64 protein-coding genes and 1 tRNA gene are annotated in these 53,341 nt (G+C 70.9%); 53 read left to right on the top strand and 12 right to left on the bottom strand.

Annotated features, from left to right (window positions below; translation table 11 throughout):
• Nucleotides 1-96: 96 nt before the first annotated feature.
• From asd to mshD, 7 genes are all read right to left on the bottom strand, one after another.
• On the bottom strand, nt 97-1,269 hold the full coding sequence (gene asd / locus J1M39_RS04235; protein ID WP_181743464.1) for an aspartate-semialdehyde dehydrogenase: 1,173 nt from the start codon (nt 1,267-1,269) through the stop codon (nt 97-99).
• A 10-nt stretch (nt 1,270-1,279) separates the two neighbouring features.
• On the bottom strand, nt 1,280-1,510 hold the full coding sequence (locus J1M39_RS04230) for an NF038396 family protein (protein WP_036337885.1): 231 nt from the start codon (nt 1,508-1,510) through the stop codon (nt 1,280-1,282).
• A gap of 1 nt (nt 1,511) precedes the next feature.
• Nucleotides 1,512-2,072, bottom strand: coding sequence for a dihydrofolate reductase (locus J1M39_RS04225; protein WP_036337888.1), 561 nt, complete (start codon nt 2,070-2,072; stop codon nt 1,512-1,514).
• A gap of 22 nt (nt 2,073-2,094) precedes the next feature.
• Nucleotides 2,095-2,925: a thymidylate synthase gene (locus J1M39_RS04220; RefSeq protein ID WP_002854751.1), complete on the bottom strand. Its 831-nt coding sequence runs from the start codon at nt 2,923-2,925 to the stop codon at nt 2,095-2,097.
• 121 nt (nt 2,926-3,046) lie between these two features.
• Entirely contained in the window at nt 3,047-3,403 is a 357-nt protein-coding gene (locus tag J1M39_RS04215) for a GNAT family N-acetyltransferase (RefSeq protein WP_002854752.1), read from the bottom strand.
• A 75-nt stretch (nt 3,404-3,478) separates the two neighbouring features.
• Nucleotides 3,479-4,489: an NUDIX hydrolase gene (locus J1M39_RS04210; protein WP_036381499.1), complete on the bottom strand. Its 1,011-nt coding sequence runs from the start codon at nt 4,487-4,489 to the stop codon at nt 3,479-3,481.
• Between the two features lie 138 nt (nt 4,490-4,627).
• Entirely contained in the window at nt 4,628-5,581 is a 954-nt protein-coding gene (gene mshD / locus J1M39_RS04205) for a mycothiol synthase (protein WP_036381502.1), read from the bottom strand.
• Between the two features lie 101 nt (nt 5,582-5,682).
• Between mshD and J1M39_RS04200 the strand changes: the two genes are divergently transcribed.
• From J1M39_RS04200 to ygfZ, 3 genes are all read left to right on the top strand, one after another.
• On the top strand, nt 5,683-6,489 hold the full coding sequence (locus tag J1M39_RS04200) for a hypothetical protein (RefSeq protein ID WP_233263201.1): 807 nt from the start codon (nt 5,683-5,685) through the stop codon (nt 6,487-6,489).
• Nucleotides 6,490-6,676: 187 nt separating this feature from the next.
• Nucleotides 6,677-7,357 carry an FABP family protein gene (locus tag J1M39_RS04195; protein WP_036317725.1) on the top strand — a complete coding sequence of 227 codons (681 nt, stop codon included), beginning with the start codon at nt 6,677-6,679 and terminating at the stop codon, nt 7,355-7,357.
• Nucleotides 7,354-8,550 (top strand): CAF17-like 4Fe-4S cluster assembly/insertion protein YgfZ, encoded by a 1,197-nt coding sequence (gene ygfZ, locus J1M39_RS04190; RefSeq protein ID WP_206496484.1) that lies wholly within the window; start codon nt 7,354-7,356, stop codon nt 8,548-8,550. The genes J1M39_RS04195 and ygfZ overlap by 4 nt, the downstream gene beginning before the upstream one ends.
• 13 nt (nt 8,551-8,563) lie before the next feature.
• Here ygfZ and J1M39_RS04185 read toward each other — a convergent pair whose 3' ends face one another.
• From J1M39_RS04185 to J1M39_RS04175, 3 genes are all read right to left on the bottom strand, one after another.
• Nucleotides 8,564-9,316, bottom strand: a complete 753-nt coding sequence (locus J1M39_RS04185) for a GNAT family N-acetyltransferase (protein WP_206496483.1) — start codon at nt 9,314-9,316, stop codon at nt 8,564-8,566.
• The gene (locus J1M39_RS04180) at nt 9,313-10,344 is read right to left on the bottom strand and encodes a 6-phosphofructokinase (RefSeq protein WP_036381514.1); all 1,032 of its coding nucleotides are present in this window, start codon (nt 10,342-10,344) and stop codon (nt 9,313-9,315) included. Before J1M39_RS04180 ends, J1M39_RS04185 begins: the two co-directional genes overlap by 4 nt.
• 88 nt (nt 10,345-10,432) lie before the next feature.
• Entirely contained in the window at nt 10,433-11,497 is a 1,065-nt protein-coding gene (locus J1M39_RS04175) for a PspC domain-containing protein (protein ID WP_206496482.1), read from the bottom strand.
• 96 nt (nt 11,498-11,593) lie between these two features.
• Here J1M39_RS04175 and J1M39_RS04170 point away from each other — a divergent pair, with 96 nt between their 5' ends.
• Both J1M39_RS04170 and J1M39_RS04165 read left to right on the top strand, forming a co-directional pair.
• Nucleotides 11,594-12,853, top strand: coding sequence for an ATP-binding protein (locus J1M39_RS04170; RefSeq protein ID WP_206496481.1), 1,260 nt, complete (start codon nt 11,594-11,596; stop codon nt 12,851-12,853).
• On the top strand, nt 12,850-13,548 hold the full coding sequence (locus tag J1M39_RS04165) for a LuxR C-terminal-related transcriptional regulator (RefSeq protein ID WP_206496480.1): 699 nt from the start codon (nt 12,850-12,852) through the stop codon (nt 13,546-13,548). Before J1M39_RS04170 ends, J1M39_RS04165 begins: the two co-directional genes overlap by 4 nt.
• 47 nt (nt 13,549-13,595) lie before the next feature.
• Here J1M39_RS04165 and J1M39_RS04160 read toward each other — a convergent pair whose 3' ends face one another.
• Nucleotides 13,596-14,804 carry a pyridoxal phosphate-dependent aminotransferase gene (locus J1M39_RS04160; RefSeq protein ID WP_206496479.1) on the bottom strand — a complete coding sequence of 403 codons (1,209 nt, stop codon included), beginning with the start codon at nt 14,802-14,804 and terminating at the stop codon, nt 13,596-13,598.
• A 173-nt stretch (nt 14,805-14,977) separates the two neighbouring features.
• Between J1M39_RS04160 and J1M39_RS04155 the strand changes: the two genes are divergently transcribed.
• The 48 genes from J1M39_RS04155 to J1M39_RS03920 all read left to right on the top strand — a co-directional run bounded on the left by J1M39_RS04155 (nt 14,978) and on the right by J1M39_RS03920 (nt 52,473).
• A tRNA-Trp gene (locus J1M39_RS04155) sits at nt 14,978-15,050 on the top strand.
• 80 nt (nt 15,051-15,130) lie between these two features.
• A complete protein-coding gene (secE, locus tag J1M39_RS04150) occupies nt 15,131-15,382 on the top strand; it encodes a preprotein translocase subunit SecE (RefSeq protein ID WP_036317743.1) in 252 nt (83 codons plus the stop codon).
• Nucleotides 15,383-15,486: 104 nt separating this feature from the next.
• Complete coding sequence (gene nusG / locus J1M39_RS04145) at nt 15,487-16,362, top strand: transcription termination/antitermination protein NusG (protein ID WP_073116808.1); 876 nt, start codon at nt 15,487-15,489, stop codon at nt 16,360-16,362.
• Nucleotides 16,363-16,494: 132 nt separating this feature from the next.
• Nucleotides 16,495-16,926, top strand: a complete 432-nt coding sequence (gene rplK, locus J1M39_RS04140) for a 50S ribosomal protein L11 (RefSeq protein WP_010080374.1) — start codon at nt 16,495-16,497, stop codon at nt 16,924-16,926.
• 77 nt (nt 16,927-17,003) lie between these two features.
• Complete coding sequence (gene rplA, locus J1M39_RS04135) at nt 17,004-17,711, top strand: 50S ribosomal protein L1 (RefSeq protein ID WP_036317746.1); 708 nt, start codon at nt 17,004-17,006, stop codon at nt 17,709-17,711.
• 344 nt (nt 17,712-18,055) lie between these two features.
• Nucleotides 18,056-18,577, top strand: a complete 522-nt coding sequence (gene rplJ / locus J1M39_RS04130; protein ID WP_002854782.1) for a 50S ribosomal protein L10 — start codon at nt 18,056-18,058, stop codon at nt 18,575-18,577.
• 69 nt (nt 18,578-18,646) lie between these two features.
• Entirely contained in the window at nt 18,647-19,036 is a 390-nt protein-coding gene (rplL, locus tag J1M39_RS04125) for a 50S ribosomal protein L7/L12 (protein ID WP_036317747.1), read from the top strand.
• 285 nt (nt 19,037-19,321) lie between these two features.
• The gene (rpoB, locus tag J1M39_RS04120; RefSeq protein ID WP_036317750.1) at nt 19,322-22,828 is read left to right on the top strand and encodes a DNA-directed RNA polymerase subunit beta; all 3,507 of its coding nucleotides are present in this window, start codon (nt 19,322-19,324) and stop codon (nt 22,826-22,828) included.
• An 83-nt stretch (nt 22,829-22,911) separates the two neighbouring features.
• The gene (locus J1M39_RS04115; RefSeq protein WP_036317751.1) at nt 22,912-26,808 is read left to right on the top strand and encodes a DNA-directed RNA polymerase subunit beta'; all 3,897 of its coding nucleotides are present in this window, start codon (nt 22,912-22,914) and stop codon (nt 26,806-26,808) included.
• 310 nt (nt 26,809-27,118) lie between these two features.
• Nucleotides 27,119-27,493 carry a 30S ribosomal protein S12 gene (gene rpsL, locus J1M39_RS04110; RefSeq protein WP_002854787.1) on the top strand — a complete coding sequence of 125 codons (375 nt, stop codon included), beginning with the start codon at nt 27,119-27,121 and terminating at the stop codon, nt 27,491-27,493.
• Nucleotides 27,493-27,963 carry a 30S ribosomal protein S7 gene (gene rpsG, locus J1M39_RS04105; RefSeq protein WP_010080379.1) on the top strand — a complete coding sequence of 157 codons (471 nt, stop codon included), beginning with the start codon at nt 27,493-27,495 and terminating at the stop codon, nt 27,961-27,963. Before rpsL ends, rpsG begins: the two co-directional genes overlap by 1 nt.
• Nucleotides 27,964-28,081: 118 nt before the next feature.
• A complete protein-coding gene (gene fusA, locus J1M39_RS04100) occupies nt 28,082-30,196 on the top strand; it encodes an elongation factor G (RefSeq protein WP_036317752.1) in 2,115 nt (704 codons plus the stop codon).
• Nucleotides 30,197-30,477: 281 nt separating this feature from the next.
• The gene (gene tuf, locus J1M39_RS04095) at nt 30,478-31,668 is read left to right on the top strand and encodes an elongation factor Tu (protein WP_036317754.1); all 1,191 of its coding nucleotides are present in this window, start codon (nt 30,478-30,480) and stop codon (nt 31,666-31,668) included.
• Nucleotides 31,669-31,796: 128 nt separating this feature from the next.
• On the top strand, nt 31,797-31,937 hold the full coding sequence (locus J1M39_RS04090) for a hypothetical protein (RefSeq protein ID WP_162833779.1): 141 nt from the start codon (nt 31,797-31,799) through the stop codon (nt 31,935-31,937).
• Entirely contained in the window at nt 31,934-32,401 is a 468-nt protein-coding gene (locus J1M39_RS04085) for a DUF3817 domain-containing protein (protein ID WP_036317755.1), read from the top strand. The genes J1M39_RS04090 and J1M39_RS04085 overlap by 4 nt, the downstream gene beginning before the upstream one ends.
• Before the next feature lie 326 nt (nt 32,402-32,727).
• Nucleotides 32,728-33,036 carry a 30S ribosomal protein S10 gene (gene rpsJ, locus J1M39_RS04080; RefSeq protein ID WP_002857463.1) on the top strand — a complete coding sequence of 103 codons (309 nt, stop codon included), beginning with the start codon at nt 32,728-32,730 and terminating at the stop codon, nt 33,034-33,036.
• Between the two features lie 20 nt (nt 33,037-33,056).
• The gene (rplC, locus tag J1M39_RS04075) at nt 33,057-33,707 is read left to right on the top strand and encodes a 50S ribosomal protein L3 (RefSeq protein WP_036317759.1); all 651 of its coding nucleotides are present in this window, start codon (nt 33,057-33,059) and stop codon (nt 33,705-33,707) included.
• Nucleotides 33,708-33,711: 4 nt separating this feature from the next.
• Nucleotides 33,712-34,347 carry a 50S ribosomal protein L4 gene (gene rplD / locus J1M39_RS04070; RefSeq protein WP_036381542.1) on the top strand — a complete coding sequence of 212 codons (636 nt, stop codon included), beginning with the start codon at nt 33,712-33,714 and terminating at the stop codon, nt 34,345-34,347.
• Complete coding sequence (rplW, locus tag J1M39_RS04065) at nt 34,344-34,649, top strand: 50S ribosomal protein L23 (protein ID WP_002857471.1); 306 nt, start codon at nt 34,344-34,346, stop codon at nt 34,647-34,649. The genes rplD and rplW overlap by 4 nt, the downstream gene beginning before the upstream one ends.
• Nucleotides 34,650-34,686: 37 nt before the next feature.
• Complete coding sequence (rplB, locus tag J1M39_RS04060) at nt 34,687-35,526, top strand: 50S ribosomal protein L2 (RefSeq protein ID WP_010080386.1); 840 nt, start codon at nt 34,687-34,689, stop codon at nt 35,524-35,526.
• Nucleotides 35,527-35,541: 15 nt separating this feature from the next.
• On the top strand, nt 35,542-35,823 hold the full coding sequence (gene rpsS / locus J1M39_RS04055; RefSeq protein ID WP_002857475.1) for a 30S ribosomal protein S19: 282 nt from the start codon (nt 35,542-35,544) through the stop codon (nt 35,821-35,823).
• Between the two features lie 51 nt (nt 35,824-35,874).
• The gene (gene rplV / locus J1M39_RS04050; RefSeq protein WP_017487837.1) at nt 35,875-36,240 is read left to right on the top strand and encodes a 50S ribosomal protein L22; all 366 of its coding nucleotides are present in this window, start codon (nt 35,875-35,877) and stop codon (nt 36,238-36,240) included.
• Between the two features lie 2 nt (nt 36,241-36,242).
• The gene (rpsC, locus tag J1M39_RS04045; protein WP_002857479.1) at nt 36,243-37,061 is read left to right on the top strand and encodes a 30S ribosomal protein S3; all 819 of its coding nucleotides are present in this window, start codon (nt 36,243-36,245) and stop codon (nt 37,059-37,061) included.
• The gene (gene rplP, locus J1M39_RS04040; protein ID WP_036317764.1) at nt 37,061-37,477 is read left to right on the top strand and encodes a 50S ribosomal protein L16; all 417 of its coding nucleotides are present in this window, start codon (nt 37,061-37,063) and stop codon (nt 37,475-37,477) included. The genes rpsC and rplP overlap by 1 nt, the downstream gene beginning before the upstream one ends.
• 4 nt (nt 37,478-37,481) lie before the next feature.
• A complete protein-coding gene (rpmC, locus tag J1M39_RS04035; protein ID WP_036317766.1) occupies nt 37,482-37,751 on the top strand; it encodes a 50S ribosomal protein L29 in 270 nt (89 codons plus the stop codon).
• Nucleotides 37,748-38,029: a 30S ribosomal protein S17 gene (rpsQ, locus tag J1M39_RS04030; RefSeq protein WP_036317768.1), complete on the top strand. Its 282-nt coding sequence runs from the start codon at nt 37,748-37,750 to the stop codon at nt 38,027-38,029. Before rpmC ends, rpsQ begins: the two co-directional genes overlap by 4 nt.
• 342 nt (nt 38,030-38,371) lie before the next feature.
• Nucleotides 38,372-38,740: a 50S ribosomal protein L14 gene (gene rplN, locus J1M39_RS04025; protein WP_002857487.1), complete on the top strand. Its 369-nt coding sequence runs from the start codon at nt 38,372-38,374 to the stop codon at nt 38,738-38,740.
• A 4-nt stretch (nt 38,741-38,744) separates the two neighbouring features.
• A complete protein-coding gene (gene rplX, locus J1M39_RS04020; RefSeq protein ID WP_036317770.1) occupies nt 38,745-39,086 on the top strand; it encodes a 50S ribosomal protein L24 in 342 nt (113 codons plus the stop codon).
• On the top strand, nt 39,086-39,661 hold the full coding sequence (gene rplE, locus J1M39_RS04015; protein ID WP_036317773.1) for a 50S ribosomal protein L5: 576 nt from the start codon (nt 39,086-39,088) through the stop codon (nt 39,659-39,661). Before rplX ends, rplE begins: the two co-directional genes overlap by 1 nt.
• A gap of 73 nt (nt 39,662-39,734) precedes the next feature.
• Nucleotides 39,735-40,133, top strand: coding sequence for a 30S ribosomal protein S8 (rpsH, locus tag J1M39_RS04010; protein ID WP_002857494.1), 399 nt, complete (start codon nt 39,735-39,737; stop codon nt 40,131-40,133).
• 30 nt (nt 40,134-40,163) lie between these two features.
• Entirely contained in the window at nt 40,164-40,697 is a 534-nt protein-coding gene (gene rplF / locus J1M39_RS04005; RefSeq protein WP_036317775.1) for a 50S ribosomal protein L6, read from the top strand.
• A complete protein-coding gene (gene rplR, locus J1M39_RS04000; RefSeq protein ID WP_002857498.1) occupies nt 40,697-41,071 on the top strand; it encodes a 50S ribosomal protein L18 in 375 nt (124 codons plus the stop codon). Before rplF ends, rplR begins: the two co-directional genes overlap by 1 nt.
• Nucleotides 41,068-41,817, top strand: coding sequence for a 30S ribosomal protein S5 (gene rpsE / locus J1M39_RS03995; protein WP_002857500.1), 750 nt, complete (start codon nt 41,068-41,070; stop codon nt 41,815-41,817). The genes rplR and rpsE overlap by 4 nt, the downstream gene beginning before the upstream one ends.
• Nucleotides 41,818-41,820: 3 nt before the next feature.
• Nucleotides 41,821-42,045, top strand: a complete 225-nt coding sequence (gene rpmD, locus J1M39_RS03990) for a 50S ribosomal protein L30 (RefSeq protein WP_002857502.1) — start codon at nt 41,821-41,823, stop codon at nt 42,043-42,045.
• Nucleotides 42,038-42,490 (top strand): 50S ribosomal protein L15, encoded by a 453-nt coding sequence (gene rplO, locus J1M39_RS03985; protein WP_036317776.1) that lies wholly within the window; start codon nt 42,038-42,040, stop codon nt 42,488-42,490. Before rpmD ends, rplO begins: the two co-directional genes overlap by 8 nt.
• Before the next feature lie 165 nt (nt 42,491-42,655).
• Entirely contained in the window at nt 42,656-43,963 is a 1,308-nt protein-coding gene (secY, locus tag J1M39_RS03980; protein WP_036317778.1) for a preprotein translocase subunit SecY, read from the top strand.
• A gap of 51 nt (nt 43,964-44,014) precedes the next feature.
• Nucleotides 44,015-44,632 carry an adenylate kinase gene (locus tag J1M39_RS03975; protein ID WP_206496478.1) on the top strand — a complete coding sequence of 206 codons (618 nt, stop codon included), beginning with the start codon at nt 44,015-44,017 and terminating at the stop codon, nt 44,630-44,632.
• 4 nt (nt 44,633-44,636) lie between these two features.
• Nucleotides 44,637-45,479, top strand: a complete 843-nt coding sequence (gene map, locus J1M39_RS03970; RefSeq protein WP_206496477.1) for a type I methionyl aminopeptidase — start codon at nt 44,637-44,639, stop codon at nt 45,477-45,479.
• A gap of 204 nt (nt 45,480-45,683) precedes the next feature.
• Nucleotides 45,684-45,905 carry a translation initiation factor IF-1 gene (gene infA / locus J1M39_RS03965; RefSeq protein ID WP_010080397.1) on the top strand — a complete coding sequence of 74 codons (222 nt, stop codon included), beginning with the start codon at nt 45,684-45,686 and terminating at the stop codon, nt 45,903-45,905.
• Nucleotides 45,906-45,940: 35 nt separating this feature from the next.
• Nucleotides 45,941-46,054, top strand: a complete 114-nt coding sequence (gene rpmJ / locus J1M39_RS03960) for a 50S ribosomal protein L36 (RefSeq protein WP_002857509.1) — start codon at nt 45,941-45,943, stop codon at nt 46,052-46,054.
• A 274-nt stretch (nt 46,055-46,328) separates the two neighbouring features.
• A complete protein-coding gene (gene rpsM / locus J1M39_RS03955) occupies nt 46,329-46,697 on the top strand; it encodes a 30S ribosomal protein S13 (RefSeq protein WP_017487821.1) in 369 nt (122 codons plus the stop codon).
• A gap of 83 nt (nt 46,698-46,780) precedes the next feature.
• On the top strand, nt 46,781-47,185 hold the full coding sequence (gene rpsK, locus J1M39_RS03950; RefSeq protein WP_002857513.1) for a 30S ribosomal protein S11: 405 nt from the start codon (nt 46,781-46,783) through the stop codon (nt 47,183-47,185).
• Nucleotides 47,186-47,317: 132 nt separating this feature from the next.
• A complete protein-coding gene (locus tag J1M39_RS03945; RefSeq protein WP_122054538.1) occupies nt 47,318-48,316 on the top strand; it encodes a DNA-directed RNA polymerase subunit alpha in 999 nt (332 codons plus the stop codon).
• A 75-nt stretch (nt 48,317-48,391) separates the two neighbouring features.
• The gene (gene rplQ, locus J1M39_RS03940) at nt 48,392-49,120 is read left to right on the top strand and encodes a 50S ribosomal protein L17, sunset domain variant (protein ID WP_061867118.1); all 729 of its coding nucleotides are present in this window, start codon (nt 48,392-48,394) and stop codon (nt 49,118-49,120) included.
• Nucleotides 49,121-49,234: 114 nt separating this feature from the next.
• The gene (locus J1M39_RS03935; RefSeq protein ID WP_206496476.1) at nt 49,235-50,128 is read left to right on the top strand and encodes a tRNA pseudouridine synthase A; all 894 of its coding nucleotides are present in this window, start codon (nt 49,235-49,237) and stop codon (nt 50,126-50,128) included.
• A gap of 277 nt (nt 50,129-50,405) precedes the next feature.
• Nucleotides 50,406-50,849 carry a 50S ribosomal protein L13 gene (gene rplM / locus J1M39_RS03930; protein WP_036337972.1) on the top strand — a complete coding sequence of 148 codons (444 nt, stop codon included), beginning with the start codon at nt 50,406-50,408 and terminating at the stop codon, nt 50,847-50,849.
• A gap of 41 nt (nt 50,850-50,890) precedes the next feature.
• Nucleotides 50,891-51,379: a 30S ribosomal protein S9 gene (gene rpsI / locus J1M39_RS03925; protein ID WP_036317791.1), complete on the top strand. Its 489-nt coding sequence runs from the start codon at nt 50,891-50,893 to the stop codon at nt 51,377-51,379.
• 200 nt (nt 51,380-51,579) lie between these two features.
• Entirely contained in the window at nt 51,580-52,473 is an 894-nt protein-coding gene (locus J1M39_RS03920) for a polyphosphate kinase 2 (RefSeq protein WP_206496475.1), read from the top strand.
• 68 nt (nt 52,474-52,541) lie between these two features.
• On the opposite strand, the gene J1M39_RS03915 is transcribed toward J1M39_RS03920, so the two are convergent.
• On the bottom strand, nt 52,542-53,341 hold an 800-nt coding region (locus tag J1M39_RS03915; protein WP_206496474.1), incomplete at its 5' end, for a peptidoglycan recognition protein family protein.

Genomic DNA, 53,341 nt, shown 5'->3' with positions numbered 1-53,341 from the left:
CCCTGGCGAACGGGACGAAGGACTTCATCGGCGGCAACTGCACCGTGTCCTGCATGCTCATGGGCCGGGTGCGCGCCGCCGCGCCGGCGTCGCGGCTCAGAGGTTGCCGGTGGCGATCATCAGCATGCGGCGCACGGGCTCGGCCGCACCCCACAGCAGCTGGTCGCCGACGGTGAACGCCGACAGGTACTCGGGACCCATGTTGAGCTTGCGCAGCCGGCCGACGGGGATCTGCAGGGTGCCGGTCGCGGCGATCGGGGTCAGGTCGGTGACCGTGGCCTCCTTGGTGTTCGGCACCACCTGCACCCACTCGTTGTCCGCGGCGATGATCTGCTCGACCTCGTCCAGCGGCACGTCCCGGGTGAGCTTGAGGGTGAGGGCCTGCGAGTGGGAGCGCATGGCGCCGATCCGCACGCACAGCGAGTCGAACGGGATCCGGTCCGCCCCGGTCAGTCCGAGCACCTTGTTGGTCTCGTCGTAGGCCTTGCGCTCCTCGCGGGAGACGCCGTCGCCCAGGTCGGAGTCGATCCAGGGGATCAGCGAGCCACCCAGCGGCACGCCGAACTGCGTCGAGTCCAGGCCGCCGCGCTGCAGCTCGATCACCTTGCGGTCGATCTCGAGGATCGCCGACGCCGGATCGGCCAGCTCGGCCCGCACCGCGCCGCCCAGCTCGGCGTACTGGGTGAGCAGCTCGCGCATGTGCCGGGCGCCGCCGCCGGAGGCCGCCTGGTAGGTCATGGCGGTGCCCCACTCGACCAGGCCCGCCTTGAACAGGCCACCCAGGCCCATGAGCATGCAGGACACGGTGCAGTTGCCGCCGATGAAGTCCTTCGTCCCGTTCGCCAGGGCGGCGTCGATCACGCCGCGGTTCACGGGGTCCAGCGCGATCACGGAGGTGTCCGCCATGCGCAGGGTGGAGGCGGCGTCGATCCAGATGCCGTCCCAGCCGGCGGCGCGCAGCTTCGGGTACACGGCCTGCGTGTAGTCCCCGCCCTGCGCGGTGAGGATCACGGGCAGGGCCTTGAGCGCGTCCACGTCGTACGCGTCCTGGAGCACGCCCGGGTCGCCGGCCATGCCCTCGAGCACGGGCGCGGGACCGCCGGCGTTGGACGTGGAGAAGAAGACGGGGTGGACGCGGGCGAAGTCGCCCTCCTCGGCCATGCGCTGCAGGAGGACGGACCCCACCATGCCGCGCCAGCCGACCAGTCCCACGGTGGGCACGGCGGCCGCGTCGGGGGCGTTCACAGATGCGGGGGCAGCGGAAGTCATGCCCTCCAGGCTAGCGGCCCTGCTGCGCACGCTTCCGCCTGTTCCACGCGATGAGACCGCCCACGGCGAACACCTGGGTCAGCACGAGCAGGAACACCAGCCCGGCGATGGTCTTGCCCTGCAGCACGAGGATCAGCCCGAACACGGCGCACACGAACGCCAGCACGGGCAGGGCGACGAGCGCGAGGAACGAGACCGCCTGCGGGGAGAGCAGACGCTGGTCGGAGTCGGTCGGGGCCATGTCAGTCGCGTTCCCATCGTTCGAAGCGGTGGCGCGGGCCGGAGGCGGAGTCCAGCCACGCGTCGGGGGCGGGGTCGACGGCGGTGCGCCGCCAGCGGGCGTCGAGCGGCGGGGCGTGCGTGTCGCCGTCGACGTCGGCGTCGATCACGGTCACCTCGGCGCGCGAGGCCACGTCGAGGGCCTGCTCGTAGAGCGTCGCACCGCCGATCACCCACACGGTGTCACAGCCGTCGGCCTCGGCCGCGGCGGCCAGGGCCGCCCCGAAGTTCGGCACGACGACGGCGCCCGCGGCCCGCAGCTCCGCGCCGGCCTCCTCGGTGGCCGTCAGGGTGCGGGAGACCACGATGTTCGTGCGCCCGGGCAGCGGGCGGAAGCGCGCCGGGAACGACTCCCACGTGCGCCGGCCCATGATCACGGGGTGGCCGTGCGTGTGGGCCCGGAAGTGCGCGAGGTCCTCGGGGACGTGCCACGGCATGGTGCCGTCGCGGCCGATGACGCGCTCGGGGGTCTGGGCCCAGATCATGGCGATCACGGGCTCGGTGGGACGGGTGGCCCGGCTCATGGGGTCGCTGCGCATCCTCGGCTCAGACGGCGATCGGCGCCGTGATGGTGGGGTGGTGACGGTAGTCGAGGACCTCGAAGTCCTCGTAGTCGTAGTCGAAGATCGACGCGGGGGTGCGCCGCAGCCGCAGCCGCGGGTACGGGTACGGCTCGCGGGAGAGCTGCTCGCGCACCTGCTCCTCGTGGTTCGCGTAGATGTGCACGTCCCCGCCGGTCCACACGAACTCGCCGGGAGTCAGCCCGGTCTGCTGGGCGACCATCACCGTGAGCAGCGCGTACGAGGCGATGTTGAACGGCACGCCGAGGAACAGGTCCGCCGAGCGCTGGTAGAGCTGGCATGAGAGCCGCCCGGGGGCGCCGTCCTGACCGGGGGAGACGTAGAACTGGAACAGCGCGTGGCACGGCGGCAGCGCCATCTCGTCCACCTCGGCGGGGTTCCACGCGGTGACGATGTGCCGGCGCGAGTCGGGGTTCGTCCGGATCTGCTCCACGACCTTGGCGATCTGGTCGATGTGGCCCCCGTCCGGGGTGGGCCACGAGCGCCACTGCACGCCGTAGACGGGGCCGAGCTCGCCGTCCTCGTCCGCCCACTCGTTCCAGATCCGCACGCCGCGCTCCTGGAGCCACCGCACGTTCGAGTCCCCGCGCAGGAACCACAGCAGCTCGAGCGCGACCGACTTGAAGTGCACGCGCTTGGTGGTGATCAGCGGGAAGGACTCGGCCAGGTCGAAGCGCAGCTGGCGGCCGAACACGCTGCGCGTGCCCGTGCCGGTCCGGTCCGTCTTGACGGCCCCGTGGGCCATCACGTCGGCGAGGAGGTCCTCGTAGGGGGTGGGGATGCTCACCCGGCCCACTCTAGCGATCCGAGCGGACGCGCTGAGCGTCGTCGACGGCCCGGCGCAGGCGGGCCGCGTCCCAGCCCGCGGCCCGGACGGCAGGGAGGCGGGTGCCGGCAGGGCAGGCCCCCTGCCCCGGTCAGCCGTGGAACACCATGTCCTGGTACTCGGGGTAGCGGCGCAGGTAGTCCTCCACGTAGGAGCACTCGGGCACGATCCGGTCACCCTCCGCGCGCAGCCGGTCCAGGACCATGGTCACGAGGGCGCGGGCAAAGCCGCGGCGGCCGAACTGCTCGTCGATGATGGTGTGCTGCAGGCGCAGGACCACGGTGTCCTCGCCGTCCTCGCCGCGCACGGTCTCCTGGTCGTAGCCGAGGAACCCGATGAACGTCCCGTCCTGGCGCAGCTCGAAGCGCTGTCGGTCCGGGTCCCGGGTCACCGTGAGGCGCTCGTGGACGATCTTCTCAGGCTGGCTCTGGGCGGCGGTGTTCTCCATGACCCGAGCCTAGGGCCGGGGGCGGACCTGCTCAACGGTGGCCCGGTCGTGCGGGCCGAGGCCTGTGCGGGCGGCTCAGTCGTCCCAGGGGTCGTAGACCTCGACGGCCACCACGTCGCCGTCGAGGTCGAGGGCGCGGTGCGCCACGAGCACGGCGCCGGGCCGCAGCCACGGATCCTCGGTCGGCAGGGCCCGCAGCACGCGGTCCGCCTGGCCGGCGGCCGCGTCCTCGATCACCTCGAACAGCGTCGGCAGCACCGGCCGGTGCGTGCACACGACCAGGGGCTGGGAGCGGCCCATGAGCTCGGCCATCACCTTGCGGGTCTTCTTGGGCTTCTCCCGGGCCGTGGTCTCCGTGAAGGCGCCCTTGGTCTTCAGCGGCAGCCGGCTGGACTTCACGAGCGGGGCCAGCGTCTCCACGCAGCGGCGCCACGGGGAGGAGACCAGCCGCTCCGGCTGCCAGGCCCCCACGAGGCCCTCGACGGCGAGCGCCTGCCGCCGGCCCGTCGCCGCCAGCGGACGCTCCTGCTCGGCGCGGGACCACGAGGAGCGGGGCTTGGCCTTGGCGTGGCGCAGCACCAGCAGCGGCACGGTCCGCAGGCGCCCCCGAGAGGCGGCACGCAGCAGCAGGTCGAGCGGTTCGCGATCCGAGTCGTTCGTCAGCAGCCGCCGGGCCTCGTCCGGCCCGACCCAGCGGACCTCGTCCACCTCGTCGCCGTCGGGGAGGGCGCGCTGGCCGTCGACCTCGGCGGCCCAGTACCAGACCTCCTTGCTCTGACGTACGCCCCGCTTGCCGGGCACCTCGTACGCGGTCACGCACAGCGGGATGCCCGGCCGCAGCTCCAGGCCGACCTCCTCGCGCAGCTCGCGCACCGCGCACTCCGGCAGCGTCTCACCCGGATCGAGCTTGCCCTTGGGCCACGACCAGTCGTCGTAGCGGGGCCGGTGGATCACCATCACCTCGAGGCCGCCGGGCACGCGGCGCCACGGCAGCATGCCGGCGGCCAGCACCTCGGCGCGGGGGCCTTCCGAGGCGCGGTCCTCCGTGGACCAGCGGGCGACGCGGTCGGCGTGGGACGAAGGCATGGGGCGGGTTCCTCTCGGGGTGCGGCGGCCGCGACGACTGCTGGGGCAGGGCACGGGGCGTGGCCGACCCCACGGGGGCCGGCCTCACCAGGATACGAGGCCGCCGGGATGTGCCCGGCCGGTCCCCGCCCGAGGGTCTCAGGGGCGGCGGTACTGGGCGTCGGCGGCGAACAGCTCGAAGCCGAGGGACGCGTAGAGCGCGACGGCGGCCGTGTTGTCCGCGTCCACGTACAGGTCCACGACGTCGACTCCCTGCTCCGCCATCCGGTGCAGCCCCGCCAGCGTCAGGGCCCGACCGAGGCCGAGGCCCTGGGCGTCGGGGGAGACGCCCACGGCGTACACCTCCCCGACGCGCGGGCCGTCGGCTCCGGCATCCGGCTCCACCTTCGTCCAGTGGAAGCCGAGCAGCCGCCCGTCCGCCTCGCGGGCGGCGAGCAGGAGGCCGTCGGCGTCGAACCAGTCCTCCGCCATGCGGTCGTCGAGGTCGGCGCGGGTCAGGCTGCCCTGTTCGGGGTGGTCCGCGAAGGCGGCGGCGTTCACGTCCAGCCAGGCCTGCTCGTCCTGGCCGGGGACGAAGCCGCGCAGGGCCACCCCGTCGGCTAGCCGCACCTCCGGCAGGGCCGCGAGCGCCGCGTGCGACAGGCGCATCCGGCGCAGCTCGCGGACGGGCTCGAGGCCGTGCCGCCGGGCGAGCCGGACCGCCCCCGGGAGCATGCCGTGGGCCCAGACGCTCGTGGTCTCCTCCCGCGCCAGGTCCCGGACCGCGGCGGCCGCGGCGTCGGCCAGGACCGTCCCCCGGCCGGTGCGGCGTGCGGTCGGGTCGACGACGAGCTCGAGCACCGCCGCCGCGCCCTCGGGCACGAGCACGGCCGCCCCGTCGATCGCGCCGTCCGGGCCCCGGGTGGCCCCCCACCAGAGCTGCCCGCCGCGGGCGAGCAGCACGCGCGTCTGGTCCGACAGCGGGGGATGACCGTCCGCCGCCCCGGCGCGGTCGGCCAGGTCCAGGACGGCGCTCGCCTCCTCCGGGCGCGGGGTGACGACGCGCGGCGTTTCGTCGGCGTCGGAGGTCGTGGGGGTGGGGTGTTCGGCCATGCCGGCCACCCTACGGAAGGAGGACGGTGGCCCGCGAGGTGCGCCCCGCCGTCGCCCGCCCAGGGCCGAGCCGGTGCGCACCTGGCAGGATGGGGCAGGTGATGCGCTTGTCCATGGCCCTGAGTGCGGCCGTCGCCGCCCTCGTCCTGGGCGGTGCCGCGTTGCTGGGCCCGGTCCCCGCCGCCCTCGCCGCCGCCGTCGTGATCCTGGTCATCGCCTGGGGCTGGCCGCGGCAGATGGGGGCGCCCGCGCGCCTCTCGCTCAGCGTCACCCTGGCCGTCGCCGGGGGCATCGCGGTGCTGCTCATGCTGCTGTGGCCGCCGCTCGAGGACGGCCACAGCGGGGCCTGGACGCTCTTCGAGCCGCTCGCCGTCGTCGTCGCCTGGAGCACCATGGCCTCGTTCGTCGTCCAGCTGGTGCGCGGGACCGGCCGGCCGCTGCGCCTCGAGTCCACCGTCGCCACGATGGGCGGGGCGTTCGTGGCCGTCGTGACAGCGTGCTGGGTGGCCGTCTCACGCTGGAGCGACACCCCCGCGGTCGCCGGGCTGGTCATCACCCTGGCAGTCACGGTGGCCGCGGTCTCCCTCGTCGGCCTCACCCCGTGGATGCAGGGCCGGCCGGGAGTCCTGGCGCTCGTGGTCATCCCCCTCAGCACGGTGCTCGCGTGGCCCGTCTCCGCGCTGGCCGGCGTGGGCGCCCGGGACCGGCCGGCCGTCATGGCCGCGGCGCTCGCGGTGGCCGTGCTGGTGTCCCTGACCGCCGCCACGGCGCCGTCGTCGCGGCCGCGGCCCGAGGACCGGCCGGTGGGCACCACCCTGCGCCCGCGCCGGGCGGGCTACGCCCTCGCGTTGGCGCCCGTGGGAGCGGCCGGCGTCGTGGCGCACGTCATGGTGGGCTTCCTGGCCTGACAGGTCCGACCCGCTCGGTAGGATGTCCCGCATGGATACCCTTCTTGCGCTCGAGATCTTCTTCCTGGCCCTCGTGGTCCTGGCCGGCCTGGGCATGGCCGCCGTCGCCGCGGTCGTCATCAACGGCCTCTTCAAGGGCCAGCGCTGAGGACGCGCGGCCCGCTGGCGGGCCGCGCCGTGATCTGCCATGGCGACTGAACTCCCGTACGACCTCACCCCAGAGCTCGCCCCCCTGTCCTGGCTCATCGGCAGCTGGGAGGGCCAGGGCCGCCTCGGCGACGGCTCCGCCGACACTGAGATCTTCTACCAGCGGGTGGACTTCACCGAGCACGGTCTGCCGTTCGTGGAGTACCGCGCGGAATCATGGCTGTGCGAGGCGGACGGCACGCTGCTGCGTCCGCTGACCGTGGAGTCCGGCTTCTGGCAGGTGGACCGGGAGCGGCGCGACGGCGACGTCGGCCCCGGCATGCGCCCGGCGGACATCGTCCCCGCGTTCCGCTCCGCCGAGGACGTCGAGGGGCTGCGCGCCGGCGACCAGGGCTTCGGCCTGACCGCCACCATCACGCATCCGGGCTCGCTGGCCGAGCTGTACTACGGCCGCATCAAGGGCCCGCAGCTGCAGTTGGCCACGGACGCGATCCTGCGCGGCTCCGCCGCCGGGCCGTACCACCGGGCCACACGCATGGCCGGTCTCGTGAACGGGCAGCTGTTCTGGCGCTGGGACGTCGCGGACGCCGCGGGTGCCGAGCTCCAGGCGCACGCCTCCGCCATCCTGGACCGCATGCCGAGCGCGGCCGAGGGTCGGCTCGCCCCGGGGGCCGAGCGTCCTCGCGGCGCCGGCGGGCGGAAGCACGGGGAGCAGTCGTGACGGCCTCCCGCAGCCCGCTGCTGGACCTGGCCGTGGCCGAGCCGCAGGGGCCGGCCGGCGGCGCCGTCGAGGGCCGCGGCCCGGACGGCGGCGTCGCCGCGCACTACGGTCGTCCCCTGCCCGAGCAGCGCGCCCTCGCCCGGGGCCGCGCCCTGGTCGACCTCTCCCACCGCGCCGTGCTCTCCGTGTCCGGCCCGGACCGGCTGAGCTGGCTGCACACGCTCGGCACGCAGCACGTCGAGACGCTGCCCCCCGGCACGAGCACCGAGATCCTCTTCCTCGACGTGCAGGGGCGGATCGAGCACGCCGCCCACCTCCTCGAGGACGGCGCCGCGGCCTGGCTCGTCACGGACCGCGAGGACGGCCCGGGCCTGGCCGCGTGGCTCACCTCGATGCGCTTCTCCCACGACGTCACGCTGCGGGACCACACCGCTGCGGTCGCCGTCGTGGGTGCCACCGCGCCCGTGCCCGGCTGGGAGGACCGCACCGTGTGGCTGGACCCGTGGCCCCGCGTCGGGGCGGGCGGCTGGGCCTACACGGCCGATCCGGATCCCGAGGCCCACCCGGGGGCGGACTGGGCCTGGCGCGAGTACCTCGTCACCCGGGCCGACCTCGAGGCCACCGTCCGCGCACTCGGCACGGGCGCGCTCGCGGGCTGGTCCCTGGCGGGCACGACGGCGGCCGAGGCGCTGCGCATCGAGGCCGGCCGCCCCCGCCGGGCCCTCGACGTGGACGATCGCGCGATCCCGCACGAGCTGGACCTGCTGCGCACCGCCGTGCACCTCGAGAAGGGCTGCTACCGCGGTCAGGAGACCGTGGCGCGCGTGCACAACCTGGGCCGCCCGCCCCGCCGCCTCACCCGCCTGCTCCTGGACGGCTCCGTCCACGCGCTCCCCGAGCACGGTGCCCCCGTGATCCTCCGGCCGGCCGAGGACACGCCCGAGGCCCGCGCCGCCGCCCGTCCGGTGGGGACGGTCACCGCCGCGGCCCAGCACCATGAGGCGGGCGCCGTCGCCCTGGCGCTGCTCAAGCGCACGGTGCCCGTGGACGCCGAGCTGCTGGTCCGCGAGGACGCTCCCGGCGAGGACGGTGCCGCCGAGGGCGGCTGGATCGCCGCGAGCCAGGAGCCGCTCGTGTCCCCGGACGCCGGGCAGGTCGTCGGCCGACCGCGCGGCGTGGGCCGCCTGCGCTGACCGACTCTCCGGCTCAGTCCAGCGCGAGGACGGTCCGCGTGCCCGCCGCCTCCAGCCCGACGGCGATTGCCACGTGGTGCGCGGCCGTGTGGCCCGCCGGCACCTCGGCGAACGGCAGCAGCCCCTCCAGCGCCGCCCGGTCCATCGCCACGGCCACCGCGTAGCGGCCGAGCCCACGACCGCGCAGCCGCGGTGGGGTGAGGGTGCCCAGCGAGGCCAGCACGCCGCCCGTCACGTGATACCCCGCCGCCGCCACCGGGGCCTCGATCGCCCGTCCCGCGCCGTCGTCGGGAACGAGCGCGGCCAAGGACTCCCAGGAGAGGACACCCGCCTCGGCCACGTCGTCCGCGGGGGCCCGCGCGGCCACGGCGTGGACGTGGGCGGGGTCGTGGGACACGGCGACGGTGCGCGAGGGGTCGACCGGCGGCGGTTCCTCGGCCGCGTAGAGCGTGAACTCGCCGCGCGAGCGCACGGCCTCCCCGGTGGCCGCCCGCACCGCCGTCCGCAGCAGGGCCGACTCCACGCCCAGCGCCTCGGCGGGCACGCCGCGGCAGGCACGCGTGAACCACGCCGGCCCCGCCACGACGGTGGCCCAGGGCAGGGCCAGCACCTCTGCCGCGGCCACGCCCTGCCGGGCCACCTCGAGGCGGCGCGGCTCGGCGCCCGCCGTGGGGGCGTCGTCGGGTAGGAGCGCGGTGTCGGGCAGGCCGAGCCGACGCGCCAGCCCGAGGGCCAGCACGCCGACGGCGGGGTGGTCAGGTCTCATCGGCCGAACAGGATCTTCGCCTCCTCGTAGCGGGAGACCGGCACCTTCTTGAGGCCCTTGAGGGCGGCGCTCATGGGGATGGAGATGATCTCCGTGCCGTTGGCCGCCACCATCTGTCCCCAGCGGCGCTGGGCGACGAGGTCGACGGCGCCCATGCCGAAGCGCGTGGAGAGCACGCGGTCCGTGGCGGTGGGGGCGCCGCCGCGCTGGATGTGGCCCAGGATGGTGCTGCGCGTCTCGATGCCCGTCATCTCCTCGATCTCGCGGGTCACCCACTCGCCGATGCCGCCCAGACGCGGCCGGCCGGACGCTTCGACGCCGGCCTCGGCCAGCGGGTCGTCGTGGCCCTCGGGGATGAAGCCCTCCGCCACCACGACCAGCGGGGAGCGACCGCGGTCGTGGACCTGCTGCACCCATTCGGCGACCTGGGACATGGGGGTGCGGACCTCGGGGATGAGGATCGCGTGGGCGCCGGCGGCCATGCCCGAGTGCAGGGCGATCCAGCCGACGTGGCGGCCCATGACCTCGGCGACCATGCACCGGTGGTGGGACTCACCCGTGGTGCGCAGCCGGTCCATGGCGTCCGTGGCGATCTGCACGGCCGTGTCGAAGCCGAACGTGTAGTCGGTGCCCTGCAGGTCGTTGTCGATCGTCTTGGGCACGCCCACGATCGGCAGCCCGTCCGCGGCCAGGCGGTTCGCGCCGGCCAGGGTGCCCTCGCCGCCGATGGCGATGACGGCGTCAATGTCCAGCTCGCGCAGGTTGCGGAGCATGTTCTCCGGGCCGCCGCCCTCCGCGTCGTAGGGGTGCGTGCGCGAGGTGCCGAGGATGGTGCCGCCGGTGCGGGCCAGGCCGCGCACGCGGGAGCGGGGCAGGTCCTCGACGTCCTTCTCGATCAGGCCGGACCATCCGTTGCGGATGCCCACCATCTCCATGTCGTACGACTTGATGCCGTGCAGGACGGCGGAGCGGATGACGGCGTTCAGGCCGGGGCAGTCGCCTCCGGAGGTGAGCATTCCGACGCGCATGGGGTCCTCTCGGGCGTTCTCGTGGGGGTCGGCACTACCCTAGGCGTGCCCGCCGCGTCGCGTCAGGGGACGGGCGACGGGCGGCGGGTCAGCCGAGGGCCACGAGGACGGCGACCTGGAGGGCCGTCGCACCCACGAGGATGCCGCTCGCCGGGCCGAGGGTGCCGGGACGACGGCCGCTGAGCAGAGTGCCCAGCATGACGGGGGCGATCACCGCGAGCGCGGCCACGAGCATCGGCACGGCCAGCAGCGTGGGGGTCGGACCGACGCCGAGCAGCAGGCTGATCCCGAGGGCGGCGAGCGCGGCGAGGACGGCCCCGACGTAGGTGGCGGCCTGCGCGATCGGCCCGAGGCGCGGCTTCGCGGCCGTGGCTGCGGACCCCGAGCCGGTCGGGGCGGTGGCCGCCCGCGGGGCCTCCTCGGCCAGGCGCGTCGCGGCTCGCCGCTCGCGGGAGTGGACGTGGTCGCGCCAGGTGCCGGTCGCGGGGTCGATCCATTCGGGGCGGAAGCCGTGCGGGTCGGTGACCTCGGCCGCCCGCTCGCGCGGACCTCCGCCGACGTACCAGGCCGGGCGCGGCACGGCGTGGGCGGGCTGGTCGGCGTCGGGGACCCGGCCCGGGGCCACGCGGGCCTGCGCCCGGCCGTCCCAGCGGGTCACGAGCCACCAGACGAGCACGGCCAGCGCGCCCAGGCCCACGAGGGAGCCGGGGCCGCCCACGGCCGGGGCGATGAGGGTGAACCCGGCGCCGAGCAGCAGGTTGAGGGCGCCGATCGCCCCGATCACGCCGATGGCCACGGTGGCGTCCTGCCACTCCCCGCGGCGCAGGCGGCCGAACTGCACGCGTCCGTCGGCGTCGGGGAGCACGGCCCAGGCGGCCGCGTAGGCCAGCAGGCCCAGACCCGCGGAGATCATGCACACGGCGACGAACACGCCGCGGGCGAGCAGCGGGTCGATGCGGTAGCGCTCGGCCACCCCGCCGAGCACCCCGCCGACCCACGAGGCCGGCGAGCGGCGCACGCCCCAGCTCAGGACGGCGCGGCGCAGCCAGCCCGGCAGAGCGTCCAGTCCGTCGGGGCCGGTCTCGCCCGCGGCGGCTCCGTCGGGGACGACGTGGGGGCCGGGGCCGGTGAACGGGTCGGGTGTGCTCGTCATGTCTCCATTCTCGTCCGCCTCCGGTCCCCGCCCATCCGGGAACTCCCGGAATCCTCCCCGGATGTGCCGCCCCGTCCGACGCGGCAGGATGGGGACATGCCCACCCCGTCCGCGCCCGCGCCGGCCCCGCGTCCGCCGTTGATGCGGCACGGGGCCGACCGTCCGGTGTCCGGCGTCGCCGCGGGGCTCGCCCGGCACCTCGGGATGCCCGCCGGCCGCGTCCGCGCGGCCCTGGCGCTGCTGAGCCTGCTGGGCGGCGCGGGCCTGGCCCTGTACGTGTGGCTCTGGCTGCTCATGCCGGAGGAGGGTCCGGACGGCGCTCCTGCCGCCGACGCCCCCACCCTGCGTGGTCGCGCCCCCGAGGTGCTCGAGCGGGTGCGCGAGGGCGGCTGGCCGGTGCTGCTGGCCGCCGTGGTGCTCGGCGTGGGCGTGCTGACCGTCGCGGACGGCCTCGGCCTCGCCGTCGACTGGGCGCTCGTGGGCCCGGTGGCCGTCCTCGTGATCGGCCTCGGCCTGGCCTGGATGCAGCTCGACCTGGCGGGCGGGCCCCGGGCCGGGCGGAGCGGACGACTGGTCCGCCTCGTGCTCGGCACGGCCCTCGTGCTGCTGGCGGTGCTGGCCATCGTCCTGGGCGCCGTGAGCTCGGGCGAGCTGTGGCGGGCTCTGCTGGCCGCCGTCGCGATGCTCGCCGGCGCGGCGCTGGTGGCCATGCCCTACGTCCTGGCCTGGCTGCGCCGACGCGACGCGGAGCGGACCGCGTTCGCGGTGCAGGCCCAGCGCGCCGAGATCGCGGCGCACCTGCACGACTCGGTGCTGCAGTCCCTCGCCCTCATCCAGCGGCGCGCCCAGGACGCGGACGCGGTGGCCCGGGTGGCCCGCGCCCAGGAGCGTGAGCTGCGTCAGTTCCTCGCCCTGGACTCCCGCGGCGGCCCGCACTCCCTGGCGGAGGCGCTCGAACAGCACGCCGCCGCCGTCGAGGACGCCCACGGGGCCCGGGTGGAGGTCGTGGCCGTGGGGCGGGCCGCGGGGGCGTGGCTCGAGCCGCTCGCGGCCGCGGCGCGCGAGGCCATGCAGAACGCGGTCCGGCACGCCGGCGACGCGCAGGTCTTCGCGGAGGCCGGTGAGGACGAGCGCGGCCGCACCGTCGCGGAGGTGTTCGTCCGGGACCGCGGCCCCGGCTTCGACCTGCCCACGGTCCCGGCCGACCGGCTCGGCGTGCGGGAGTCGATCGTCGGCCGCATGGAGCGTGCCGGCGGGACCGCCCGCATCCGGTCCGGCCCGGGCGGCACCGAGGTCCACCTGACCCTGACCGAGCCCGAGGGTGCGCGAGCGCGCACCGGACAGGAGCACCCATGACCGACCCCGCCCCGCGCACGGCCGTCATCGTGGACGACCACGCGATCTTCCGCTCCGGCCTGCGCGCCGACCTGGACCCGGACCGACTGGCCATCGTCGGTGAGGCCGGGGACGTGGACGAGGCCGTCCGCGCCGTGCTGGACCTGGCGCCGGATGTGGTGCTGCTGGACGTGCACCTGCCCGGCGGGGCCGGCGGCGGGGGAGCGGAGGTGGCCGAGCGTGTCCTCGCGCGCCGACCCGCGCAGCGGTTCCTGGCCCTGTCCGTCTCGGACGCGGCCGAGGACGTCGTCGCCGTGATCCGTGCGGGGGCCCGCGGCTACATCACCAAGACGGCCTCCGGCGCCGAGGTGGCGGACGCGGCGGTCCGCGTGGCCGACGGCGACGCCGTGTTCTCGCCCCGGCTGGCCGGGTTCGTCCTCGACGCCTTCCGCGGCACGGCGCCCGCGCCCCCGCTCGTCCCCGCCGCGGCGGCGAGCGGGGCTGCGGCCCCCGACGAGGACCTCGACCGGCTCTCGGCACGGGAGCGGGAGGTCATGCGGCTGATTGCCCGCGGCTACACCTACCGGGAGGCCGGGGCGGAGCTGTTCATCTCGGACCGCACGGTCGAGACCCACGTGTCCTCCGTGCTGCGCAAGCTCCAGCTCTCCAACCGCCACGAGCTGACCCGCTGGGCCGCGCGCCGCGGATACGCCTGAGCCCCGCGGCACGCGGCGTCGCGGGGCTCAGGGGCGGGGTGTGCGGCTCAGGCGCTGAGCAGGGCGCGGATGCGCTCGACGCCCTCGGCGAGGTCCGCATCGCCCAGCGCGTAGGACAGTCGCAGGTAGCCGGACGGGCCGAACGCCTCGCCGGGGACCACGGCGACCTCCGCCTCGTCGAGGATGAAGGCGGCCAGCTCGGCCGACGTCGTGGGGGTGACGTCGCCGCGGTAGGTCTTCCCGAGCGCCTCCCGCACGTCCACGTACGCGTAGAACGCACCCTGCGGGGTGGGACAGTGGAAGCCCGGCACGGCGTCCATGGCTTCGACCATGGCCCGGCGCCGGCGGTCGAACGCCGTCTTCATCTCCGCCACGGCGTCCAACGGGCCGGCGATGGCGGCCAGCGCGGCCCGCTGCGACACGTTGGCCACGTTCGAGGTGGCGTGGGACTGCAGGTTCGTGGCGGCCTTGACCACGTCCAGCGGGCCGGCCATCCACCCGACGCGCCAGCCCGTCATGGCGTAGGTCTTGGCGACGCCGTTGAGGATCACGGACTGCTCCGCCAGCTCGGGCACGGCGCGGACGATCGAGGTGAACGGCATGCCGTCGTAGGTCAGGTGCTCGTAGATCTCGTCGGTGACCACCCACAGCCCCCGCTCCCGTGCCCACCGGCCGATCGCCGCCGTCTCCTCGGGGGAGTACACGGCGCCGGTGGGGTTGGAGGGGGAGACGAACAGGAGCACCTTGGTGCGGTCCGTGACGGCCTCGTCGAGCTGGTCCACGGTGACCTTGTAGCCCTGCTCGGGGCCGGCGAACACCTCGACCGGCACGCCGCCGGCCAGGCGGATCGCCTCCGGGTAGGTGGTCCAGTAGGGGGCGGGGACGAGCACCTCGTCCTGCGGGTCCAGCAGGGCGGCGAAGGCGTTGTACACGGCCTGCTTCCCGCCGTTGGTCACGAGCACCTGGGCGGCCTCGAGGGACACGCCGGAGTCGCGCAGCGTCTTGGCCGCGATCGCCTCGCGCAGCTCGGGCAGGCCGGCGGCGGGGGAGTAGCGGTGGTTCTTCGGGTCCCGGGCCGCGGCGACGGCGGCCTCCACGATGTAGTCCGGGGTGGGGAAGTCGGGCTCGCCGGCGCCGAAGCCGATCACCGGGCGCCCGGCGGCCTTGAGCTCCTTGGCGCGGGCGTCGACGGCGAGGGTGGCGGAGGGCGCGATGGCGGACAGACGGGCGGAGACGCGGCGGGCGGGCGCGGCCATGAGGACCTTCTTCGAGCTCGACGGGGAGGGCGGGGCGGAGCGGGGCTCCGTCCTGCCAGGGTACTGACTGCCCGGGGCCCGTTCGACTCCCGCCGCCCGATGGCGTATCCTGGATCTCCGGTACCGCGTTCGCGGTCGATCCCGCGAGGGTTCGGTCGGCTCCGTCGGTTCGAAGGGTAGTGGCGCAATTGGTAGCGCAGCGGTCTCCAAAACCGCAGGTTGCAGGTTCGAGTCCTGTCTGCCCTGCTCGATGCCGGGCCTCGTGCTCGGCATCGGACGTGTAGAAAGCGATTCGGCGATCCGACGAGTGAGGCCACGTGACTGAGATGGCGGCGAACGGCGGGGGGCCCGCCCCCACGCCGAGCAGGCAGCGTCGCGGGCTGTTCGCGCGGATCGCGCTGTTCCTGCGCCAGGTGGTGGACGAGCTCCGCAAGGTCGTCACCCCCACGAGCGAGGAGCTGCTGCGCACGACCGGAGTGGTGCTCGCCTTCGTGGCGTTCATGATCCTGCTGGTCATGGGGCTGGACTGGGTGTTCGGCACCGTGGCGGGTCTCCTGTTCGGCGCCGGCGGCCTCTGAGCCCGGCGCGGACGGTCCCGACGTCGCAGGACGCGTCCCCCGCACGCCCGTGAGGGCCCTCCCCGACGGCAGGGCCCGCCGTCCGTCAGCAGAAAGCAGGAACCGTGTCCGAGCAGGAACTGGATCGTCAGCCCGCCGAGGAGTCCGTCCCGATGTCGGAGGACGCCGTGGCCGAGGAGACCGCGCAGGACGCCGGCACGCCCGTCGAGGACGCCCTGGACGAGCCCGCCGGCAGCGGTGACGAGACCGCCGAGGCCACCGTGCAGGAGGCCGACCTGGCCGTCGCCGAGGGCGAGGACGCGCCGACCCCCGTCGAGGAGCAGTCCGACGACGAGCCCGCCGTGGACCCCGCCGAGGAGCTGCGCACCCGCCTGCGCCGCCAGCCCGGCGACTGGTACGTCGTCCACACCTACGCCGGCTACGAGAAGCGCGTGAAGACGAACCTCGAGGCCCGCATCCTGACCCAGGACATGGAGGACTCGATCTACGAGATCGAGGTCCCCATGGAGGAGGTCGTGGAGATCAAGAACACCACGCGCAAGATCGTCTCGCGCGTGCGCATCCCGGGCTACGTGCTCGTCCGCATGGACCTCGACGACGCCTCGTGGGGCGTCGTGCGGCACACCCCGGGCGTCACGGGCTTCGTGGGCAACGACGCCCACCACCCGCAGCCGCTCAGCCTGGACGAGGTGTACGACATGCTCGCCCCGTCCGTGATCCAGGAGGCCGCCCGCGCCGCCGAGAAGGCCGGCCTGGCCGTCCCCGCCGCGGCCGAGTCCGGCGCGCCCGCCGCCCCCGCGATCCACGTGGACTTCGAGGTCGGCGAGTCGGTCACCGTCAATGACGGCCCGTTCGAGACCCTCCCGGCCACGATCTCCGAGATCAAGCCGGAGGCCCAGCAGCTCGTGGTGCTCGTCTCGATCTTCGAGCGCGAGACCCCCGTGACGCTGTCCTTCAACCAGGTGACCAAGGCCATCTGAGGACACCCGACGCTTCCGCACCGGGCCGGCCGCCTGCCGGCCCGGACGCGGCACCGGCCGCCGCGCCACGGCGGCCACCGCCCCCGGTGCGCTCCTGCGCCGAGGGTCCCCCAGTGAGAGAAGGATCCACTCATGGCTCCCAAGAAGAAGGTCACCGGTCTGATCAAGCTTCAGATCCAGGCCGGCGCCGCCAACCCGGCCCCGCCCATCGGCCCCGCCCTGGGCCAGCACGGCGTGAACATCATGGAGTTCTGCAAGGCGTACAACGCCGCCACCGAGTCGCAGCGCGGCAACGTGGTCCCGGTCGAGATCACCGTGTACGAGGACCGCTCGTTCACCTTCGTGACCAAGACCCCGCCGGCCGCCGAGCTCATCAAGAAGGCCGCCGGCGTCGCCAAGGGCTCCGCCACCCCGCACACGGCCAAGGTCGGCACGCTGACCCAGGCCCAGTGCGAGGAGATCGCCCAGACCAAGATGGAGGACCTGAACGCCAACGACGTCCAGGCCGCCGCCAAGATCATCGCGGGCACCGCCCGCTCGATGGGCATCACCGTCGAGGGCTGACGCCCACCCCCACCCCCTTCCAGTGGCAGGGCCGAGCGCGGTCCGCAGACCACGACTGCACAAGGAGAAGAACGCAGATGGCACAGCGCAGCAAGGCATACAAGGCGGCCAAGGCCGCGATCGGCGAGGATCTGTACTCGCCGGTGGAGGCGATCCGCCTCGCCAAGGAGACCAACCCCTCCAAGACCGACGCCACCGTGGAGGTGGCCCTCCGCCTCTCGGTCGACCCCCGCAAGGCCGACCAGATGGTCCGCGGCTCCGTGAGCCTGCCCCACGGCACCGGCAAGACCGCGCGCGTCGTCGTGTTCGCCACCGGTGACCGCGCCGAGGCCGCCCGCGCCGCCGGCGCGGACGTCGTGGGCGACGACGACCTGATCGCCCGGATCTCCGAGGGCTGGGTGGACTTCGACGCCGCCGTGGCCTCCCCGGAGCTCATGGGCAAGGTCGGCCGTCTGGGCAAGGTGCTCGGCCCCCGCAACCTGATGCCGAACCCCAAGACCGGCACCGTGACCCCGGACGTGGCCAAGGCCGTGGCCGACATCAAGGGCGGCAAGATCGACTTCCGCGTCGACAAGCACTCCAACCTGCACTTCATCATCGGCAAGACCTCCTTCGAGGCCAAGGCCCTGGTGGAGAACTACGCCGCAGCCCTCGAGGAGGTCCTGCGTCTGAAGCCGTCCTCCTCCAAGGGCCGCTACATCTCCAAGGCCACCGTGGCCACCACCTTCGGCCCGGGCGTGCCCATGGACCCGAACGTGACCTCGGTGGACTCCTCCGAGCTCTGAGCCACGCGGCCCCGGTGATCGGGGCCCACGACGTCGGCCGGTCGTCCCCGCAGCGGGGACGACCGGCCGGCGTCGTCCCGGGTCGATTTTGCGGGCCCGCCCCGGACGTGTACGCTGGTGCCTACCGAAGACCGCCGGTCGTGGTGCCCTGCCTCCGGGCAGAGCCCACCGAAGGATCTCCCTGACGGAGACGGCCCGCGCAGGTGAACGTGAGCCACGCTCGCATCCGCACGTCGACCCTCCGGGTCCGGCCGCGTCGATGCTCCTGCTGCGCCCCGTGCATCTGCACGGGGCGCTTTCTCGTCTCGGGGTGGCGGTTCCCACGCATCATCGAGAGGAGTGCCATGGCGACGTCCGCGAAGGAGTCGGCGGTGGCTGAGCTCACGGACCTGTTCCGTGAGTCCAGCGCCGCTGTTCTGACGGAATACCGTGGCCTGACGGTGACGGAGCTCAAGCAGCTGCGCGACTCCATCCGTCAGGACGCGACCTACGCCGTGGCGAAGAACACGCTGGCCGAGATCGCGGCCAAGGACGCCGGTCTGGAGGGCCTCGAGGCTCACCTGTCCGGTCCCACCGCGATCGCGTTCGTGACCGGGGACCCGGTCAACGTCGCGAAGGCCCTGCGTGACTTTGCCAAGGATCACGAGAAGCTCGTGCTCAAGGGCGGCTACATGGATGGCCAGCCCCTGGACGAGGCCGGCATCAAGAAGCTCGCGGACCTCGAGTCCCGCGAGGTGCTGCTGGCCAAGTTCGCCGGCGCGATGAAGGGCAGCATGTCCAAGGCTGCCGCCCTGTTCCAGGCGCCGCTGTCCAAGACCGTCCGCACGGTCGAGGCGCTGCGCGCCGCGCAGGGCGAGGCTGCCTGAGCAGTCCGCCCCGGGCTGCACGGCCCACCACTTCACACGTAGTCAAGACGTACCCGTAAAGGAGCCATCATGGCCAAGCTGACCACCGAAGAGCTGCTCGCCGCGTTCGAGGAGCTGACCCTCATCGAGCTGTCCGAGTTCATCAAGGCGTTCGAGGAGAAGTTCGACGTCACCGCCGCCGCCCCCGTGGCCGTGGCCGCCGCCGGCGGTGCCGCCGGTGGTGCCGAGGCCGCCGCCGCCGAGGAGAAGGACGAGTTCGACGTCGTCCTCGAGGCCGCCGGCGACAAGAAGATCGGCGTCATCAAGGAGGTGCGCGCCCTCACCTCCCTCGGCCTGAAGGAGGCCAAGGACCTGGTGGACGGCGCTCCCAAGCCCATCCTCGAGGGCGTCAACAAGGAGACCGCCGAGAAGGCCAAGGAGCAGCTCGAGGGCGCCGGCGCCACCGTCACCCTCAAGTGATGATCGCGGCCTGAGCCGCATCACGCCTCCTCACGAGGCCCCCGGACCCGCGCTGCGGACCGGGGGCCTCGTGGCGTCCCGGGTCACGCACCCCCGGCTGGACAGGGGCGACGGGCGCGGATAGGATGGATCTTTGCATCTCCCCTGTTCCGTGCCGCCCGCAGGACCTCGCGTCCCGCCGTGGCCCGCACGGTTCCGCACGGCCTTCATATAGCGGTGGGCCGGCGCCGCCGTCTCGCGGCAGGGGAGCGAACGGAACCCAGAAGGCCTGTGGAAGGATCCTACGTGGTCGCCTCGAGCACCTCCAACGAAACCGCTACCGTCTCCCCGCGATCCGGCGCCTCCGCCGGACGCGTCTCCTTCGCCAAGATCTCCGAGCCGCTGGACGTGCCGGACCTGCTGGCGCTGCAGACCGAGTCGTTCGACCGCCTGATCGGCAATGAGCGGTGGGCCGCGCGCGTGGACGCCGCCCTGGCCGCCGACGACCACTCCGTGCCCGTCACCTCGGGACTGACGGACATCTTCGAGGAGATCTCCCCGATCGAGGACTTCCAGGGCACCATGTCCCTGTCCTTCGCCGAGCCCGAGTTCGCCGACGCGAAGATGACGGAGGAGGAGTGCAAGGATCGCGACGCGACCTTCTCCGCCCCGCTGTACGTCAAGGCCGAGTTCATGAACAACACGACCGGCGAGATCAAGCAGCAGACCGTCTTCATGGGCGACTTCCCGCTGATGACCCGCAACGGCACGTTCATCATCAACGGCACCGAGCGCGTCGTCGTCTCCCAGCTGGTCCGCTCCCCGGGCGCCTACTTCGAGCGCACCCCGGACAAGACCTCGGACAAGGAGATCTTCTCCGCGAAGATCATCCCCTCGCGCGGCGCCTGGTTCGAGCTCGAGGTGGACAAGCGTGACCAGGTCGGCGTCCGCCTCGACCGCAAGCGCAAGCAGCCCGTGACGGTGCTGCTCAAGGCCATGGGCTGGACCGAGTCCCGCATCCTGGAGGAGTTCGGCCACTACGACTCCATCCGCGCCACCCTCGAGAAGGACGGCACCGCGGACCAGGACGAGGCCCTGCTCGACATCTACCGCAAGCTGCGCCCGGGCGAGCCGGCCGCCGTCGACGCCGCGCAGACGCTGCTGAACAACCTGTACTTCACCCCGAAGCGCTACGACCTCGCCAAGGTGGGCCGCTACAAGCTCAACCGCAAGCTCGGCGTGGACGTGCACCTCGGCGACCCCAACGCGTCTGTGCTCACCGAGGACGACATCGTCCAGATGGTGCACTTCATCGCCGCGCTGCACGCCGGCGAGACCGTCATCAAGGGCACGCGCGACGGCGAGCCGGTGGATGTGCGCGTGGAGATCGACGACATCGACCACTTCGGCAACCGTCGCATCCGTGCGGTGGGCGAGCTGATCGAGAACCAGATCCGCACCGGCCTGTCCCGCATGGAGCGCGTCGTGCGCGAGCGCATGACCACCCAGGACGTCGAGGCGATCACCCCGCAGACCCTGATCAACATCCGCCCCGTGGTGGCGGCGATCAAGGAGTTCTTCGGCACCTCGCAGCTGTCCCAGTTCATGGACCAGAACAACCCGCTGGCCGGCCTGACGCACAAGCGTCGCCTGTCCGCGCTCGGCCCGGGCGGCCTGTCCCGCGACCGTGCCGGCATGGAGGTCCGTGACGTCCACCCGTCGCACTACGGCCGCATGTGCCCCATCGAGACCCCGGAAGGCCCGAACATCGGCCTCATCGGGTCGCTGGCGACCTTCGGCCGGATCAACTCCTTCGGCTTCATCGAGACCCCGTACCGCCGCGTGGTCGACGGCCGGGTCACGGACACCGTGGACTACCTGACCGCCGACGACGAGCTGGCCTTCCAGATCGCCCAGGCGAACGCCCCGGTGGATGAGGACGGCCGGTTCGAGGAGGAGTTCGTGCTCTGCCGCCAGCGCGGCGGCGACGGCGAGCCCGTGCTCTCGACCGTGGACGAGATCGACTACATGGACGTGTCCCCGCGCCAGATGGTGTCGGCGGCCACCGCCCTGATCCCGTTCCTCGAGCACGACGACGCCAACCGCGCGCTCATGGGCGCGAACATGCAGCGTCAGGCCGTGCCGCTGCTCCGCTCCGAGGCCCCCTACGTGGGCACCGGCATGGAGAAGTACGTGGCCGTGGACGCGGGCGACTCCGTGACGGCCACCCAGGGCGGCGTCGTGACCGAGGTGGCCGCGGACCTGGTGACCGTCATGAACGACGACGGCACCACCACGCACTACCCGATCATGAAGTTCGCCCGCTCGAACCAGGGCAACGCCTACAACCAGCGGGTGCGCGTCTCCGAGGGCGAGCGGGTGGAGCCGCTGAGCATCATCGCCGACGGTCCCGCCACGGACAACGGCGAGCTCGCGCTCGGCAAGAACCTCCTCGTCGCGTTCATGCCCTGGGAGGGCCTGAACTACGAGGACGCGATCATCCTGTCCCAGCGCATGGTCTCGGAGGACGTCCTCACCTCGATCCACATCGAGGAGCACGAGGTCGACGCCCGCGACACCAAGCTGGGCGCCGAGGAGATCACGCGCGACATCCCCAACGTGTCCGAGGAGGTGCTCTCGCAGCTCGACGAGCGCGGCATCATCCACATCGGCGCCGAGGTGGAGGCCGGCGACATCCTGGTCGGCCGCGTGACCCCGAAGGGCGAGACCGAGCTGACCCCGGAGGAGCGCCTGCTGCGCGCGATCTTCGGCGAGAAGTCCCGCGAGGTCCGCGACACGTCCCTGAAGGTGCCGCACGGCGAGTCCGGCACCGTCATCGGCGTGCGCATCTTCGACCGCGACGAGGACGACGACCTGCCCCCGGGCGTGAACCAGCTGGTGCGCGTCTACGTGGCGCAGAAGCGCAAGATCACCGACGGCGACAAGATGGCCGGCCGCCACGGCAACAAGGGCGTCATCTCGAAGATCCTGCCGCTCGAGGACATGCCGTTCCTGGCGGACGGCACCCCGGTGGACATCGTGCTGAACCCGCTCGGCGTCCCCGGCCGCATGAACCTCGGCCAGGTCATGGAGCTGCACCTGGGCTGGGCCGCCTCGCGCGGCTGGGACATCCAGGGCGAGCCGGAGTGGATCAAGGACCTGCCGAACTTCCCGCGGCAGTCCGGTCCGGTCAACGTGGCCACCCCGGTGTTCGACGGCGCCGAGGCGTACGAGATCACGGGCCTGCTCGGCCACGTGAACGTGACCCGCGACGGCGACCGTCTCATGAGCGACAGCGGCAAGGCGCAGCTGTTCGACGGCCGCACCGGCGAGCCGTTCCCGGACCCGGTGTCCGTGGGCTACATGTACATGCTCAAGCTGCACCACCTGGTGGACGACAAGATCCACGCCCGTTCCACGGGCCCGTACTCGATGATCACGCAGCAGCCGCTGGGCGGTAAGGCCCAGTTCGGCGGCCAGCGCTTCGGCGAGATGGAGGTGTGGGCGCTCGAGGCGTACGGCGCGGCGTTCACCCTCCAGGAGCTGCTGACCATCAAGTCCGACGACATCCACGGCCGCGTGAAGGTCTACGAGGCCATCGTCAAGGGCGAGAACATCCCGGAGCCGGGTGTTCCCGAGTCCTTCAAGGTGCTCATCAAGGAGATGCAGTCCCTCTGCCTGAACGTGGAGGTCCTCTCCGCCGACGGCCAGGCCATCGAGATGCGCGACGCGGAGGACGAGGTCTACCGCGCCGCCGAGGAGCTGGGCATCGACCTCTCCCACGCCGAGCCCAGCTCGGTGGAGGAAGTCTGAGCCGGGCCCGATCCCGCATCCACAAGACGTCACCTGAGAACCACTGAACCAAGGGAGTTCACCGGAGCATGAGCGTGAACAGCATGTCCACTGACAACTCTTTCGGCCTGATGCGCATCGGCCTGGCCACGGCGGAGGACATCCGCCGCTGGTCCTACGGCGAGGTCAAGAAGCCGGAGACCATCAACTACCGCACCCTGAAGCCGGAGAAGGACGGACTCTTCTGCGAGAAGATCTTCGGCCCCACCCGTGACTGGGAGTGCGCGTGCGGCAAGTACAAGCGCGTGCGCTTCAAGGGCATCATCTGCGAGCGCTGCGGCGTCGAGGTGACCCGCTCGAAGGTGCGCCGCGACCGCATGGGCCACATCGAGCTGGCTGCGCCGGTCACCCACATCTGGTACTTCAAGGGCGTGCCCTCGCGCCTGGGCTACCTGCTGGACCTGGCGCCGAAGGACCTCGAGAAGGTCATCTACTTCGCGGCGTACATGATCACCTCGGTGGACGAGGAGGCCCGGCACCGCGACCTGGCCAACCTCCAGGCCGAGTACGACCAGGAGACCCGTGTCCTGGCCGACCAGCGTGACTCCGACATCGCCGCGGTGGCCGCCGACCTCGAGAAGGACCTGGCCAAGCTGGAGTCCGAGGGCGCCAAGGCCGCCGAGAAGAAGAAGGCCCGCGACGCCGCGGACAAGACCATGGCGCAGATCCGCAAGCGCGCGGACGCGGACCTGGACCGCAAGGAGCAGGTCTGGGACCGCTTCAAGAACCTCAAGGTCGCCGACCTCGAGGGCGACGAGGGTCTGTACCGCGCCATGCGAGACAAGTACGGCCAGTACTTCGAGGGCTCGATGGGCGCGGAGGCGATCCAGCGTCGCCTGCAGACCTTCGACCTCGAGGCCGAGTCCGAGATGCTGCGTGAGACCATCAAGACGGGCAAGGGCCAGCGCAAGACCCGCGCCTTGAAGCGCCTGAAGGTCGTCAACGCGTTCCTGACCACGGACAACTCGCCCGAGGGCATGGTCCTGGACGCCGTCCCGGTGATCCCGCCGGAGCTGCGTCCGATGGTGCAGCTGGACGGCGGCCGCTTCGCGACCTCCGACCTCAACGACCTGTACCGTCGCGTGATCAACCGCAACAACCGCCTGAAGCGGCTGCTCGACCTCGGCGCGCCCGAGATCATCGTCAACAACGAGAAGCGCATGCTGCAGGAGGCCGTGGACTCGCTGTTCGACAACGGCCGCCGCGGCCGGCCGGTGACCGGCCCGGGCAACCGCCCGCTCAAGTCACTCTCCGACATGCTCAAGGGCAAGCAGGGCCGGTTCCGTCAGAACCTGCTCGGCAAGCGCGTGGACTACTCGGGCCGCTCGGTCATCGTGGTGGGTCCCCAGCTCAAGCTGCACCAGTGCGGCCTGCCGAAGCAGATGGCGCTGGAGCTGTTCAAGCCGTTCGTGATGAAGCGTCTCGTGGACCTGAACCACGCGCAGAACATCAAGTCCGCCAAGCGCATGGTGGAGCGCTTCCGTCCGCAGGTCTGGGACGTGCTCGAGGAGGTCATCACCGAGCACCCGGTCCTGCTGAACCGCGCCCCCACCCTGCACCGTCTGGGCATCCAGGCCTTCGAGCCGCAGCTCGTGGAAGGCAAGGCCCTGCAGCTGCACCCGCTGGTCTGCTCCGCGTTCAACGCGGACTTCGACGGCGACCAGATGGCGGTCCACCTGCCCCTGTCGCCGGAGGCCCAGGCCGAGGCGCGCCTGCTCATGCTCTCGAGCCACAACATCCTGAAGCCCTCGGACGGCCGCGCGGTCGCCGTGCCGGCCCAGGACATGATCATCGGACTGAACCACCTCACCACGGTGCGTCCGGACGAGGTCGGCGCGGGCAACCTGTACGCGACCGTCGGCGAGGCCATCATGGCGTTCGACGGCGGCGACCTGCACCTGAACGCGCCCGCACGGATCGGCGTCGAGGGCTTCGTGCCGTCGGCGGACGTGCCGGCCCCCGAGGGCTGGTCCGAGGGCGAGATCGCCCTCATCGAGACCACCCTGGGCAAGGTGCTGTTCAACGAGCTGCTGCCGGACGACTACCCGTGGCTGGACAAGCAGGCGACCAAGGGCACCCTCGGTCAGCTGGTCAACGACCTGGCCGAGCGCTACCCGATGGTCGTCACCGCGCAGACGCTGGACAACCTCAAGGACGCCGGCTTCCACTGGGGCACCTGGTCGGGTGTGACCGTGGCGATCTCGGACATCACCTCCGACTTCGACAAGGCCGCCATCATGGAGGGCTACGAGGAGCAGGCCCAGCGCGTGCAGCAGCAGTACGACAAGGGCCTGATCGCGGACGACGAGCGTCGCTCCGAGCTGATCGACATCTGGAACAAGGCCACCGACGAGGTCGCCGCGGCCATGAAGGACGGCCTGCCGGAGCTCAACACCATCAACCGCATGGTGTCCTCCGGTGCGCGAGGCAACTGGCTCCAGGTGCGCCAGATCGCGGGCATCCGCGGCCTCGTGGCCAACCCGAAGGGTGAGATCATCCCGCGTCCGATCAAGTCCTCGTACCGCGAGGGCCTGTCCGTGCTCGAGTACTTCTCCGCCACCCACGGCGCCCGCAAGGGCCTCGCGGACACCGCGCTGAAGACCGCGAACTCGGGCTACCTGACCCGTCGTCTCGTCGATGTGTCCCAGGACGTCATCGTCCGCGAGGACGACTGCGGCACCGAGCGCGGCCTGTCCGTCACGATCGCCGCCCCGAACGCCGACGGCGAGCTGGTGGCCCACGAGCAGGTCGAGAACTCGGCCTTCGCCCGCACGCTGGCCCAGGACGTCACGGGCGAGGACGGCACGGTGCTGGCCTCGGCCGGTGCGGACGTGGGCGACGTGCTGATCGGCGAGCTGGTGGCCGCCGGCGTCACGGAGATCAAGGTCCGCTCGGTCCTGACCTGCGAGTCCGCCGTGGGCACCTGCGCGAAGTGCTACGGCCGCTCCATGGCCACCGGCCAGCTGGTGGACATCGGCGAGGCCGTCGGCATCATCGCGGCCCAGTCGATCGGTGAGCCGGGCACCCAGCTCACCATGCGCACGTTCCACACCGGCGGTGTGGCCTCGGCCGACGACATCACGCAGGGTCTGCCCCGCATCCAGGAGCTCTTCGAGGCCCGCACCCCGAAGGGCGTGGCCCCGATCTCCGAGGTCGCCGGCCGCGTGACCATCGAGGACACCGAGGCGTCCGTGCGCCTGCTGCTCACGCCGGACGACGGCTCCGAGGAGATCGCCTACCCGGTGCTGCGCCGTGCGCGCATCCTCGTGGCCGACGGCGAGCACGTGCCGGTGGGCACGCAGCTCGTGGCCGGCGCCGTGGACCCGAAGCAGGTTCTGCGCGTGCTCGGCCCGCGGGCCGCGCAGCGGTTCCTCGTGGACGAGGTGCAGAACGTGTACCAGTCCCAGGGCGTGGGCATCCACGACAAGCACGTGGAGGTCATCGTCCGGCAGATGCTGCGTCGCATCACCGTCATCGAGTCCGGTGACACCGACCTGCTGCCGGGCGAGCTCACGGACCGGGCGCGCTTCGTGGCCGCCAACCGCGCCGCCGTCGCTGAGGGCCGCCAGCCGGCCTCCGGCCGCGACGAGCTGATGGGCATCACGAAGGCCTCGCTGGCCACGGACTCGTGGCTGTCGGCCGCGTCCTTCCAGGAGACGACCCGCGTCCTGACGCAGGCGGCCATGGAGGGCAAGTCCGACCCGCTGCTGGGCCTGAAGGAGAACGTGATCATCGGCAAGCTGATCCCGGCCGGCACGGGCCTGGACCGCTACACGAAGACCGTCGTGGAGCCGACGGAGGAGGCGAAGGCCAACCTGTTCGCCTCGCCGGCCGGCTTCGCGGACTTCGACTACCCGGGCCTGGACCAGTCGCTCGGCGAGAACGACTTCCACGCCGTCTCGTTGGACGACTACGACCGCGGGGGCGACTTCCGCGCCTGATCCCCGTCCCCCAGGGGGCCCGCCGTTCCGCCGCTCACGCGGGGGAGCGGCGGGCCCCTTGGCGTGCGGGGCCGGCTCGTCGACGGCGCCGGGGCGTGCTATGCTGTCAAGGATTGTTTTTCGTGTGGCAAATTGGACGCTGTCCGGGTCGCGGGGTCATTGCGCGGCAGATGCCACACTTTTGCACGCCTGCGGACGTCTGCTCGTTGCGAGCCCCCACAGGGAGAGGCAGAGCAGAGGAACGAGCAGCCGGCGCCCCGGGCGCCGGTCGATCACGTCAGCGATCACCGAAACACAGGAAGGCTGAAGAGTGCCTACGATTCAGCAGCTGGTCCGCAAGGGCCGCTCACCCAAGGTCGTCAATACGAAGGCCCCTGCCCTGCAGGGGAACCCCATGCGTCGTGGCGTGTGCACCCGTGTGTACACCACCACGCCCAAGAAGCCGAACTCGGCGCTGCGCAAGGTCGCCCGTGTGCGCCTGAACGGCGGCATCGAGGTCACCGCCTACATCCCCGGCGAGGGCCACAACCTGCAGGAGCACTCGATCGTGCTCGTCCGCGGCGGTCGTGTGAAGGACCTGCCCGGCGTGCGCTACAAGATCGTGCGCGGCGCCCTCGACACCCAGGGCGTGAAGAACCGCGGCCAGGCCCGCTCCCGCTACGGCGCCAAGAAGGAGAAGAAGTAATGCCTCGTAAGGGTCCTGCGCCGAAGCGCCCCCTCGTCGTCGATCCCGTCTACGGCTCCCCGCTGGTCACGCAGCTGATCAACAAGGTGCTCGTCGACGGCAAGAAGTCCACCGCCGAGCGCATCGTGTACGGCGCGCTCGAGGGCGCCCGTGCCAAGAACGGCGCCGATCCCGTGGCCACCCTCAAGAAGGCCATGGACAACATCAAGCCGGCCCTCGAGGTGCGCTCCCGCCGCGTCGGCGGCGCCACCTACCAGGTGCCCGTCGAGGTCAAGCCGGGCCGCTCCACGGCCCTGGCCCTGCGCTGGCTGGTCGGCTTCTCCAAGGCCCGCCGTGAGAAGACCATGACCGAGCGCCTGATGAACGAGATCCTGGACGCCTCGAACGGCCTGGGCGGCGCCGTGAAGCGTCGCGAGGACACCCACAAGATGGCCGAGGCCAACAAGGCCTTCGCCCACTACCGCTGGTGATCCGTGTGGCCCGGGGCGCGCGATCCGCGCCTCGGGCCGCAGGTGCGTCCTCTCGGACGGGCCACCCACCGCATCCACCTCACGAGCCCCCCCATTCCACCCGACCAAGGGAGACACCGTGGCACAGGACGTGCTGACCGACCTGCACAAGGTCCGCAACATCGGCATCATGGCCCACATCGATGCCGGCAAGACCACCACCACCGAGCGCATCCTGTTCTACACGGGTGTCAACCACAAGCTGGGCGAGACCCACGACGGCGGCGCGACGACGGACTGGATGGAGCAGGAGAAGGAGCGCGGCATCACCATCACCTCCGCCGCGGTGACCTGCTTCTGGAACGACCACCAGATCAACATCATCGACACCCCCGGCCACGTGGACTTCACGGTCGAGGTGGAGCGCTCGCTGCGCGTGCTCGACGGCGCCGTCGCCGTGTTCGACGGCAAGGAGGGCGTGGAGCCCCAGTCGGAGACCGTGTGGCGCCAGGCGGACAAGTACAACGTCCCGCGCATCTGCTTCGTCAACAAGATGGACAAGCTGGGTGCGGACTTCTACTTCACCGTCGACACCATCGTGAAGCGCCTCGGCGCGCGTCCGCTCGTGATGCAGCTGCCGATCGGCGCCGAGAACGACTTCGTGGGCGTCGTCGACCTGCTCTCCATGAAGGCCTTCGTGTGGCCGGGCGACGCCAAGGGCGACGTCACCATGGGCGCCTCCTATGAGACTCGCGAGATCCCCGCCGAGCTCCAGGAGAAGGCCGAGGAGTACCGCAACGAGCTCGTCGAGGCCGTCGCCGAGACCTCCGAGGAGCTCATGGAGAAGTACCTCGAGGGCGAGGAGCTCACCGTCGAGGAGATCCAGGCCGGCGTGCGCCAGCTGACCGTGAACGCCGAGGCCTACCCGGTGTTCTGCGGCTCCGCGTTCAAGAACCGTGGCGTGCAGCCGATGCTGGACGCCGTGGTCGCCTACCTGCCGAACCCGCTGGACGCCGGCTCCGTCAAGGGCCACGCCGTGAACGACGAGGAGGAGGTGCTGGAGCGCGAGGCGTCGAAGGAGGCCCCGTTCTCGGCGCTCGCCTTCAAGATCGCCACGCACCCCTTCTTCGGCACGCTGACCTTCATCCGCGTGTACTCCGGCCGCCTGGAGTCCGGTGCGCAGATCCTCAACGCCACCAAGGGCAAGAAGGAGCGCATCGGCAAGCTGTTCCAGATGCACGCCAACAAGGAGAACCCGGTGGACGAGGTGGTCGCCGGCCACATCTACGCCGTGATCGGCCTCAAGGACACCACCACGGGCGACACCCTGTGCGATCCCGCGAACCCGATCATCCTCGAGTCGATAACCTTCCCGGAGCCCGTGATCTCCGTGGCCATCGAGCCGAAGACCAAGGGTGACCAGGAGAAGCTCTCCACCGCCATCCAGAAGCTCGTCGCCGAGGACCCCACGTTCCGCGTGAACCTCAACGAGGAGACCGGCCAGACCGAGATCGGCGGCATGGGCGAGCTCCACCTGGACGTGTTCGTGGACCGTATGAAGCGCGAGTTCAAGGTCGAGGCCAACGTGGGCAAGCCCCAGGTCGCGTACCGCGAGACCATCAAGCGCAAGGTCGACAAGGTCGACTACACGCACAAGAAGCAGACCGGCGGCTCCGGCCAGTTCGCCAAGGTGCAGCTGTCCTTCGAGCCCCTGGACACCGCCGAGGGCGAGGTCTACGAGTTCGAGAACGCCGTCACCGGCGGTCGCGTGCCCCGCGAGTACATCCCCTCGGTGGACGCGGGCATCCAGGACGCCATGCAGTTCGGCGTGCTGGCCGGCTACCCGATGGTCGGCGTGAAGGCCACCCTGCTCGACGGCGCGTACCACGACGTCGACTCCTCGGAGATGGCGTTCAAGATCGCCGGCTCCCAGGCCTTCAAGGAGGGTGTCCGCAAGGCCAACCCGATCATCCTCGAGCCGCTGATGGCCGTGGAGGTCCGCACCCCCGAGGAGTTCATGGGCGACGTCATCGGCGACCTGAACTCCCGCCGCGGCCAGATCCAGTCCATGGAGGACGCCACCGGCGTGAAGGTGGTCAACGCCCTCGTGCCGCTGTCGGAGATGTTCGGCTACATCGGCGACCTGCGCTCCAAGACGCAGGGCCGCGCGGTGTACTCGATGACCTTCCACTCCTACGCCGAGGTCCCCAAGGCCGTGGCGGACGAGATCATCCAGAAGTCCCAGGGCGAGTGACCGCAGGTCACCTGCTCTGAACGACCTGCCCCGGGTCGGCCGCCGCAGCCGCGGCCGGCCCGGGGCGACCGGACCGCCCTTCCCGGCGCGGCGGTCCGCGATCAGGACGGGTCAGGTCCGGTCCGCTTCCGGCGGTCCCGACGGCCTGGAACCGGACTGGCCCTCGTGAGGCCGGGATTTCCCCAACCCCGCACCATCCGAGTAGACTCAGTCAAGTTGTCAGCACGTCGCAGGCGGCTGAGCAGTCTTCTTGACGATGAACCAGTTCTTAGGAGGAACTAGTGGCAAAGGCAAAGTTCGAGCGGACGAAGCCGCACGTCAACATCGGCACCATCGGCCACGTTGACCACGGCAAGACCACGCTGACCGCCGCCATCTCGAAGGTCCTGTACGACAAGTACCCGGACCTGAACGAGGCCCGTGACTTCGCGACGATCGACTCCGCCCCCGAGGAGCGTCAGCGCGGCATCACCATCAACATCTCCCACGTGGAGTACCAGACCGAGAAGCGTCACTACGCCCACGTGGACGCCCCCGGTCACGCCGACTACATCAAGAACATGATCACCGGCGCCGCTCAGATGGACGGCGCGATCCTCGTGGTCGCCGCCACCGACGGCCCGATGGCCCAGACCCGTGAGCACGTGCTCCTGGCCCGCCAGGTCGGCGTGCCGGCCCTGCTCGTGGCCCTGAACAAGTCGGACATGGTCGAGGACGAGGAGCTCCTCGAGCTCGTCGAGATGGAGGTCCGCGAGCTGCTGTCCTCCCAGGACTTCGACGGCGACGAGGCCCCGGTCATCCGCACCTCCGGTCTGAAGGCCCTCGAGGGCGACCCCCAGTGGGTCAAGTCCGTCGAGGACCTCATGGAGGCCGTGGACGAGTTCATCCCGGACCCGGTCCGCGACAAGGACAAGCCGTTCCTGATGCCGATCGAGGACGTCTTCACCATCACCGGTCGTGGCACCGTGGTGACCGGTCGCGCCGAGCGCGGCACCCTGAAGATCAACTCCGAGGTCGAGATCGTCGGCATCCGCGACGTGCAGAAGACCACCGTCACCGGCATCGAGATGTTCCACAAGCAGCTCGACGAGGCCTGGGCCGGCGAGAACTGCGGTCTGCTGCTGCGCGGCCTGAAGCGCGACGACGTGGAGCGCGGCCAGGTTGTGGTGGAGCCGGGCTCCATCACCCCGCACACCAACTTCGAGGCGAACGTCTACATCCTGTCCAAGGACGAGGGTGGCCGTCACAACCCGTTCTACTCGAACTACCGCCCGCAGTTCTACTTCCGCACCACCGACGTCACCGGCGTCATCACGCTGCCCGAGGGCACCGAGATGGTCATGCCCGGCGACACCACCGAGATGTCGGTCGAGCTCATCCAGCCGATCGCCATGGAGGAGGGCCTCGGCTTTGCCATCCGCGAGGGTGGCCGCACCGTGGGCTCCGGCCGCGTCACCAAGATCACCAAGTGATCTGACGCATCCCGTCTCGTGGCTCCGTTGAGCCGCTGACGCGCGACGCCCCCGTCTCCGGGTCCCCCGGAGGCGGGGGCGTCGCCGTGTCCGACGACGGCGCGGCGGCGGCGGCTAGGCTGGGGAGCATGCCTGAACTGCTCATCCTCATCGTGGTGCTCGCCGTGGCCGTCGTGGCCGTGCGCTGGGCGCTGCGGACCTTCCGTCCCGAGATCGACCGTGCCCGGCGCATCCGGCGCGCGAACCGCGGCGGGGAGCTGGAGCGATGAGCCTGCCCGGCCCGCGCCGCCTCTTCGCCGTCACGGCGATGGCCGAGATGTTCACCTGGGCCGGTCTGCTGATCGCCATGGGCCTCAAGTACGGCGGAGTCACGGAGCGGGTGGTGCCGATCGCCGGCGGCGTCCACGGCTTCGTGTTCCTCTGCTACCTCGTGGTGACGGTCGCCGTGTGGATCGACGGGCGGTGGCCCGTGGCCCGCGGACTCCTCGGCCTCGGTTCGACGATCGTCCCGTTCATGACGGTCCCGTTCGAGCGGGCCCAGCGGCGGCGCGGCGAGCCGGCGTCGCGGTGGCAGGTCGTGGACCGCGCGCCGGGGGAGCGGGGGCCCCTCGAACGGCTTCTCGTCGTGGTGCTGCGCCATCCGGTGGTCAGCGCGCTCCTGGCGGTCGCCGTGGTCGCCGTCGTCTTCACCCTGCTGCTCAACGCCGGCCCGCCCACCGAGTGGGGCCGCTGAGCCCGGGGGGCCGTCGGGCCCGGCCCGCCGATTGGCGGACCGGGCCCGGTTCTGTCTATACTGATTCGGTTGCTCAAGCGCCATTGCGCTGTCGTCGTGTGTCTCGCGGCGGCAGCTCGGCCCAGATGTGACGTCACCACTCCGACCCGCCACAGGCGCGTGCCCTCCCAGGAATGCGACACGCCCGACCGCGTGGACCGGAGTCCGGCGGCGGCGAGGAACCCGGTCCGACCGGATTCGCCCCGCGCGGGTGGAGGACAAGAAGGCGGGCACGATCCGCCGCACAGGGACAGGAACAGCACACCCGACGAGAGAGGCGTGACGCCATGGCGGGACAGAAGATCCGCATCCGGCTGAAGTCGTACGACCACGAGGTCATCGACGTCTCGGCCCGCAAGATCGTTGACACGGTCACGCGCGCAGGCGCGACGGTGGTCGGCCCCGTGCCGCTGCCGACGGAGAAGAACGTGTACTGCGTTATCCGTTCTCCCCACAAGTACAAGGACAGCCGCGAGCATTTCGAGATGCGCACCCACAAGCGGCTCATCGACATCATCGACCCGACCCCGAAGGCCGTCGACTCGCTCATGCGACTGGACCTGCCCGCGGACGTCAACATCGAGATCAAGCTCTGAGAGGGAGGTGCTGAGAGACTATGACCAACACCCAGAACATCAAGGGCCTGCTGGGCACGAAGCTCGGCATGACCCAGGTCTGGGATGAGGACAACAAGCTCATCCCTGTGACCGTGGTCAAGGCAGACCCGAACGTCGTCACCCAGCTGCGCTCCGAGGAGACCGACGGCTACACCGCCGTGCAGATCGCCTACGGCCAGATCGATCCCCGCCGCGTGACCAAGCCCCTGGCCGGTCACTTCGAGAAGGCCGGCGTGACCCCGCGTCGCCACCTCGTCGAGCTGCGCACCGCCGACGCCGCCGAGTACTCCCTCGGCCAGGACGTGACCGTGGAGGTCTTCGAGGCCGGCCAGAAGGTCGACGTCGTGGGCACCACCAAGGGCAAGGGCTTCGCCGGCGCCATGAAGCGCCACGGCTTCGCCGGTGTGGGCGCCTCGCACGGCCAGCACAAGAACCACCGCAAGCCCGGCTCCGTGGGCGGCGCGTCCACCCCCGGCCGCGTGTTCAAGGGCCAGCGCATGCCCGGTCGCATGGGCGCCGTGCGCCAGACCACCATGAACCTGACCCTCCACGGCATCGACGTGGAGAACAACCTCCTGCTGATCAAGGGCGCGGTGCCCGGCTCCAAGGGCCAGGTCGTGCTCGTCCGCAGCGCCGTGAAGGGAGCCTGAGACCATGGCTGAGAACTCCGTGAAGACCGTCCAGGTCGATCTGCCCGCCGAGCTCTTCGACGTGCAGTCCAACGTGCCGCTCATGCACCAGGTCGTCGTCGCCCAGCTCGCCGCCGCCCGCCAGGGCACGCACAAGACGAAGCGCCGCGGCGAGGTGTCCGGCGCCGGTCGCAAGCCGTTCAAGCAGAAGGGCACCGGCCGCGCCCGTCAGGGCTCCATCCGCGCCCCGCACATGACCGGCGGCGGCATCGTCCACGGCCCGACCCCGCGTGACTACTCGCAGCGCACCCCCAAGAAGATGAAGGCCGCCGCCCTGCGCGGTGCCCTGTCGGACCGCGCCCGCAACGGCCGCGTCCACGTCATCGAGGCCCTCGTGTCCGGGACCACCCCGTCCACCAAGGCCGCCAAGGCGGGCCTCGCGTCCCTGAACACCGGCCGCAAGAACGTGCTGCTGGTGATCGACCGGGCCGACGACGTCGCCGCCCTGTCCGCCCGCAACCTGCCCGCGGTCCACACCCTGTACGCCGACCAGCTGAACACCTACGACGTGCTCGTCTCCGACGACGTCGTGTTCACCCAGGCGGCCTACGAGGCGTACGTGGCCCAGGCTTCCGGCGCCAAGAAGGAGGATGCCCAGTGAGCGGCTCCATCAACAAGGATCCCCGCGACGTGATCATCGCTCCCGTCGTGTCGGAGAAGAGCTACGGTCTGATCGACGAGGGCAAGTACACCTTCCTGGTCGACCCGCGCTCCAACAAGTCCGAGATCAAGCAGGCGGTGGAGCGCATCTTCAACGTCGACGTGGCCTCGGTCAACACCCTGAACCGTTCCGGCAAGCGCCGTCGCACCCGCTTCGGGTGGGGCCAGCGCAAGTCCACCAAGCGTGCCATCGTCACGCTCAAGGACGGGACCATCGACATCTTCGGAGGTCCGCTCGCCTGATCGGCGTGCGGAGACCACTTAATCGAGGAACTGACACATGGCTATCCGTAAGTACAAGCCGACCACCCCGGGCCTGCGTGGCTCGTCCGTGGCCGACTTCGCAGAGATCACCCGGTCCACGCCGGAGAAGTCCCTTCTCCGTCCGCTGCACAAGACCGGCGGCCGCAACAACACCGGTCGCATCACCACCCGTCACAAGGGCGGCGGCCACAAGCGCCAGTACCGCCTGGTCGACTTCCGTCGCCACGACAAGGACGGCGTGCCCGCCACCGTCGCGCACATCGAGTACGACCCGAACCGCACCGCCCGCATCGCGCTGCTGCACTACGCGGACGGCGCCAAGCGCTACATCCTGGCCCCGGCCAAGCTGAAGCAGGGCGACGTGGTCGAGGCCGGCCCGAACGCCGACATCAAGCCCGGCAACAACCTGCCGATGCGCAACATCCCCGTGGGCACCACCATCCACGCGGTGGAGCTGCGCCCCGGCGGCGGCGCCAAGATGGCCCGCTCCGCCGGCGCGTCCGTGCAGCTGGTCGCCCGCGAGGGCAAGTACGCCCAGCTGCGCCTGCCCTCCGGTGAGATCCGCAACGTCGACGTGCGCTGCCGCGCCACGATCGGCGAGGTCGGCAACGCCGAGCAGTCGAACATCAACTGGGGCAAGGCCGGCCGCATGCGCTGGAAGGGCGTCCGCCCGACCGTCCGCGGCGTCGTCATGAACCCGGTCGACCACCCGCACGGCGGTGGCGAGGGCAAGACCTCCGGCGGTCGTCACCCCGTCAACCGGAACGGCAAGCCCGAGGGCCGCACGCGTCGTCCGAACAAGGAAAGCGACAAGCTCATCGTGCGTCGCCGTCGTACCGGCAAGAACAAGCGATAAGGGAGCAGGGAAGACATGCCTCGCAGCCTGAAGAAGGGCCCCTTCGTCGATCAGCACCTCTACCTGAAGGTTCTGGCCGAGAACGAGAAGGGCAGCAAGAACGTCATCAAGACCTGGTCCCGCCGGTCGATGATCATCCCGGACATGCTGGGTCACACCATCGCGGTCCACGACGGACGCAAGCACGTCCCGGTGTTCGTCACCGAGTCCATGGTGGGTCACAAGCTGGGCGAGTTCGCCCCGACCCGGACCTACCGCGGCCACGTGAAGGACGACAAGAAGGGCAAGCGCCGCTGAGCCTGAGGGCACAGCACGCTTGACCTTCTCGAGAATCGAAAGAGAGAAGCAATGGAAGCCAAGGCAATTGCGCGCCACCTGCGCGTGACGCCGATGAAGGCCCGGCGCGTCGTCGACCTGGTCCGTGGCAAGCAGGCCACCGAAGCACTGGCCATCCTGAAGTTCGCCCAGCAGGGCGCTTCGGAGCCGGTGTACAAGCTGGTGGCCTCCGCGGTGGCGAACGCCCGCGTCAAGGCGGACCGCGAGGGCCAGGCCTTCGACGAGGACGCCCTCTACATCACCGAGGCCTTCGTGGACGAGGGCCCGACCATGAAGCGGTTCCAGCCCCGTGCTCAGGGCCGCGCGTACCGCATCAACAAGCGCACGAGCCACGTGACCGTGGTCGTCGCGTCCAAGGACGAGAAGGGTGGGAACTGACAATGGGCCAAAAGATCAACCCCAACGGGTTCCGCCTCGGCATCACCACCGACCACGTCTCGCACTGGTTCGCGGACTCCCACAAGGAGGGCCAGCGCTACGCTGACTTCCTCAAGGAGGACGTCAAGATCCGCGAGCTGATGACCACCGGCATGGAGCGCGCCGGCATCTCCAAGGTGGAGATCGAGCGCACCCGTGACCGCGTGCGCGTGGACATCCACACCGCGCGTCCGGGCATCGTGATCGGCCGCCGCGGCGCCGAGGCCGACCGCATCCGCGGTGAGCTCGAGAAGCTCACCGGCAAGCAGATCCAGCTGAACATCCTCGAGGTCAAGAACCCCGAGACCGATGCCCAGCTGGTGGCGCAGGGTGTGGCCGAGCAGCTCGCCTCGCGCGTGGCGTTCCGCCGCGCGATGAAGAAGGCGATCCAGTCCGCCATGCGCGCCGGCGCGCAGGGCATCCGCATCCAGTGCTCCGGCCGCCTCGGCGGCGCCGAGATGAGCCGCTCGGAGTTCTACCGCGAGGGTCGCGTGCCGCTGCACACCCTCCGCGCGAACATCGACTTCGGCAAGTTCGAGGCCAAGACCACCTTCGGCCGCATCGGCGTGAAGGTCTGGATCTACAAGGGCGACCTGACCGCCAAGGAGCTCGCGGCCAAGGAGGCCGCGCAGCCCTCCGGCCGTGGCCGTGGCGGCGAGCGCCGTGGCGGCGGTGAGCGTCGTCGTCGCAACGATCGCGCCGAGCGTGCTCCCCGCCAGGAGAACGCCGGCGCCGGCGCCGAGACCCCGGCCGCCGCTCCCGCTGAAGGAGGCAACGCCTGATGCTGATCCCCCGTCGCGTCAAGCACCGCAAGCAGCACCACCCCAAGCGTTCCGGCGCCGCCAAGGGCGGCACCACCGTGACGTTCGGCGAGTGGGGCATCCAGGCGCTCACGCCGGCCTATGTGACCAACCGTCAGATCGAGGCCGCCCGTATCGCCATGACCCGCTACATCAAGCGTGGCGGCAAGGTCTGGATCAACATCTACCCGGACCGTCCGCTCACCAAGAAGCCCGCCGAGACCCGCATGGGCTCCGGCAAGGGCTCGCCGGAGTGGTGGGTCGCCAACGTCAAGCCCGGACGCGTGCTCTTCGAGCTGTCGGGTGTCACGGAGGACGTCGCCCGCGAGGCGCTCCGCCTGGCCATCCACAAGCTGCCGCTGAAGGCCCGTATCATCCGTCGAGAGGGTGGTGAGTGATCCCATGGCGATCGGCACCAAGGATCTGAACGTCGAGTCCCTGGACGGGATGGACAACGCCCGCCTGCTGGAGGCCCTGAAGTCCTCCAAGGAGGAGCTGTTCAACCTGCGCTTCCAGGCCGCCACCGGTCAGCTGGACAACGCCAGCCGGCTGAAGGCCGTCAAGCGTGACATCGCGCGCATCTACACGATCCTGCGCGAGCGCGAGCTGGGCATCCGCGGCGATGTCGCCGCCGAGGCGCAGGCCGAGAAGAACGAGGAGGCTGCCAAGTGACCGAGCAGACCCCGGCCGTCTCCGAGGAGCGCGGCTACCGCAAGGCCCTCCGTGGCATCGTCGTCTCCGACAAGATGGACAAGACCATCGTCGTCGAGGTCGAGGACCGCAAGAAGCACTCGCTCTACGGCAAGGTGCTGAAGACCTCGAAGCGCGTGAAGGCGCACGACGAGGACAACACCGCCGGCGTGGGCGACCGCGTCCGCCTCGCCGAGACCCGCCCGCTGTCCGCCTCCAAGCGGTGGCGTCTGGTGGAGATCGTCGAGCGCGCCAAGTGATCGACCCGGCCCCCTGAGGGCCGGCGACGCAGAGGGCCGCCCCGTGCACTGGCACGGGGCGGCCTTGTGCGTTAGACTCTGATATTCGTGCGCCCTCTCGTTGGCAGGACCATCCATCCTGTGTGCCGAGGGCCGCGCACGCCGATCCCGGATCCGCCTCGGCCCTGCCCTGCGCGCCCCTCCGCTCTCGACCTCCCCGACGCTGTCTGAACACGCGTCGCCGGGGGACGACGGCGGGCGGCCCGCCTCGGGGGAGGGGTAAGCGTCCCGGGATGCCCGTTCAACCGTTCCGCAAGGCTCGCCCATCGTGGGGGAGAACCGGCGCGACGCTAGGAGAGACAAGTGATCCAGCAGGAGTCGCGGCTCAAGGTCGCCGACAACACCGGTGCGAAGGAAATCCTGACCATCCGTGTTCTCGGCGGTTCCGGACGCCGCTACGCAGGCATCGGCGACACCATCGTCGCCACCGTGAAGGACGCCATCCCCGGCGGCAACGTCAAGAAGGGCGACGTCGTCAAGGCCGTGGTGGTCCGCACCCGCAAGCAGTCCCGCCGTCCCGACGGCTCGTACATCAAGTTCGACGAGAACGCGGCGGTCATCCTGAAGACCGACGGCGAGCCCCGTGGCACGCGCATCTTCGGCCCCGTGGGTCGCGAGCTGCGTGACAAGAAGTTCATGAAGATCGTGTCGCTCGCCCCGGAGGTGATCTGACCTCATGGCCAAGATCAAGAAGGACGACCTCGTCCAGGTCATCAGTGGCAAGGACAAGGGCAAGCAGGGCAAGGTCCTGCGCGTGTTCCCGGCGGATGAGCGCGTGCTCGTCGAGGGCGTGAACCGCGTGACCAAGCACCTGCGCGCCGGCCAGGACAACAACGGTTCCACCGAGGGCGGCCTGCAGGTCGTCGAGGCCCCGATCCACATCTCGAACGTGGCCGTGGTGGACCCGGAGACCAAGAAGCCGACCCGTGTGGGCTACCGCTTCGAGACCGTCGAGAAGGACGGCGTGAGCAAGACCGTGAAGGTCCGCTTCGCCAAGGCCTCGGGGAAGGAGCTGTGATGACCGAGGTGCAGCAGACCGAGAAGGTCACCCCGCGTCTGAAGACCAAGTACCGCGACGAGATCCGCGGCGCCCTGCAGGAGCAGTTCCAGTACGGGAACGTCATGCAGGTGCCGGGTCTCGTGAAGGTCGTCGTCAACATGGGCGTCGGCGAGGCCGCCAAGGACTCCAAGATCATCGACGGCGCGGTCGCCGACCTCACCGCCATCACCGGCCAGAAGCCGATGATCACCAAGGCCCGCAAGTCCATCGCGCAGTTCAAGCTGCGTGAGGGCATGCCCATCGGCACGCACGCCACGCTCCGTGGCGACCGCATGTGGGAGTTCCTGGACCGCCTGGTCACGCTCGCGCTGCCGCGCATCCGTGACTTCCGCGGCCTGTCCGACCGCCAGTTCGACGGCAACGGCAACTACACCTTCGGCCTGTCCGAGCAGACCGTGTTCCACGAGATCGATCAGGACAAGATCGACCGCGTGCGCGGCATGGACATCACCGTGGTGACGACCGCCAAGAACGACGACGAGGGCCGCGCGCTGCTCAAGGCGCTGGGCTTCCCGTTCAAGACCGACCAGTAAGACCTCCACGCCACAGGTCCTCCACCGGTGAACCGGTGGCGGAAACCACGGCGAGAAAGGGCGTGAAGCCCACATGACCATGACCGATCCCGTCGCAGACATGCTGACCCGTCTGCGCAACGCAAACTCGGCCTACCACGACACCGTGTCCATGCCGTCCTCGAAGCTGAAGACTCGCGTCGCCGAGATCCTCAAGGCCGAGGGCTACATCCAGGACTGGCGCGAGGAGGAGGCCGAGGTCGGCAAGAAGCTGACCATCGACCTGAAGTTCGGCCCGCAGCGTGAGCGTGCGATCGCCGGCCTGCGCCGCATCTCCAAGCCGGGCCTGCGCGTGTACGCGAAGTCCACGAACCTGCCCCACGTGCTGGGCGGCCTCGGCATCGCCATCCTGTCCACCTCCTCTGGTCTCCTCACGAACCAGCAGGCCGCCAAGAAGGGCGTGGGCGGAGAAGTCCTCGCCTACGTCTGGTGACGGGCAAGACGGAAGAAAGGCTGAACTGACATGTCTCGAATCGGACGTCTCCCGATCACCATCCCCGCCGGCGTCGATGTGACCATCGACGGCGACCGCGTCTCCGTGAAGGGCCCCAAGGGCCAGCTCGAGCACTCGCTGCCCACGCCCATCACGGTCACCCTCGAGGAGGGGCAGGTCACCGTGGCCCGCCCCGACGACGAGCGTGAGTCCCGTTCCCTGCACGGTCTGACCCGCACCCTCATCAGCAACATGGTCGAGGGCGTGACCAACGGCTTCTCCAAGCAGCTCGAGGTCGTCGGCACCGGCTACCGCGTGCAGGCCAAGGGCCAGGACCTCGAGTTCGCCCTGGGCTACTCCCACCCCGTCCCGGTGAAGGCGCCCCAGGGCATCACCTTCACGGTGGAGGGCAACAAGGTCACCGTCGCCGGTATCGACAAGCAGCAGGTCGGCGAGACCGCCGCCAACATCCGCAAGCTGCGCCGCCCCGACCCGTACAAGGGCAAGGGCGTGCGCTACGCGGGCGAGCAGATCCGCCGCAAGGCCGGAAAGGCAGGTAAGTGATGTCTACTCTGAAGGTGAAGGGCAAGGGCAAGTTCAACGCCCGCACCCGCCGCCACCTCCGGGTGCGCAAGCGGATCTCCGGCACCACCGTCCGTCCCCGCCTCGTCGTCAACCGCTCTGCACGGCACATGTTCGTGCAGGTCGTGGACGACACGCAGAGCCGCACGCTCGCGTACGCCTCCACCATGGAGGCCGACGTGCGTGCGCTCGAGGGCGACAAGACGGCCAAGGCCAAGCGCGTGGGCGAGCTCGTCGCCGAGCGTGCCAAGGCGGCCGGCATCGAGGCCGTGGTCTTCGACCGCGGCGGCAACAAGTACCACGGGCGCGTCGCGGCCGTGGCCGACGGTGCGCGAGAGGGTGGGCTGCAGCTGTGACCGAGAACATCAACCAGAAGGACACTCAGGTGACCGAGAGCACCGAGACCACCGTCTCCGAGACCGGGTCGGGCTCGGCGAGCCAGACCACCGAGCGCGCCACCGGTGGCCGCGGCGGTCGCGACGGCGGCCGCGGTGGCCGTGACGGCGATCGTCGTGGCGGCCGTCGCGACGACCGCAACCGTCGTGGCGCCCAGGACGACGAGAAGGACCAGTTCCTCGAGCGCGTCGTGGGCATCAACCGCGTCTCCAAGGTCGTCAAGGGCGGCCGCCGCTTCTCCTTCACCGCCCTCGTGGTGGTGGGTGACGGCGACGGCACCGTCGGCGTCGGCTACGGCAAGGCGAAGGAGGTCCCCGCCGCGATCCAGAAGGCCGTGGAGGAGGCCAAGAAGTCCTTCTTCCGCGTCCCCCGCGTCGGCTCCACCATCCCGCACCTGGTGCAGGGTGAGGACGCCGCCGGCGTCGTGCTGCTCCGCCCGGCCTCCCCGGGTACCGGCGTGATCGCCGGCGGTCCGGTGCGCGCCGTGCTCGAGTGCGCCGGCATCCACGACGTGCTGTCCAAGTCCATGGGCTCCGTGAACGCGATCAACATCGTGCGCGGCACCGTGGACGCCCTCAAGAAGCTGGAAGAGCCCCAGGCCGTCGCCGCCCGCCGCGGCAAGGCCCTGGACGAGATCGCCCCCCATGCGATGCTGCGCACCATGGAGAACGATCGCGCCCAGAAGAGCGCGAAGGCAGGTGCGTGAGCCGTGTTTGAGCCCACCCGCAAGAACATCCAGCCCTCGGACGCCACCCTGGTCATCACCCAGACCCGCGGCGTCACGGGCTCCAAGCAGAACCATCGGGACACCCTGCGCTCGCTGGGCCTGAAGCGGATCGGCCACCAGGTCACCCGCAAGGCCGACGCGGTGACGGTCGGCATGGTCAACACCGTGCCGCACCTGGTGTCCGTGGAGGAGGTCAACAATGGCTGACAACGACGCCATCAAGGTCCACGACCTGCGTCCGGCCCCCGGTGCCAAGACCGCCAAGACCCGTGTGGGTCGCGGTGAGGCGTCGAAGGGCAAGACCGCCGGTCGCGGCACCAAGGGCACCAAAGCCCGTTACCAGGTCCGTGCGGGCTTCGAGGGCGGCCAGCTGCCCCTGCAGATGCGTCTGCCGAAGCTCCGCGGCTTCAAGAACCCGTTCCGCACGGAGTACCAGGTCGTGAACCTGGACAAGCTCTCCGCGCACTTCCCCGAGGGCGGTGAGGTCACCGTGGACGCGCTCGTGTCCAAGGGCCTCGTCCGTCGCGGTCAGCCCGTCAAGGTGCTGGGCACGGGGGAGATCACCTCGGCCGTGCAGGTGAAGGCGAACGCCTTCTCCTCGTCCGCCGTGGAGAAGATCCAGGCCGCCGGCGGGTCCACCGAGACCCTCTGACACGCCGACCCATCCACCGAGGGCCCTGGCCCGGAGCAGCCGCTCCGGACCAGGGCCCTCGGTCCATCCGTGTAGACTCGCACAGCGGCCGCCCCGGTGTGGCCGCCGTCTCGTGCCCCGCCCCGCGGCCGGCGCGCGCCCCACAGGACCACCGCAGGAGGACTCGTGCTCAAGGCCATCGCCCGGATCGTCCGGACGCCTGACCTGTTGCGGAAGATCGCCTTCACGCTCGCGCTCATCGCCGTCTACCGGATGGGCGCCTTCGTGCCGGCCCCCGGGGTGGACTACCCGGCGGTGCAGCAGTGTCTCGCGGCGGGCAACGCCCAGGGCGGCCTGTACTCCTTCGTGAACATGTTCTCGGGCGGGGCGCTCCTGCAGGTGTCCGTCTTCGCGCTCGGCATCATGCCCTACATCACGGCGTCGATCATCGTGCAGCTGCTGCGCGTGGTGATCCCGCGCTTCGAGCAGCTCCACCAGGAGGGCCCGCAGGGCCAGGCGACGCTGACGCAGTACACCCGCTACCTGACCCTCGCCCTCGCCCTGCTGCAGGCGACCACGATGGCCTCGCTGGCCCGCACCGGGGCCCTGCTCGGATGCAGCCTGCCGCTGCTGCGCGACGGCTCCATCCTCACGGTGCTGCTCGTGGTCATCGCCCTGACCACCGGCTGTCTCATCGTCATGTGGTTCGGCGAGCGGATCACCGAGAACGGCGTGGGCAACGGCATGTCCCTGCTGATCTTCACCTCCATCGCGGCGGGCTTTCCGGCCGGCCTCGGCCAGGTGGTCCAGACGCAGGGCTGGCGCGTGTTCGCGATCGTCATGGGGATCGGCCTGCTCACCATGCTGGCCATCGTCTTCGTGGAGGAGTCGCAGCGCCGGATCCCGGTCCAGTACGCCAAGCGGCAGATCGGCTCGCGGACCGTGGGCGGGTCGAGCACCTACATCCCGGTCAAGGTGAACATGGCCAACGTCATCCCGGTCATCTTCGCCTCCTCCGTGCTGATGCTCCCGAGCATCCTCATCCAGTTCAACACGCCGCAGGACGGCAGTGCGCCGGCCCCGTGGATCACGTGGCTGAGCCGGTACTTCGGCCCCGGCGACCACCCGGTGTACATGGCCCTGTACTTCCTGCTCATCATCGGCTTCACGTACTTCTACGTGTCCATCACGTTCAACCCGGTGGAGATCTCGGACAACATGAAGCGCTACGGCGGCTTCATCCCCGGCGTCCGCGCCGGCCGGCCCACCGAGCGTTACCTGCAGTACGTCATCAGCCGCATCACGCTCGTGGGCGCCCTCTACCTGGGTATCGTGGCCATGATCCCGCTGATCGCCTTCGCGGTGATCGGCACCAGCCAGAACTTCCCGCTCGGCGGCACGTCCATCCTCATCATGGTGGGCGTCGGCCTCCAGACCGTGAAGCAGGTCAGCGCACAGATGGAGCAGCGCCACTACGAGGGCCTGCTGCGCTGAGCCCCGACCCGATCCCGCAACGCCGTCCGTATCGACAGTGAGGAACACACGATGACCCGCATGCTGCTCATGGGCCCTCCCGGTTCCGGCAAGGGCACCCAGGCCGCCCGGATCGCCGACAAGCTGGGGATCGTCCCGATCTCCACCGGTGACATCTTCCGCCACAACGTGAAGTCGATGACGCCGCTCGGCGTCGAGGCCAAGAAGTACATCGACAACGGCGACTTCGTCCCCGATGAGGTCACGAACCGCATGGTCGCGGACCGCATCGCCCAGGCCGACGCGGAGCACGGCTTCCTGCTGGACGGCTACCCGCGCACGAAGGGCCAGGTCGAGGCGCTGGACGCCATGCTCGCCGAGTCCGGCCAGTCGCTGTCCGCCGTCGTCGAGCTGGAGGTGCCCGACGAGGAGCTCGTGGAGCGTCTGCTCAAGCGTGCCGAGATCGAGGGCCGCGCGGACGACACCCAGGAGGTCATCGAGCACCGCCTGGACCTGTACCACCGCGAGACCGAGTCCGTCATCCAGGAGTACGTGGAGCGCGGCATCGTCGCCCGCGTGGACGGCACCGGGCAGATCGACGACGTCACCGAGCGCCTGCTGCAGGCCGTGTACTCCGTGCGCTCCGCCACGGGCTCCCTGCCCGTGATCCAGCCGGGTGCGGAGTCCTGACCCCGTGATCGGCCGCCGCTCGCTCGAGCTCAAGACCGCCCCCCAGCTGCTGGCCATGCAGCGCGCGGGGGTGGTCCTGTCCGAGGCACTGGACGCCACGCTGGCCGCGGCCGCGCCGGGCGTCACCACCGCGGAGCTGGACGCCGTGTTCGCGGGCGTCCTGGCCGAGCGCGGTGCGACCTCCAACTTCCTGGGCTACTACGACTTCCCGGCCTCGATCTGCACCTCGGTCAACGACGAGGTCGTGCACGGCATCCCCGGGGACCGGGTCCTGCAGACCGGCGACGTGCTGAAGGTCGACGGGGGCGCGATCGTGGACGGCTGGCACGCCGACTCGGCCCGCACGGTGATCCTGGGCTCCTCCGCGGCCGGCACCGCGGACCCGGCCGACGAGCGCCTCTCGGCGATCACGCGGGAGGCGCTCTGGGTCGGCATCGCGGCCTTCGCCTCCGCCACCCATGTCGGGGACATCGGGGACGCCATCGACGACTTCGTCTCGGCGCAGCCGGGCGAGGAGCTCGGCATCCTCGAGGAGTACGTGGGGCACGGCATCGGCTCGGCCATGCACCTGCCGCCGGACGTGTTCAACTACCGCACCGGCCACCGGGGGCCCAAGATCCGCCCCGGTCTGGCACTCGCCATCGAGCCGATGCTGGTGCGTGGCTCCATCGACACGAAGGTGCTCGCGGACGACTGGACCGTGGTGACCCTCGACGGCGCCCGCGCGAGCCAGTGGGAGCACTCGGTCTGCCGGCACGACGGCGGTGTGTGGGTGCTCACCGCGCCCGACGGCGGCGCCTCCGAGCTCGCCCGGTTCGGCGTGGTCCCGGTCCCGCCGGGGGAGTGAGCGGCCCGAGCTGTCGGCCGTCCGTCCCGCCCGTCCGGCGGACCGGGCGGCCGTCGTCGTCTGTGCTGGTTCTCAGACCGAGAATGCGGTATCATCGAACGTTGTTCGTGTGCGCGCACTCGTGTGCGCCGGCGAGCAGACCCGTTCCCGCCCCGTCACCCGGCCCTCCGCGGCCGTGCCCGGGGCATGACGATTGTGGAGGACATGGCTAAGAAGGAAGGTGTCATCGAGGTCGAGGGCACGGTGTCGGAGGCATTGCCGAACGCGATGTTCCGGGTCCGTCTGCAGAACGAGCACGTCGTGCTCGCCACGATCTCCGGAAAGATGCGTCAGCACTACATCCGCATCCTCCCCGAGGATCGCGTCGTGGTGGAGCTTAGCCCGTACGACCTCAACCGGGGTCGGATCGTGTACCGATACAAGTAAGAACCCCCGTCCAAGCGAGCGCAGGAGGAAGAGCCGTGAAGGTTCAGCCGAGCGTGAAGCGGATTTGTGACAAGTGCCAGGTCGTGCGCCGTAAGGGCCGCGTGCTGGTGATCTGCTCGAACCCGCGCCACAAGCAGCGCCAGGGCTGATCGCCTCCCCGGGAGCCCGGGGAGCGACGCCGTCGCGTTGACCACACCACCCACCGGCCATCGGGCCGAACAGCAGGGACAGCGGTCCACCCCGTGAGGGGAGGGCCCCCACCTCCGGCCGCAGGGGCCGGAGACCGACGACGGCGGACGCCCGCCGCGGAGCACGCCGGATCTTCCCCGGCGCCGCGACGACGGGTCCGCGAGGCCCAGTGCCGCGTCGTGCGGGACGTCCCTGGTGCAGACCCCTGCTGCAGAAGAACAGGAGGACGGCCACATGGCTCGTCTTGCAGGCGTTGACATTCCGCGCGAGAAGCGCGTGATCATCGCACTCACGTACATCTACGGTGTGGGCAAGACCCGCGCTGAGGAGACCCTCGCCGCCACGGGCATCGACCCGAACATCCGCGTGAAGGACCTCTCCGACGAGCAGCTGGTGCAGCTGCGCGACCACATCGAGGGCAGCTACAAGGTGGAGGGCGACCTCCGCCGCGAGGTGGCCGCCGACATCCGTCGCAAGGTGGAGATCGGCTCCTATGAGGGCCTGCGCCACCGCCGCGGCCTGCCGGTGCGCGGCCAGCGCACGAAGACCAACGCCCGTACCCGCAAGGGCCCCAAGAAGACGGTCGCCGGCAAGAAGAAGTGATCCTGCACCGGCGGTGACCGCGTCCACGTCCGGACGCCCCGCCCGCAGCATCAGCACCAGCAGCTTTCCCGGAGGAGAATCACATGCCCCCCAAGACTCGCGCATCGGCTGCCCGCAAGCCGCGTCGCAAGGCCAACAAGAACATCACCGTGGGCCAGGCCCACATCAAGAGCACGTTCAACAACACCATCGTGTCCATCACGGACACCACGGGTGCCGTCATCTCCTGGGCCTCGTCCGGCGAGGTCGGCTTCAAGGGGTCGCGCAAGTCGACCCCGTACGCCGCGCAGATGGCCGCCGAGCAGGCCGCCAAGCGTGCGCAGGAGCACGGCATGAAGAAGGTGGACGTCTTCGTGAAGGGTCCGGGCTCGGGCCGCGAGACCGCCATCCGCTCCCTGCAGGCCGCCGGCCTCGAGGTGGGGTCCATCCAGGACGTCACCCCCATGGCCCACAACGGCGCTCGCCCGGCGAAGCGCCGCCGCGTCTGACCTGAGCGCTGTGTCCGCGTCCGCCCCCGCCCGGGGCGGACGCGGACAGGTCTGCGGACCTGCCCCCACCCCGTCCTCGTTTCCACCCACCGCGTGCGTCATATGGCGGACGCTCGCCGAAAGGAAATGTCCGTGCTCATTGCACAGCGCCCCACGCTGACCGAAGAGGTCGTCTCCGACCGTCGTTCCCGGTTCGTCATCGAGCCCCTGGAGCCCGGCTTCGGCTACACCCTCGGCAACTCCCTGCGCCGCACTCTGCTCTCGTCGATCCCCGGTGCTGCCGTGACCAGCATCCGCGTGGACGGCGTGCTGCACGAGTTCAGCACCGTCAACGGAGTCAAGGAGGATGTCACCGAGATCATCCTCAACATCAAGAAGCTCTCCGTCTCCTCGGAGAACGACGAGCCCGTGGTGGCCTACCTGCGCAAGCAGGGGGCCGGCGTCGTCACCGCCGCGGACATCACCGCGCCGGCCGGCGTCGAGATCCACAACCCGGACCTGCACATCGCGACCCTGAACGCGAAGGGCAAGTTCGACATGGAGCTGACCATCGAGCGCGGTCGCGGCTACGTGACCGCCGCCCAGAACAAGTCCGCGGACGCGGAGATCGGCCGTATCCCGGTCGACTCCATCTACTCCCCGGTCCTCAAGGTGACCTTCAAGGTCGAGGCCACCCGTGTGGAGCAGCGCACCGACTTCGACCGTCTGATCCTGGACGTGGAGACCAAGGAGAACATGCTGCCGCGTGACGCGGTGGCCTCTGCCGGCTCCACCCTGGTCGAGCTGTTCGGCCTGGCCCGCTCGCTCAACGTCGAGGCCGAGGGCATCGACCTGGGTGACGAGCCCGAGGTCGTCGAGGGCTCCGCCGACCTGGCCCAGCCGATCGAGGAGCTCGAGCTCACCGTGCGCTCGTACAACTGCCTCAAGCGCGAGGGCATCCACACCGTGGGCGAGCTCGTGGGCCGTTCCGAGGCCGACCTGATGGACATCCGCAACTTCGGCGCGAAGTCCATCGACGAGGTCAAGGAGAAGCTCCAGGAGCTGGGCCTGTCCTTCAAGGACTCGCCGGCCGGCTACGACCCGCAGGCGCACGCGCGCCAGATGGACGACGACCCGTTCTCGGACTTCTGAGCCGATTCCGCACCACCTGACATCTTCGACCCGACGCCGCAGCCGGCTGAAGGGTCCCACCCGAGGAGAAACACCATGCCTACCCCCACCAAGGGTCCGCGTCTGGGCGGCAGCCCGGCCCACGAGCGCATCATGCTGGCGAACATGTCCGCCCAGCTGTTCGAGCACAAGTCGATCACCACGACGCTCACCCGCGCCAAGCGCCTGCGCCCGTACGCCGAGCGCCTGATCACCTTCGCCAAGAAGGGCGATCTGCCGGCCCGCCGCAAGGTGCAGGGTCTCATCGCCGCCAAGAACCGCACCAACAAGGCGGTCGTGCACGAGCTGTTCACCGTGATCGGCCCGGCGATGGCCGAGCGCAACGGCGGCTACACCCGCATCACCAAGATCGGCAACCGCCAGGGCGACAACGCGCCCATGGCCGTGATCGAGCTGATCATGGACCCGATCTCCGGCAAGCAGGCCGTGGTGCGTGAGGCCGAGCAGGCCGCCGCGTCCGCGCCGGCCGCCCCGGCCGAGTCCACCCCGGTGGAGGCCGTCGACCCGGCCGCCACCGAGGAGGTCACCGTGGCCGAGTCGCAGGAGACCGCCGCCGAGATCGACGGCGCCGTGCCCACCAACGAGGACGGCTCGGCTCCGGCCGAGGCCGCCATCAAGGGCAACGCCAGCTCGAAGAAGTACCACGTCCCCGGCTCGCGCTGGTATGACCAGACCACCGCCGAGGTCTGGTTCTCCACCGTCGAGGAGGCCAAGGCCGCGGGCTTCGAGCCCGCCGGTGGCGAGGCCGCCCAGAAGATGGCCTGACGCCATCGCGGGAGTCCGCGTCCGTCCCCGTGACGACGCATCGGCGAAGGGCCGTCCACCACTCGGTGGGCGGCCCTTCGCCGTCCCCGGCCCCGCCCCGCTGAGAGGAGCAGCATGAGCGAGCAGCACCGCCCGGACGCCCCGTCGGCGCCCGGGGAACCCGCGTCCGTGCGAGTCCGCCTGGACCTGGCCTACGACGGCGGCACCTTCCACGGCTGGGCCCGCCAGCCCGGTCTCGACTCGGTCCAGGGTGCGCTGGAGGACGGGCTCGAGCGGATCCTGCGCCGGCCCGTGCGCACGGTGGTCGCCGGCCGCACCGACGCGGGGGTGCACGCGCGCGGCCAGGTCGTCCACCTCGACCTGACCGAGACGGAGTGGGCGGGCCTGACCCGCGGCCGGCCCGGCCTGGAGCCGGCCACCTCCCTCATCCGACGCCTCGGCGGGGTGCTCTCCGGGTGGGGCGGGGCCGTCGTCGTGCACGGGGCGCGGCGGGCCCCCGCGGGCTTCGACGCGCGGTTCAGCGCGCTGTGGCGCGAGTACGAGTACCGGATCGACGACGCACCCGCCGCGCGTGATCCGCGCACGCGGGGCTTCACCCACTGGCACGGCGCCGCCCTGGACGATCGCCTCATGGCCCTGGAGGCCGACGCCGTCTTCGGACTGCACGACTTCCTGTCCTTCTGCCGGCCCCGCGCGGGCGCCACGACCATCCGCGAGGTGAAGCACCTGGAGGTGCGACGCGATGAGGACGGCGTCGTGCGCATCCGGATCCGGGCCGACGCGTTCTGCCACAACATGGTCCGGGCCATCGTCGGGGCGCTGCTGCAGGTGGGGGAGGGGGCCCGCGAGCCCGGCTGGCTCGCGCACCGGGTGGCGAGGCCGGCCCGCGACTCCGAGGTGCGCCTCGCCCCGCCCGGGGGGCTGACGCTGCTCGCCGTCGGCTATCCCGACGAAGCGGAGGAGCTGCGCCGGCGCGCCGAGGGCACCCGGGCGAAGCGGACCCTGTGAGCCGGGGTCGCCCGCGGCGGCGGCTTTTGGCTCCGGGGCCCGCGTTCGGTAGGATGGGTGGACGTTGCGCATGCCCGCACCCGGATGCGTCGTGCCGCGAGTGGCTCAGTTGCATGGCCTCCAGCTCGCGCCGCACCCCCGGGGCATCGGGCCCGGACGCCTTCCAGCCCTCACCTGGGGGACCGGCGCGCACGGAGAACTGACAGCGCGAGCGCGCCGGAATCACGACCCGGCGGGCAGGTGCTGTGGACCACCACCGACCCTGAAGGCAGACAACGTGCGTACGTACTCTCCCAAGCCTGGTGACGCCGACCGTCAGTGGCACATCATCGATGCCACCGACGTCGTCCTCGGCCGCCTGGCCTCCCACACCGCCGCCCTCCTGCGCGGCAAGCACAAGCCGACGTTCGCCCCCCACATGGACATGGGCGACTACGTCATCATCGTGAACGCCGAGAAGGTCGCCCTCACCGGCGCCAAGCTCGAGAAGAAGCGCGCCTACCGCCACTCGGGCTACCCGGGCGGCCTGAAGTCGCAGTCCTACGCCGAGCTGCTCGAGACCAACCCGGTCCGCGCCGTGGAGAAGGCCGTCAAGGGCATGCTCCCGAAGAACTCGCTGGCCGCCCAGCAGCTCTCCAAGCTGAAGGTGTACAAGGGCGCCGAGCACCCGCACACCGCCCAGCAGCCCCAGACCTTCGAGATCGGCCAGGTCGCCCAGTGACCCCGGCGGGCCACTGACGCAGACCTTCCCTGAGGAGAACCATGAGCATCAACGAGAACGACGACGTGGAGCTGACGAGCTACACCTCTGAGTCCACCGCCGCCGCCGAGGCCCCCGTCGCCTCCGAGCGCCCGGCCCTGACCGTGCCCGGCTCCGCCGTCGGCCGCCGCAAGGAGGCCGTGGCCCGCGTGCGCCTCGTCCCCGGCTCCGGCCAGTGGACCATCAACGGCCGCGCCCTGGAGAACTACTTCCCCAACAAGCTGCACCAGCAGGAGGTCTCCGACCCCTTCACGCTGCTGGAGCTGACCGGCGCCTACGACGTGATCGCCCGCATCCACGGCGGCGGCCCCTCCGGCCAGGCCGGTGCGCTGCGCCTGGGCATCTCCCGCGCCCTCAACGAGATCGACCGCGAGCACAACCGCCCGGCGCTCAAGAAGGCCGGCTTCCTGACCCGCGACGCCCGCGTCATCGAGCGCAAGAAGGCCGGCCTCAAGAAGGCCCGCAAGGCCTCGCAGTTCTCGAAGCGCTGATCCTGCGCCGCACGGTGTCCCCACCGTGCCCCCGCCGACGCCCCGTCCCGCTCCTCACGAGCGGGGCGGGGCGTCCGCCGTCTCCGTGGGCCGGCGGCACCTGACCCAGGGGTAATATGAAGGCGCATGGCGACGACGCCATGACGGGCCGCTCGCCCGTCCGGTGCGCGGTCCGATCGGAGACACCCTCAGGAGCCGCCGTGGCCGAGAACACGAGTCCCACGCCCGACCCCCGCACCCGTGGCGAGCACGGCACGGAGCACGCCGCGCAGGCCCCCTTCGCCGTGACCCGTGACTACGCCGCCGAGGTGGACGAGATCCGGGAGCTGGGCCGCAAGCTCGGCGGGGAGAAGAAGACCCCCACCCCGGACCCGCAGGCCTGGCGTGAGGGCTACCCGTACAAGACCAAGCTCAGCCGCAAGAGCTACGAACGACGCAAGCGCGAGCTGCAGATCGAGCTGCTGAAGATGCAGCTCTGGGTCAAGGAGACCGGCCAGAAGGTCCTGATCATCTTCGAGGGCCGGGACGCCGCCGGCAAGGGCGGCGCCATCAAGCGCTTCAACGAGCACCTCAACCCCCGCGGCGCCCGGACCGTGGCCCTGGAGAAGCCCACGGAGGAGGAGGCCTCGCAGTGGTACTTCCAGCGCTACATCCAGCACCTCGAGTTCATGCGCGAGACCCCTGAGCTGGAGCGCATGCTCGTCAACTCCGGCGTGCACATCATCAAGTTCTGGTTCTCCGTGTCCCAGCGCGAGCAGCTCAACCGCTTCGCCGCGCGGGAGACCGACCCCGTGCGTCGCTGGAAGCTCTCGCCCACCGACCTGGCCTCCCTGGACAAGTGGGACGACTACACGAACGCGAAGGAGGCCATGTTCTTCTACACGCACACGGCCGACGCCCCGTGGACCGTCGTGAAGTCGAACGACAAGAAGCGCGCCCGCCTCGAGGCCATCCGCCATGTGCTGCACACGCTGCCCTACCCGGACAAGGACGAGCGCATCGTCCACCGCCCCGACCCGCAGATCTGCGGCCCGGCCAACGAGCTGGCCGAGTACGGCGAGGTCTCCGGCGGATCGTTCCCGCGCGTGCGCTGACCGGGCCGCGCACGACGGCGCCCCTCACCGTCCGGGGAGGGGCGCCGTCGTGGGGAGCGGGGGCGGGTTCAGCCGCGCTCCTCCTCCACGTACTCCGGGGTGACGTGGGCGTCGTCGAAGAGGTTGTCCGCCCCGAAGCCCTCCGAGACGTGGTACTCGCCCGAGGCCAGGGAGAGGCGGACGTCCTCGCGCAGGATCGGCAGCTTGGCGTAGAACGCGTCGCCGCAGCAGCTGGTGGCGGTGACGTCGCGGTGGCCGATGATGCGGGACGGCGGCAGCTCGTACTGCTGGCAGATGTAGGCGACGAGCGGCACCAGGCCGGCGTAGAGGCTCTGCGGCGGCGGGTTCAGCATGTACAGCCCCTCGCACTCGATGCCGAGCGCATACGCGTTGAACCCGAGCGCGTGGACGCCGAGCATGAACGTCTGTCCGCCCTCGAGCGCGTGCCGGGAGCCGTGGCGGCCCTCCATCGCAAAGCCGCCGCGGGAGACGGTGAAGTGCTGCCCGGTGTCGCCCCAGTCGTTCGCGGGGCTCATGTGCGCGTTCTGGACCACCTGCGCGATGCTCTCCGCCGCCTCCCGGGAGCCGTCCGTGACGTTCGGCGTGGTGGTGTGGTGGATCACCAGGTAGGAGGGGCGCTCGTTCAGGGTCTGCAGGTAGTAGTTGGGCTGCATGGCGCCCCACTGCGCGGTGGTGATGATGTCCGGGGCGGGCAGACGGGTGGCCTGCTCGTCGCCCTCCGAGCTCTGCTCGGCCTGCTCATCACGCCCGCAGCCGGCCACGCCGGCGGCGATCGCCAGGCCCGTGCCGCCCAGCACGCTGCGGCGCGTCCAGGAACGGGGGAGCGGGGGCGGGGTCACGTCGGGCA

It is taken from the genome of Micrococcus sp. KRD077 (genome assembly GCF_017168505.1).
In the GTDB taxonomy this organism is placed as follows: domain Bacteria; phylum Actinomycetota; class Actinomycetes; order Actinomycetales; family Micrococcaceae; genus Micrococcus; species Micrococcus luteus.
Note: the sequence above shows the minus strand (reverse complement) of the source record. Positions and strands in the feature narration are given on the sequence as shown.

Bases quoted from the DNA above. Each gene is read 5' to 3' on its own strand.
- asd (WP_181743464.1), bottom strand. From the start codon at position 1,269: ATGACTTCCGCTGCCCCCGCATCTGTGAACGCCCCCGACGCGGCCGCC.
- J1M39_RS04230 (WP_036337885.1), bottom strand. From the start codon at position 1,510: ATGGCCCCGACCGACTCCGACCAGCGTCTGCTCTCCCCGCAGGCGGTC.
- J1M39_RS04225 (WP_036337888.1), bottom strand. From the start codon at position 2,072: ATGAGCCGGGCCACCCGTCCCACCGAGCCCGTGATCGCCATGATCTGG.
- J1M39_RS04215 (WP_002854752.1), bottom strand. From the start codon at position 3,403: ATGGAGAACACCGCCGCCCAGAGCCAGCCTGAGAAGATCGTCCACGAG.
- J1M39_RS04210 (WP_036381499.1), bottom strand. From the start codon at position 4,489: ATGCCTTCGTCCCACGCCGACCGCGTCGCCCGCTGGTCCACGGAGGAC.
- mshD (WP_036381502.1), bottom strand. From the start codon at position 5,581: ATGGCCGAACACCCCACCCCCACGACCTCCGACGCCGACGAAACGCCG.
- J1M39_RS04200 (WP_233263201.1), top strand. From the start codon at position 5,683: ATGCGCTTGTCCATGGCCCTGAGTGCGGCCGTCGCCGCCCTCGTCCTG.
- J1M39_RS04195 (WP_036317725.1), top strand. From the start codon at position 6,677: ATGGCGACTGAACTCCCGTACGACCTCACCCCAGAGCTCGCCCCCCTG.
- J1M39_RS04185 (WP_206496483.1), bottom strand. From the start codon at position 9,316: ATGAGACCTGACCACCCCGCCGTCGGCGTGCTGGCCCTCGGGCTGGCG.
- J1M39_RS04180 (WP_036381514.1), bottom strand. From the start codon at position 10,344: ATGCGCGTCGGAATGCTCACCTCCGGAGGCGACTGCCCCGGCCTGAAC.
- J1M39_RS04175 (WP_206496482.1), bottom strand. From the start codon at position 11,497: ATGACGAGCACACCCGACCCGTTCACCGGCCCCGGCCCCCACGTCGTC.
- J1M39_RS04170 (WP_206496481.1), top strand. From the start codon at position 11,594: ATGCCCACCCCGTCCGCGCCCGCGCCGGCCCCGCGTCCGCCGTTGATG.
- J1M39_RS04165 (WP_206496480.1), top strand. From the start codon at position 12,850: ATGACCGACCCCGCCCCGCGCACGGCCGTCATCGTGGACGACCACGCG.
- J1M39_RS04160 (WP_206496479.1), bottom strand. From the start codon at position 14,804: ATGGCCGCGCCCGCCCGCCGCGTCTCCGCCCGTCTGTCCGCCATCGCG.
- secE (WP_036317743.1), top strand. From the start codon at position 15,131: ATGGCGGCGAACGGCGGGGGGCCCGCCCCCACGCCGAGCAGGCAGCGT.
- rplK (WP_010080374.1), top strand. From the start codon at position 16,495: ATGGCTCCCAAGAAGAAGGTCACCGGTCTGATCAAGCTTCAGATCCAG.
- rplA (WP_036317746.1), top strand. From the start codon at position 17,004: ATGGCACAGCGCAGCAAGGCATACAAGGCGGCCAAGGCCGCGATCGGC.
- rplJ (WP_002854782.1), top strand. From the start codon at position 18,056: ATGGCGACGTCCGCGAAGGAGTCGGCGGTGGCTGAGCTCACGGACCTG.
- rplL (WP_036317747.1), top strand. From the start codon at position 18,647: ATGGCCAAGCTGACCACCGAAGAGCTGCTCGCCGCGTTCGAGGAGCTG.
- J1M39_RS04115 (WP_036317751.1), top strand. From the start codon at position 22,912: ATGTCCACTGACAACTCTTTCGGCCTGATGCGCATCGGCCTGGCCACG.
- rpsG (WP_010080379.1), top strand. From the start codon at position 27,493: ATGCCTCGTAAGGGTCCTGCGCCGAAGCGCCCCCTCGTCGTCGATCCC.
- J1M39_RS04090 (WP_162833779.1), top strand. From the start codon at position 31,797: ATGCCTGAACTGCTCATCCTCATCGTGGTGCTCGCCGTGGCCGTCGTG.
- J1M39_RS04085 (WP_036317755.1), top strand. From the start codon at position 31,934: ATGAGCCTGCCCGGCCCGCGCCGCCTCTTCGCCGTCACGGCGATGGCC.
- rpsJ (WP_002857463.1), top strand. From the start codon at position 32,728: ATGGCGGGACAGAAGATCCGCATCCGGCTGAAGTCGTACGACCACGAG.
- rplC (WP_036317759.1), top strand. From the start codon at position 33,057: ATGACCAACACCCAGAACATCAAGGGCCTGCTGGGCACGAAGCTCGGC.
- rplD (WP_036381542.1), top strand. From the start codon at position 33,712: ATGGCTGAGAACTCCGTGAAGACCGTCCAGGTCGATCTGCCCGCCGAG.
- rplB (WP_010080386.1), top strand. From the start codon at position 34,687: ATGGCTATCCGTAAGTACAAGCCGACCACCCCGGGCCTGCGTGGCTCG.
- rpsS (WP_002857475.1), top strand. From the start codon at position 35,542: ATGCCTCGCAGCCTGAAGAAGGGCCCCTTCGTCGATCAGCACCTCTAC.
- rplV (WP_017487837.1), top strand. From the start codon at position 35,875: ATGGAAGCCAAGGCAATTGCGCGCCACCTGCGCGTGACGCCGATGAAG.
- rpsC (WP_002857479.1), top strand. From the start codon at position 36,243: ATGGGCCAAAAGATCAACCCCAACGGGTTCCGCCTCGGCATCACCACC.
- rplP (WP_036317764.1), top strand. From the start codon at position 37,061: ATGCTGATCCCCCGTCGCGTCAAGCACCGCAAGCAGCACCACCCCAAG.
- rpmC (WP_036317766.1), top strand. From the start codon at position 37,482: ATGGCGATCGGCACCAAGGATCTGAACGTCGAGTCCCTGGACGGGATG.
- rplX (WP_036317770.1), top strand. From the start codon at position 38,745: ATGGCCAAGATCAAGAAGGACGACCTCGTCCAGGTCATCAGTGGCAAG.
- rplE (WP_036317773.1), top strand. From the start codon at position 39,086: ATGACCGAGGTGCAGCAGACCGAGAAGGTCACCCCGCGTCTGAAGACC.
- rpsH (WP_002857494.1), top strand. From the start codon at position 39,735: ATGACCATGACCGATCCCGTCGCAGACATGCTGACCCGTCTGCGCAAC.
- rplF (WP_036317775.1), top strand. From the start codon at position 40,164: ATGTCTCGAATCGGACGTCTCCCGATCACCATCCCCGCCGGCGTCGAT.
- rplR (WP_002857498.1), top strand. From the start codon at position 40,697: ATGTCTACTCTGAAGGTGAAGGGCAAGGGCAAGTTCAACGCCCGCACC.
- rplO (WP_036317776.1), top strand. From the start codon at position 42,038: ATGGCTGACAACGACGCCATCAAGGTCCACGACCTGCGTCCGGCCCCC.
- J1M39_RS03975 (WP_206496478.1), top strand. From the start codon at position 44,015: ATGACCCGCATGCTGCTCATGGGCCCTCCCGGTTCCGGCAAGGGCACC.
- infA (WP_010080397.1), top strand. From the start codon at position 45,684: ATGGCTAAGAAGGAAGGTGTCATCGAGGTCGAGGGCACGGTGTCGGAG.
- rpsM (WP_017487821.1), top strand. From the start codon at position 46,329: ATGGCTCGTCTTGCAGGCGTTGACATTCCGCGCGAGAAGCGCGTGATC.
- rpsK (WP_002857513.1), top strand. From the start codon at position 46,781: ATGCCCCCCAAGACTCGCGCATCGGCTGCCCGCAAGCCGCGTCGCAAG.
- rplQ (WP_061867118.1), top strand. From the start codon at position 48,392: ATGCCTACCCCCACCAAGGGTCCGCGTCTGGGCGGCAGCCCGGCCCAC.
- J1M39_RS03935 (WP_206496476.1), top strand. From the start codon at position 49,235: ATGAGCGAGCAGCACCGCCCGGACGCCCCGTCGGCGCCCGGGGAACCC.
- rpsI (WP_036317791.1), top strand. From the start codon at position 50,891: ATGAGCATCAACGAGAACGACGACGTGGAGCTGACGAGCTACACCTCT.